55 protein-coding genes and 1 tRNA gene (2 of these 56 cut by a window edge) are annotated in these 55061 nt (G+C 59.5%); 26 read left to right on the forward strand and 30 right to left on the reverse strand.

Annotated features, from left to right (window positions below; genetic code table 11):
• Together Q1K31_RS06485 and purE are read right to left on the reverse strand one after the other, a co-directional pair.
• A protein-coding gene (locus Q1K31_RS06485) for a 5-(carboxyamino)imidazole ribonucleotide synthase (protein ID WP_300377963.1) crosses the window boundary here: on the reverse strand, nt 1-894 show its 5' portion. The gene continues 180 nt to the left of window position 1, outside the view; the window shows 894 of its 1074 coding nt (coding positions 1-894); it begins with the start codon at nt 892-894; its stop codon lies off the left edge, out of view.
• The gene (gene purE, locus Q1K31_RS06490) at nt 891-1382 is read right to left on the reverse strand and encodes a 5-(carboxyamino)imidazole ribonucleotide mutase (RefSeq protein WP_300377965.1); all 492 of its coding nucleotides are present in this window, start codon (nt 1380-1382) and stop codon (nt 891-893) included. The genes Q1K31_RS06485 and purE overlap by 4 nt, the downstream gene beginning before the upstream one ends.
• A 69-nt stretch (nt 1383-1451) precedes the next feature.
• Between purE and Q1K31_RS06495 the strand changes: the two genes are divergently transcribed.
• The 3 genes from Q1K31_RS06495 to Q1K31_RS06505 all read left to right on the forward strand — a co-directional run bounded on the left by Q1K31_RS06495 (nt 1452) and on the right by Q1K31_RS06505 (nt 3298).
• Nucleotides 1452-2222: a GGDEF domain-containing protein gene (locus Q1K31_RS06495; protein ID WP_300377967.1), complete on the forward strand. Its 771-nt coding sequence runs from the start codon at nt 1452-1454 to the stop codon at nt 2220-2222.
• A 77-nt stretch (nt 2223-2299) separates the two neighbouring features.
• Nucleotides 2300-2467 (forward strand): YdcH family protein, encoded by a 168-nt coding sequence (locus Q1K31_RS06500; RefSeq protein WP_300377970.1) that lies wholly within the window; start codon nt 2300-2302, stop codon nt 2465-2467.
• Nucleotides 2468-2527: 60 nt separating this feature from the next.
• Complete coding sequence (locus Q1K31_RS06505; RefSeq protein WP_300377973.1) at nt 2528-3298, forward strand: SDR family oxidoreductase; 771 nt, start codon at nt 2528-2530, stop codon at nt 3296-3298.
• Between the two features lie 111 nt (nt 3299-3409).
• On the opposite strand, the gene Q1K31_RS06510 is transcribed toward Q1K31_RS06505, so the two are convergent.
• Together Q1K31_RS06510 and Q1K31_RS06515 are read right to left on the reverse strand one after the other, a co-directional pair.
• Nucleotides 3410-4741 carry a cytochrome P450 gene (locus tag Q1K31_RS06510; protein ID WP_300377975.1) on the reverse strand — a complete coding sequence of 444 codons (1332 nt, stop codon included), beginning with the start codon at nt 4739-4741 and terminating at the stop codon, nt 3410-3412.
• 102 nt (nt 4742-4843) lie between these two features.
• Entirely contained in the window at nt 4844-5335 is a 492-nt protein-coding gene (locus Q1K31_RS06515; protein ID WP_300377976.1) for a DUF2244 domain-containing protein, read from the reverse strand.
• Between the two features lie 73 nt (nt 5336-5408).
• On the opposite strand from Q1K31_RS06515, the gene nth reads away from it, so the two are divergent.
• Nucleotides 5409-6158 (forward strand): endonuclease III, encoded by a 750-nt coding sequence (nth, locus tag Q1K31_RS06520; protein WP_300377979.1) that lies wholly within the window; start codon nt 5409-5411, stop codon nt 6156-6158.
• A gap of 79 nt (nt 6159-6237) precedes the next feature.
• On the forward strand, nt 6238-7272 hold the full coding sequence (locus Q1K31_RS06525) for a tetratricopeptide repeat protein (RefSeq protein WP_300377982.1): 1035 nt from the start codon (nt 6238-6240) through the stop codon (nt 7270-7272).
• On the opposite strand, the gene Q1K31_RS06530 is transcribed toward Q1K31_RS06525, so the two are convergent.
• Both Q1K31_RS06530 and Q1K31_RS06535 read right to left on the reverse strand, forming a co-directional pair.
• Nucleotides 7269-7841, reverse strand: coding sequence for an ActR/PrrA/RegA family redox response regulator transcription factor (locus tag Q1K31_RS06530; protein WP_300377985.1), 573 nt, complete (start codon nt 7839-7841; stop codon nt 7269-7271). The genes Q1K31_RS06525 and Q1K31_RS06530 overlap by 4 nt on opposite strands.
• 3 nt (nt 7842-7844) lie before the next feature.
• Nucleotides 7845-9242, reverse strand: a complete 1398-nt coding sequence (locus tag Q1K31_RS06535) for an ActS/PrrB/RegB family redox-sensitive histidine kinase (RefSeq protein WP_300377987.1) — start codon at nt 9240-9242, stop codon at nt 7845-7847.
• A 102-nt stretch (nt 9243-9344) separates the two neighbouring features.
• On the opposite strand from Q1K31_RS06535, the gene Q1K31_RS06540 reads away from it, so the two are divergent.
• Nucleotides 9345-9932 (forward strand): SCO family protein, encoded by a 588-nt coding sequence (locus Q1K31_RS06540; protein WP_300377989.1) that lies wholly within the window; start codon nt 9345-9347, stop codon nt 9930-9932.
• Between the two features lie 63 nt (nt 9933-9995).
• Nucleotides 9996-11228 carry a polyhydroxyalkanoate depolymerase gene (locus tag Q1K31_RS06545; RefSeq protein WP_300377992.1) on the forward strand — a complete coding sequence of 411 codons (1233 nt, stop codon included), beginning with the start codon at nt 9996-9998 and terminating at the stop codon, nt 11226-11228.
• 10 nt (nt 11229-11238) lie between these two features.
• Here Q1K31_RS06545 and Q1K31_RS06550 read toward each other — a convergent pair whose 3' ends face one another.
• The 7 genes from Q1K31_RS06550 to Q1K31_RS06580 form a co-directional block, all read right to left on the reverse strand.
• Nucleotides 11239-11700: a copper chaperone PCu(A)C gene (locus Q1K31_RS06550; protein ID WP_300377995.1), complete on the reverse strand. Its 462-nt coding sequence runs from the start codon at nt 11698-11700 to the stop codon at nt 11239-11241.
• A 39-nt stretch (nt 11701-11739) separates the two neighbouring features.
• Nucleotides 11740-12780, reverse strand: a complete 1041-nt coding sequence (trpS, locus tag Q1K31_RS06555) for a tryptophan--tRNA ligase (RefSeq protein WP_300377998.1) — start codon at nt 12778-12780, stop codon at nt 11740-11742.
• Between the two features lie 63 nt (nt 12781-12843).
• Nucleotides 12844-14397: a murein biosynthesis integral membrane protein MurJ gene (gene murJ, locus Q1K31_RS06560; RefSeq protein WP_300378001.1), complete on the reverse strand. Its 1554-nt coding sequence runs from the start codon at nt 14395-14397 to the stop codon at nt 12844-12846.
• Between the two features lie 29 nt (nt 14398-14426).
• Nucleotides 14427-17252, reverse strand: coding sequence for a [protein-PII] uridylyltransferase (locus Q1K31_RS06565; RefSeq protein ID WP_300378004.1), 2826 nt, complete (start codon nt 17250-17252; stop codon nt 14427-14429).
• A 55-nt stretch (nt 17253-17307) separates the two neighbouring features.
• A complete protein-coding gene (locus Q1K31_RS06570; RefSeq protein WP_300378007.1) occupies nt 17308-18117 on the reverse strand; it encodes an inositol monophosphatase family protein in 810 nt (269 codons plus the stop codon).
• Nucleotides 18118-18150: 33 nt separating this feature from the next.
• Nucleotides 18151-18543, reverse strand: coding sequence for a helix-turn-helix domain-containing protein (locus Q1K31_RS06575; RefSeq protein WP_300378010.1), 393 nt, complete (start codon nt 18541-18543; stop codon nt 18151-18153).
• A gap of 246 nt (nt 18544-18789) precedes the next feature.
• A complete protein-coding gene (locus tag Q1K31_RS06580; protein ID WP_300378013.1) occupies nt 18790-19677 on the reverse strand; it encodes an N-formylglutamate amidohydrolase in 888 nt (295 codons plus the stop codon).
• Between the two features lie 117 nt (nt 19678-19794).
• Here Q1K31_RS06580 and cpdR point away from each other — a divergent pair, with 117 nt between their 5' ends.
• The 5 genes from cpdR to Q1K31_RS06605 all read left to right on the forward strand — a co-directional run bounded on the left by cpdR (nt 19795) and on the right by Q1K31_RS06605 (nt 23529).
• Nucleotides 19795-20154, forward strand: a complete 360-nt coding sequence (gene cpdR, locus Q1K31_RS06585; protein WP_300378016.1) for a cell cycle two-component system response regulator CpdR — start codon at nt 19795-19797, stop codon at nt 20152-20154.
• Nucleotides 20155-20221: 67 nt separating this feature from the next.
• Nucleotides 20222-20296, forward strand: a tRNA-Val gene (locus tag Q1K31_RS06590).
• A 315-nt stretch (nt 20297-20611) separates the two neighbouring features.
• Nucleotides 20612-21067 carry a TadE family protein gene (locus tag Q1K31_RS06595; protein ID WP_300378019.1) on the forward strand — a complete coding sequence of 152 codons (456 nt, stop codon included), beginning with the start codon at nt 20612-20614 and terminating at the stop codon, nt 21065-21067.
• 1 nt (nt 21068) lies between these two features.
• Nucleotides 21069-22799 (forward strand): TadG family pilus assembly protein, encoded by a 1731-nt coding sequence (locus Q1K31_RS06600; protein WP_300378022.1) that lies wholly within the window; start codon nt 21069-21071, stop codon nt 22797-22799.
• A 91-nt stretch (nt 22800-22890) separates the two neighbouring features.
• On the forward strand, nt 22891-23529 hold the full coding sequence (locus Q1K31_RS06605) for a hypothetical protein (RefSeq protein ID WP_300378025.1): 639 nt from the start codon (nt 22891-22893) through the stop codon (nt 23527-23529).
• Here the strand turns inward: Q1K31_RS06605 and Q1K31_RS06610 are convergent.
• Genes Q1K31_RS06610 through Q1K31_RS06620 form a run of 3 tightly spaced genes read right to left on the reverse strand, consistent with a single transcriptional unit; the run spans nt 23518 to nt 26286 of the window.
• Nucleotides 23518-24540 (reverse strand): low specificity L-threonine aldolase, encoded by a 1023-nt coding sequence (locus Q1K31_RS06610; RefSeq protein ID WP_300378028.1) that lies wholly within the window; start codon nt 24538-24540, stop codon nt 23518-23520. The genes Q1K31_RS06605 and Q1K31_RS06610 overlap by 12 nt on opposite strands.
• Nucleotides 24540-25304 (reverse strand): SDR family oxidoreductase, encoded by a 765-nt coding sequence (locus Q1K31_RS06615; protein WP_300378031.1) that lies wholly within the window; start codon nt 25302-25304, stop codon nt 24540-24542. The genes Q1K31_RS06610 and Q1K31_RS06615 overlap by 1 nt, the downstream gene beginning before the upstream one ends.
• Nucleotides 25297-26286, reverse strand: coding sequence for a calcium/sodium antiporter (locus Q1K31_RS06620; RefSeq protein WP_300378034.1), 990 nt, complete (start codon nt 26284-26286; stop codon nt 25297-25299). Before Q1K31_RS06620 ends, Q1K31_RS06615 begins: the two co-directional genes overlap by 8 nt.
• Nucleotides 26287-26474: 188 nt before the next feature.
• On the opposite strand from Q1K31_RS06620, the gene Q1K31_RS06625 reads away from it, so the two are divergent.
• On the forward strand, nt 26475-26933 hold the full coding sequence (locus Q1K31_RS06625) for an NUDIX domain-containing protein (protein WP_300378037.1): 459 nt from the start codon (nt 26475-26477) through the stop codon (nt 26931-26933).
• A gap of 9 nt (nt 26934-26942) precedes the next feature.
• On the opposite strand, the gene Q1K31_RS06630 is transcribed toward Q1K31_RS06625, so the two are convergent.
• Genes Q1K31_RS06630 through Q1K31_RS06640 form a run of 3 tightly spaced genes read right to left on the reverse strand, consistent with a single transcriptional unit; the run spans nt 26943 to nt 29819 of the window.
• Nucleotides 26943-27557: a CDP-alcohol phosphatidyltransferase family protein gene (locus Q1K31_RS06630; protein WP_300378040.1), complete on the reverse strand. Its 615-nt coding sequence runs from the start codon at nt 27555-27557 to the stop codon at nt 26943-26945.
• 5 nt (nt 27558-27562) lie between these two features.
• Nucleotides 27563-29452, reverse strand: coding sequence for an excinuclease ABC subunit UvrC (uvrC, locus tag Q1K31_RS06635; protein WP_300378042.1), 1890 nt, complete (start codon nt 29450-29452; stop codon nt 27563-27565).
• Between the two features lie 52 nt (nt 29453-29504).
• Nucleotides 29505-29819, reverse strand: a complete 315-nt coding sequence (locus tag Q1K31_RS06640) for a hypothetical protein (RefSeq protein WP_300378044.1) — start codon at nt 29817-29819, stop codon at nt 29505-29507.
• Between the two features lie 176 nt (nt 29820-29995).
• Between Q1K31_RS06640 and Q1K31_RS06645 the strand changes: the two genes are divergently transcribed.
• Together Q1K31_RS06645 and Q1K31_RS06650 are read left to right on the forward strand one after the other, a co-directional pair.
• The gene (locus tag Q1K31_RS06645) at nt 29996-31207 is read left to right on the forward strand and encodes a pyridoxal phosphate-dependent aminotransferase (protein WP_300378046.1); all 1212 of its coding nucleotides are present in this window, start codon (nt 29996-29998) and stop codon (nt 31205-31207) included.
• Nucleotides 31208-31337: 130 nt separating this feature from the next.
• Nucleotides 31338-31802 carry a Dps family protein gene (locus Q1K31_RS06650; protein ID WP_300378048.1) on the forward strand — a complete coding sequence of 155 codons (465 nt, stop codon included), beginning with the start codon at nt 31338-31340 and terminating at the stop codon, nt 31800-31802.
• Nucleotides 31803-32014: 212 nt separating this feature from the next.
• Here Q1K31_RS06650 and Q1K31_RS06655 read toward each other — a convergent pair whose 3' ends face one another.
• Both Q1K31_RS06655 and Q1K31_RS06660 read right to left on the reverse strand, forming a co-directional pair.
• Complete coding sequence (locus Q1K31_RS06655) at nt 32015-32929, reverse strand: LysR family transcriptional regulator (protein WP_367187538.1); 915 nt, start codon at nt 32927-32929, stop codon at nt 32015-32017.
• 74 nt (nt 32930-33003) lie between these two features.
• Nucleotides 33004-33621: a helix-turn-helix transcriptional regulator gene (locus tag Q1K31_RS06660; protein WP_300378052.1), complete on the reverse strand. Its 618-nt coding sequence runs from the start codon at nt 33619-33621 to the stop codon at nt 33004-33006.
• Nucleotides 33622-33721: 100 nt separating this feature from the next.
• Between Q1K31_RS06660 and Q1K31_RS06665 the strand changes: the two genes are divergently transcribed.
• Together Q1K31_RS06665 and Q1K31_RS06670 are read left to right on the forward strand one after the other, a co-directional pair.
• Nucleotides 33722-34072, forward strand: a complete 351-nt coding sequence (locus tag Q1K31_RS06665; RefSeq protein ID WP_300378054.1) for a DUF952 domain-containing protein — start codon at nt 33722-33724, stop codon at nt 34070-34072.
• Nucleotides 34072-35196: a quinone-dependent dihydroorotate dehydrogenase gene (locus Q1K31_RS06670; protein ID WP_300378056.1), complete on the forward strand. Its 1125-nt coding sequence runs from the start codon at nt 34072-34074 to the stop codon at nt 35194-35196. The genes Q1K31_RS06665 and Q1K31_RS06670 overlap by 1 nt, the downstream gene beginning before the upstream one ends.
• Here the strand turns inward: Q1K31_RS06670 and Q1K31_RS06675 are convergent.
• Nucleotides 35147-36475 (reverse strand): MATE family efflux transporter, encoded by a 1329-nt coding sequence (locus Q1K31_RS06675; RefSeq protein WP_300378058.1) that lies wholly within the window; start codon nt 36473-36475, stop codon nt 35147-35149. The genes Q1K31_RS06670 and Q1K31_RS06675 overlap by 50 nt on opposite strands.
• 29 nt (nt 36476-36504) lie before the next feature.
• On the opposite strand from Q1K31_RS06675, the gene Q1K31_RS06680 reads away from it, so the two are divergent.
• The 4 genes from Q1K31_RS06680 (at nt 36505) to Q1K31_RS06695 (ending at nt 42538) form a co-directional block, all read left to right on the forward strand.
• Nucleotides 36505-37446: a histone deacetylase gene (locus Q1K31_RS06680; protein WP_300378060.1), complete on the forward strand. Its 942-nt coding sequence runs from the start codon at nt 36505-36507 to the stop codon at nt 37444-37446.
• A gap of 42 nt (nt 37447-37488) precedes the next feature.
• Nucleotides 37489-39330, forward strand: a complete 1842-nt coding sequence (gene recQ / locus Q1K31_RS06685) for a DNA helicase RecQ (RefSeq protein WP_300378062.1) — start codon at nt 37489-37491, stop codon at nt 39328-39330.
• A gap of 73 nt (nt 39331-39403) precedes the next feature.
• Entirely contained in the window at nt 39404-40957 is a 1554-nt protein-coding gene (locus tag Q1K31_RS06690; protein ID WP_300378064.1) for a carbon-nitrogen hydrolase family protein, read from the forward strand.
• Between the two features lie 327 nt (nt 40958-41284).
• The gene (locus tag Q1K31_RS06695; protein WP_300378066.1) at nt 41285-42538 is read left to right on the forward strand and encodes an MFS transporter; all 1254 of its coding nucleotides are present in this window, start codon (nt 41285-41287) and stop codon (nt 42536-42538) included.
• Here the strand turns inward: Q1K31_RS06695 and Q1K31_RS06700 are convergent.
• Both Q1K31_RS06700 and Q1K31_RS06705 read right to left on the reverse strand, forming a co-directional pair.
• On the reverse strand, nt 42503-42916 hold the full coding sequence (locus tag Q1K31_RS06700; protein ID WP_300378068.1) for a PaaI family thioesterase: 414 nt from the start codon (nt 42914-42916) through the stop codon (nt 42503-42505). The two genes, Q1K31_RS06695 and Q1K31_RS06700, sit on opposite strands and share 36 nt — an antisense overlap.
• Nucleotides 42913-43431 (reverse strand): PaaI family thioesterase, encoded by a 519-nt coding sequence (locus tag Q1K31_RS06705; RefSeq protein ID WP_300378070.1) that lies wholly within the window; start codon nt 43429-43431, stop codon nt 42913-42915. The genes Q1K31_RS06700 and Q1K31_RS06705 overlap by 4 nt, the downstream gene beginning before the upstream one ends.
• 99 nt (nt 43432-43530) lie before the next feature.
• Here Q1K31_RS06705 and Q1K31_RS06710 point away from each other — a divergent pair, with 99 nt between their 5' ends.
• The 5 genes from Q1K31_RS06710 to Q1K31_RS06730 all read left to right on the forward strand — a co-directional run bounded on the left by Q1K31_RS06710 (nt 43531) and on the right by Q1K31_RS06730 (nt 48492).
• Complete coding sequence (locus Q1K31_RS06710; RefSeq protein WP_300378072.1) at nt 43531-44862, forward strand: NAD(P)-binding domain-containing protein; 1332 nt, start codon at nt 43531-43533, stop codon at nt 44860-44862.
• Nucleotides 44863-44888: 26 nt separating this feature from the next.
• Nucleotides 44889-45566, forward strand: coding sequence for a M23 family metallopeptidase (locus tag Q1K31_RS06715; protein WP_300378075.1), 678 nt, complete (start codon nt 44889-44891; stop codon nt 45564-45566).
• Nucleotides 45567-45694: 128 nt separating this feature from the next.
• A complete protein-coding gene (locus tag Q1K31_RS06720; protein WP_300378078.1) occupies nt 45695-46348 on the forward strand; it encodes a TetR/AcrR family transcriptional regulator in 654 nt (217 codons plus the stop codon).
• A 15-nt stretch (nt 46349-46363) separates the two neighbouring features.
• On the forward strand, nt 46364-47413 hold the full coding sequence (locus Q1K31_RS06725) for an alpha/beta hydrolase (RefSeq protein WP_300378081.1): 1050 nt from the start codon (nt 46364-46366) through the stop codon (nt 47411-47413).
• Nucleotides 47414-47853: 440 nt separating this feature from the next.
• Entirely contained in the window at nt 47854-48492 is a 639-nt protein-coding gene (locus tag Q1K31_RS06730; RefSeq protein WP_300378084.1) for an OmpA family protein, read from the forward strand.
• 60 nt (nt 48493-48552) lie between these two features.
• On the opposite strand, the gene Q1K31_RS06735 is transcribed toward Q1K31_RS06730, so the two are convergent.
• The 6 genes from Q1K31_RS06735 to Q1K31_RS06760 form a co-directional block, all read right to left on the reverse strand.
• Entirely contained in the window at nt 48553-49200 is a 648-nt protein-coding gene (locus tag Q1K31_RS06735) for a hypothetical protein (protein ID WP_300378086.1), read from the reverse strand.
• A 179-nt stretch (nt 49201-49379) separates the two neighbouring features.
• The gene (locus Q1K31_RS06740) at nt 49380-51608 is read right to left on the reverse strand and encodes a 3-hydroxyacyl-CoA dehydrogenase NAD-binding domain-containing protein (protein ID WP_300378088.1); all 2229 of its coding nucleotides are present in this window, start codon (nt 51606-51608) and stop codon (nt 49380-49382) included.
• 22 nt (nt 51609-51630) lie between these two features.
• Nucleotides 51631-51843: a hypothetical protein gene (locus Q1K31_RS06745; protein ID WP_300378090.1), complete on the reverse strand. Its 213-nt coding sequence runs from the start codon at nt 51841-51843 to the stop codon at nt 51631-51633.
• Nucleotides 51844-53049 (reverse strand): acetyl-CoA C-acetyltransferase, encoded by a 1206-nt coding sequence (locus tag Q1K31_RS06750; RefSeq protein WP_300378092.1) that lies wholly within the window; start codon nt 53047-53049, stop codon nt 51844-51846.
• A gap of 46 nt (nt 53050-53095) precedes the next feature.
• Entirely contained in the window at nt 53096-54259 is a 1164-nt protein-coding gene (locus Q1K31_RS06755) for an acyl-CoA dehydrogenase family protein (protein WP_300378094.1), read from the reverse strand.
• A 161-nt stretch (nt 54260-54420) separates the two neighbouring features.
• Nucleotides 54421-55061, reverse strand: partial view of an acyl-CoA dehydrogenase C-terminal domain-containing protein gene (locus tag Q1K31_RS06760; RefSeq protein WP_300378096.1) — the 3' portion only. It continues 1141 nt past the right edge of the window; the window shows 641 of its 1782 coding nt (coding positions 1142-1782); its start codon lies off the right edge, out of view; the stop codon is at nt 54421-54423.

Below are 55061 nucleotides of genomic sequence, written 5' to 3' on the forward strand. Positions count from 1 at the left end.
GCCGGCCACGGCGCGGATGTGCTGTTCGAACTGGCCTGTGAGACAGGCTTCCGGGGTCCAGTGGCCGGAATTATGGACGCGCGGGGCCATCTCGTTGGCAAGCAGTGTCCCGTCTGCAAGAACAAAGAGTTCAAGGGCAAGCACACCGACATGGCCGGTCTCGCTGGCCAGGGTTTCGGCAAGACGGGTGGCGTTCGTGATGACATCTGCACTGAGGCCGCAGGGCGCAATGGAAGTGCGTAGAATGCCGCCGGAATGATCGTTCATGCTGGGCTCGAAGGCCGTTGTGTCACCGTCCGGGCCACGTGCGATAACGACGGAAATTTCCCGCTCGAACGGAACGAAGGCTTCGAGGATGGCGGGCACTTCACCGATACGGGCATGGGCCGCCTTGAGGTCATCACCAGCGCCAATACGGGCCTGACCCTTGCCGTCATAGCCTTCGCGGCGGGTTTTGAGCAAACCTTCGCCGCCAAGCTGATCAAGGGCAGCAGCAAGATCTTCGACCGTGTCGACAGCTTCATAACGGCCGGTTTGGATGCCGATCTCGTTGAGGAATCGCTTCTCCGCCAGCCGATCCTGCGAGACCTGGAGTGATTTTGCACCCGGTCGGACGATGGCGCCTTTTGAAACGAGATACTCGACCGAAGCGACGGGAATATTCTCGAACTCGTAGGTGATGACATCACAGGCCGTGGCGAAGGCGTCGAGCGCGCTCTGGTCATCATAGGCGGCTTGCCAGTGCCTGGCAGCGACGCGCGCAGCCGGGGGATCCTCGTCTGGCGCGAGAATGTGGACATCAAAGCCCAGGCGCGCAGCCGCGCTGGCAAGCATGCGGCCAAGCTGGCCGCCACCGAGAATCCCGATCACGGAGCCGGTCGGCAGTGAGGTCATTCTTCCGGCACCTCGCCGACAGCGTCTGTCTGGGACTGGCGGAACTCGTCGAGCTTGCGGGCGACGTCTTCATCCTGCAATGCGATCACGGACGCGGCGAGAATACCGGCATTCGCTGCGCCTGCTTCACCGATGGCCAGTGTGCCGACCGGCACGCCCTTCGGCATCTGTACGATGGAGAGAAGGCTATCCTGACCGTTCAGAGCGCGCGACTGGACCGGAACGCCAAACACCGGAAGCGGCGTCATCGCAGCGGTCATGCCAGGCAGATGAGCGGCACCGCCGGCGCCAGCGATGATGACTTTGAGGCCGCGTTCTTTCGCAGAGCGGGCATAGTCTTTCATCCGGTCGGGTGTGCGGTGCGCCGACACGATACGGGCCTCATGCGCCACGCCGAGTTTGTCGAGCATTTCGCAGGCAAGCTTCATGACCGGCCAGTCAGACTGGCTGCCCATGATGACACCGACAACAGGTTCGCGTTCGCTCATTTCGCCCCCTTTCAGGAAGCGGCCAAAATAGGCAGAGACCCCTGTGCGTCAAGCGTCGCAGACTGCTGGATGCGCTTCAGCGACTCACCTATGCTCGAGCGTATGGAAAAGCTCTCTGAAAATGGCTGGCCAGATGTGCCGGGCCGGAGTGACAAATCACCGGAAGATGCGCTTCTGGAAGCCCTCAATGTAAACCCGGAATCACATGACCGTGCCTCGGCAGCCGCTTTCCGTGCGCTGGCAGAAGAAGTTATCTGGCTTCGCCAGGAAGAAGCCCGGCTGCGCCGGGAGCTGACAGCTTCACAGGAGATGGCCGACCGGGATGCGTTGTGCCCGGTCTTCAATCGCCGGGCGTTCGAGCGCGAGCTGAACCGGGAAATGGCCCGCGCAGCCCGTCATGGCGTATCCTTGTGCCTGGTCTATCTGGATCTTGACCGGTTCAAGGCCGTGAATGACGGGTTTGGACATGCTGCTGGCGATGCGGCGCTCAAGCGGGTTTGCGACATGGTCCTCTCGCATGTGCGCCAGACAGATATTGTCGGCAGGCTCGGCGGGGATGAATTCGCCATACTTCTTGTACATGCCAACCTGGACGATGCGCGCCGAAAGGCCCGTGACCTGGCTGAACGGGTTGGCCGGCTGCGTATCAGTGGCATCGGCCCAGGAGGGCAGTCTGTTCAGCTTGGCGCGTCCTGCGGTGTAATCGCCTGGGCGGGCCAGGGATCTGCGGAACAGTTCATAGCCGAGGCTGACGAAGCCATGTTCAGGGTCAAGGCGTCCCACAGGCCCAGCGATAACGGGCGCACACAAAACCTGACTCGATTTTCACCCGATTCTTAGTGACCAGCTCGCACCGTTATGATTTAATGTTGCCTCAAAAGCACAGTTTCTCAGCAGCAAAGAAGGAGGTTGATCCTATGTCAATCCAAGGTCGTATCGAGGAACTCTCCAATCGCCATCGCAAGCTCGATGAGCAGATTTCGGATGAGCAGAAGCGTCCTACTGCCGATGAGGTCAGATTGCATGATCTCAAGAGAAAGAAACTGAAGATTAAAGAGGAACTGGTCACCTTACGGCCGAATTAGGCAGACCAGTCCGGCGCTCATTGATCCGGCGGGCATGTTTCTGCCGGATCAGGAGCCAACATGGATAAACCCGTTACCCTCATTCTCGGCATGGGCCAGCTTACTGGCGAAGCCGTGGCCCGTCGTTTCAGCGATGCCGGGCATTCTGTCATTGCACATGATGCGCAGATGAAGCGTGTCGAGCGTGTTGCCGACACGCTGCGTGACCGTGCCATTGTCCAGCATGAAGAGCTGCATACCCGCATTGGCATAAAGAACTGTCTTGCCGCGGCCATCGAAGCCTATGGACAGGTCGATCACATCGTCTGCATCCCGCCGGTCGCACCGGAAATGCCGCTTGGCGATCTCAAGATGGACGAGTTCGAGAAGCTGCAGATGCGCGCCGTACGTGGCGCCGTGCTGACCCTGCAACTCTTCGCGAAACACATTGATAGGCGTGTGGAAGAGGCAGGCGACACAATGAACCGGCGTGCGCAGATGGGCACGGTCACTTTTATACTCTCGCTCTCGGCAAGCCAGATGAATGAAGGCGATTTTGGTGACGCCGTTGTCCAGCATGCCATTCTCGGTGTCATGCGGGCAGGGGCTGTGGAACTGGCGCCGAAAAATATCCGCGCCAATGCCATCTGCGCCTTGCGGCCGCGCGCAGAAACGGCTGATGCCAACTGGCTGAAGAAGCGTACGCCGCTGGGGCGGGCGGCCCGCGCCGATGAAATCGCGGAAGCGGCCTTGTTCCTGTCCAAACCATCCAGCGCGATCATTACCGGGGAAACCCTTGTCATGGATGGCGGCCGCAACAGGCTGAGCGGTATCCTGGACGTGGATGACTGACGGGCCCGGCGTCAGCATGGACGCTTTTAATGTTGCAGGGCGTGACACGTCATAAAAAAAGCCCCGCAAGCATGGCTTGCGGGGACTGACAGTCTCGGGAATTTGGTCAGTTTATTTCTTCGGGTGGCAGATCACCGGCATCCAGGTGTAGCCCTTCACGAATGAGTGCGGCGTACGGCTCGGCTCGTCGAGCACTTCGATGTGTTCGAAGCGCTCCATCAGCTCTTCCCAGAGAATGCGAAGCTGCTGTTCGGCCAGACGGTTCCCGACGCAGCGGTGAATGCCGAAACCAAAGGAGAGGTGATTGCGGGCCTGCTCGCGGTCGATGATGAGCTTGTAGGGGTCTTCCTTCCAGAAGCGCTCATCCCGGTTACCGGAGACATACCACATGGCGACCTGGTCACCCTTCTTGATGACCTTGTCGCGCAGCTCGACATCCTCAAGCGCGGTGCGGCGCATATAGGCGAGCGGCGTCTGCCAGCGGATCACTTCCGAAACCATGTTCGGAATGAGGGACGGATCAGCCTTGAGCTTGTCGTACTGTTCCGGGAACTTGTTGAGGCCAAAGACGGACGCGGACATGGAATTGCGTGTCGTGTCATTGCCGCCGACGATGAGCAGGATGACGTTGCCGAGCAGTTCCATCGGCGTCATGTTCTTCGTCTTTTCGCCATGCGCGAGAAGGCTCATCAGGTCATTCTTGAGTGGTTTGGCCTGACGGTCCTGGAAAATGCCCTGGAAGGTCATCAGGCATTCCATGAGTTCCTGCTTCCACTGGTCGATACCACCAGGGCAGATGTCGGGATTGTGCGGATTGGTTGCGACATCCGACCAGCGCGTCAGCTTGCGGCGATCCTCGAACGGGAAGTCGAACAGGGTGGCGAGCATCATGGTGGTGAGCTCGATGGAGACGGTGTCGACCCAGTCGAACGGTTCGCCGACCGGGATGGAGTCGAGCAGGCCCTGTGTCCGTGAACGGATCAGCGGCTCGAATTCCTTGAGCATGTTCGGGGCGACAGCCGGCTGGACTGTCTTGCGCTGTTCAGAGTGGCGCGGCTCGTCCATGGCGATGAACATGGGCAGCTCGAAATCCTCGATCGGGGCGCCCAGCGTGATGCCGCCATGCTCCCAGGATGAGGAAAAGCGCTTATGGTCGATATCGACCTTCTGGATGTCTTCATAGCGCGTGATGGACCAGTATGGGCCGGAAAAGCTGTCCGGGGTGTAGTGCACCGGATCATTGTCACGCAGCCAGGCAAAGAAGTCCCAGTGGGCATCCTGACGCCAGAGCTCCGGATCAAGGATGTCGAAAGTCGACATGTCCACATCGCCGACAGACGGGATTTTAGCGCCGTGGTCGAGGTGGAAATCCATCAGTTTCTCGCGCGTCGCAGGCTGCGGGCGCTCGAGATTATGGGGAATCTTCTGTGCGGTGTCTGCCATGGTCATGCCTCCTATTTGCCCCGGGTCGCTCGACGGGGTTTTTCTTCTATGAGGCGACTTTAACACAGAGTTTTTCGAAAAACCATGACGCGAGCGTCATTTTTATGAAAACCTTTCGGCGCGGGCTCTGCGGATCGCGTTTTCCATCGCGTCATAAAGGGATTTCCGCTCGCGAGGGCTGAGAAAGCGGCCGATGACATAGGCCGTCTGGCCATGCGCGAGGCGTAGCTCGCTCGGCCGGCGCTCGGGGTGGGCCATGGACAGGCGGGTAAAGGTGGTCGGCAGTTCCACCTCACTTGCCTCGTGGCCGGGACGTGAATGCCGGAGCCGTATTGAATCAGCGGTAATGCGTACGGTCGTCTCTTCCCTGAGATCTTTGAAATTCTTTCGGAACGCATACCAGATCGCCAGCGCGTCCAGGCCGAACCAGCCGATCACCGGGAAGGCCCCCATGGACAGGAACATGATTCCGCCGAGAAAACTCATTGCGCCAACAAGCCCCATGATGATGAGAAAGGCCCGGGGGCTGAGCGCCGTGTTGGGCGTCAGGGTCGCATCGAAATAGACGATGGCGGGCTGCTCTGCCATGCCCATGAAAATGAGGTCTGGGCACGTTTGCGGCAAGTGACGACTTGATAAGGCGGCTGCGGCATTTACACCGCTTGTGATGAGCAATGCCCCCGCGAAAAAGCCTGCTGGCCGCAAGACAAAACGTAATCCACGCACGCTTGGGTCGGAGAAGACGGCGCGCCTCTATGCTGCGCTGGCAGAGGACCGGCCCGCGCCCGCCACGGAACTCGACTACCATAATCCCTACACACTGGTGGTGGCTGTCGCGCTTTCAGCGCAGGCGACGGATGTCGGCGTGAACAAGGCGACAAAGAAACTCTTCGCGGTGGCTGATAACCCGGAAAAAATGCTGGCGCTGGGCGAAGAGGGCGTAGCCGAACATATCCGGACGATTGGCCTGTGGCGTAACAAGGCTAAGAATGTGATCGCGCTGTCGCAGATGCTGGTCGACGCCTTCGATGGCGAGGTGCCGCAGACGCGGGATGAACTGACCCAGCTGCCCGGCGTGGGCCGCAAGACCGCGAATGTGGTGATGAACGAGGCGTTCGGCCATCCGACGATTGCGGTCGATACGCATATTTTCCGGGTTTCCAACCGCACCGGGCTCGCGCCCGGCAAGACGCCGGACGATGTCGAAGCCCAGCTGGAACGGGTCACACCGGACGAATTCAAGAAGGGCGCCCATCACTGGCTGATCCTGCACGGGCGCTACACCTGCACCGCGCGCAAGCCGAAATGCTGGGACTGCGTGATCGCCGATATCTGCAAGTTCAGGGACAAGACGCCGGACCCCGCGAAGAAGACGTCATCGCTCGACCCGAAAGGGCCTCAGCTGGCAGAGAAGTGACTAAATGAAATTTCGCGCTTTGGTTTAGTCCGATCTTGTCCTTTGAGCCTCAAGAGAGATTTGTTTGGAGGCGATACCGATGTTTACGATACGTCATACGATCGTGTTGCTGCTAGGTGTGGCCATGTTCGTTTTTTCAGCCTGTAAGGAGATTAAGCCACAAGCTAGCGACGCCTTACTTACAAGCGAAGCCGCCTGTGCCGCGGAGGATTTGCAGGCGTGTGACCGACTTGAAGAGGCGTATTGGGCGAAGGTCAGGCACCTCAATCTTGTTGCCTTCAAGGAGGATTGTGCGGAGGAAGCAAAGCTGAATACGGATGTAAAATCTGTTTGCCGCTTGGCTGACATGTATAACTTCTTGAAAGAAGACTGGTTTCCTTCTGATGGTCACTTGCGCCTGCGGCGTGCAATGGAAGCTGCTTGCAAAGCCTCCTATGCTGAAGCTTGTAGGAAGCTGGCTGACATATACTCTCATGAGAGAGGCTCAATAGACATCAACCATATCGAGATATTCCGAGACGATGAAGCCGCACTTGAGCTACGCATGAAGGCTTGTGACCTTGGTGACTACTGGTCATGCAAAAGTGTTGGCTACCAGTATTTTGATGGTCGGGGACTAAACGAAAGCAGGCTAACCCCTGAAGTGGTTGAGCTTTATGCCGAGCGCCGCCGAAAGATAAGGGGTTTTTTCGAAACCAAGTGTGACGAAAGCGACGGACTTTCATGCTACAATCTGGCCATAGCCTATGGGCATTTTGGCCATGCTCACCTCAAACCTTTCGGTGTAGAGGCAGACATTCCTCGGGCACTAGATCTCCTCGAGCAAGGCTGTTCCCTGAATGACTGGGATTCCTGTCTGCGTGCCGGTCAGCTCTATCTGGAAGGTGAGGACGTGTCTGAAGACCGGGCGCTTGCAGACGATTATCTCAGGCGGGGATGCAATCTGGGTGACCCGAGCGCCTGCTCACGTCGCTACCAGCTACTATATAAGAATGGCGACGAGGAAGCCGCGCGCAAAAGCCTGAAACGCGCGTGTCAGATGAAAAGATCGGATGACGTATTTGTGCGAGTCCGTGCCAGGAATGTGCAATGTCAGTTTCTGGACAGGAACTAGCGCGGGGCGCGCTTGGCGAGAATCCGCTGCAATGTCCGCCGGTGCATGTTGAGGCGCCGGGCGGTTTCCGAGACATTGTGATTGCACAGCTCGTAGACCCGCTGGATATGTTCCCAGCGCACGCGGTCGGCCGACATCGGGTTTTCCGGTGGGGCTGGCATCCCGTCGCCCTTGTTGACGAGCGAGCGGATGATGTCCTCGACCTCTGCAGGCTTGGAGAGATAGTCGGCAGCACCGGCTTTCACCGCGGCCACCGCCGTCGCGATTGCGCCATACCCCGTCAGGATGACGGCGCGTGCCTCCGGGCGGTACTGGTGAAGGACTTCAACGACATCGAGGCCGGAACCGTCTTCAAGGCGCAAGTCGAGCACGGCGAAAGCTGGAGGGTTCATCCGGCAGATATCCTTCGCCTCGTCAGCCGAGGAAACGGCAGAGACGAGAAAGCCCCTCTGCGTCAGGGCGCGCCCGAGGCGCTGGAGGAACGGGGCGTCATCATCAAGGACAAGACAGGTTCTGTCTTCGATGTCCTTCAAGGCCTCGTGAAGTTTTACGGTGACGTTGTAGTCCATTTTTCAGCTCTCCACTTGAGGACTATTTATCTGCATCCGCTCCGATTCCAAGGATTCGAGTGCTGTTCTTGGCCAGACGGCCTGCACGATGGCCCCATGTCTTGGCGACGTGCGGTTACGTGTCGCAATGCGTCCGCCTGTCCGCTCAATGAGGGTTTTGGCGATGAAGAAGCCAAGTCCCATGTCTCCACCGCCAAGGTGGGCCTCGCTGCGCTGGGAGACATAAGGCTCGCCCAGCTTGGGCATGACTTCGGCGGCAAAGCCCGGCCCGTCGTCGGAAACAGTGACGAGAAACTGCTTGTCAGTCCAGCTGGCGACGGCGCGGACCTGGCTGTCGGCAAAGCTCACGGCGTTTTCGATGAAGGCCCCGAGCGCGTGGAGGACTTCCGGGCTGCGCCGGATGGAGGGCACGCGGGATTCCCCGTTTTCGCCGGGCGCATAGGTGACACGCAATTCAACGCCGAGGCCCTTGAAGGGCGCAGCAGCTTCTTCGACCAATGCACTTAGCGGCATGTTGGCATGGACGATGTCTTCAGCTTCACGCGCGCGGCTGAGCTTGCCGAGAATGTCGCGGCAACGGTCAGCCTGTTCCGCGATCAGGCGGACATCCTCATAGCGGGGGTCATTTTCATCGATGTCTCCGGCCAGCTCCTTGGCAACCAGGTGGATCGTCGCGAGGGGGGTGCCGAGTTCATGTGCAGTCATCGCTGACATCGCGCCGAGCGCGGAGAGGCGCTGTTCGCGCGCCATGACGATTGAGGCGGCATCGAGCGCGCGGACCAGCCGGGCTTCATCCTCACTGAGACGGGCCGAGGAGACGACAAAGAACAGGATTCCAATGCCCAGAGCGGCAAAGTGGCCCCACTCAAAGAGAGGCGGCAGGATGAAGGCTTCGCCTGGCCGCCAGGGCAGGCCATAGGCGAACACAGGCATGACGGCAGCCGCTGCGATGGCGAGGCCTGCAATGATGACGGAAAACCGCGGGCGCAGGCTTGTCGCAGCCACTGTGACCGGCGCGAGCAGGAAGAGCAGGAACGGATTGGTCAGCCCGCCTGTAAGGGCAATAAGGAGGGCAAGTTGAAGCGTATCGAAAGCCAGTTGCAGCGTGGCTTCCCAGCCCTTGAGCAGCACCTGCTCTCGCATCGCAAATGACAGGAAGACGTTAAGCCAGGCCGAGGCGGCTATGGCTGTCAGGCAGAGGCCGAGCGGCAGGTCGAAGCCGAGCCCGAACTGTACGAAGACGACGGCGAGCGTCTGCCCTGCTACGGCGAGCCAGCGCAGCGTGACGAGCGTGCGCAGACGGGCATGGCCGCGCGCGGAGTCGACGCCGGCGATCCCTGTGGGCAGGAGGCTGTAGAGGGCCTGTTCAAACCCTTCCCGGCTGGCGGTGATGTCTTCCATGTCCCTCCTGCGACACTGTTTCGCCGCACATCTCCCTTGCAGAGCGGCGTGCCTGCGCACATACCTTCGGTCATGCGAGCGTATCAGACAATCCTAATCGGAATGACAGCCCTTGTCGCTGCCTGTAGCGGTGAACAGCGCGTGGAGACAAGTGCAGGAGGCGCGACGGCGACATGTACAACCCGCGCCTATGAGGAAATCGGCGGGCCCTTCACCCTCACCAATCAGGATGGCGAGCGCGTCACCGAGGAGGAGTTCAAGGGCGAGCCGACACTGATCTATTTCGGCTTCACCTATTGTCCCGATATCTGTCCAGGGACGTTGGTGGGCATCAGGAACGCCTATGAAGCGCTGCCAGACGATGTCGAGCCGCCGCAGACATTGCTGATTTCGGTGGATCCCGAACGCGACACACCAGAAGCGCTTGCGAAATATGTCTCCAGCAATGCTTTTCCGGATAATCTGGTCGGCCTGACAGGCAGCGCGGAGGAAATCGCCTCTGTCGCAGACGAATTCTTCGTCGGCTATGACCGGATCGAGACACCTGAAAGCGCAGCGGAATACACGATGGACCACACGTCGCTGCTCTATCTGATGGACGAAGACTGGAAGCTGAAAACCTTTTTCGCAGAAGGTGACAGCAATCCGGATGACATGGCGACCTGCCTCGGCCAGCTGCTGAAATCCTGAGCCAGATTGCATTTGTGCCAGAATGCCTTCATATGTTGCGGCGCAACATGAAGGTTTGACCGGGTGCTTTATTCCCTCGTTGAAATGAACCGGGCCGCGATGGCCCCCCTGCGTCTGCAGGCCAAGGCTGCGAAATCGGTCTGGTCATCTGAGGCCAATCCGCTGCGGGAGACCCAGTTCGCCCGCTCCGTTTCTGCCGCATCGACGGTGTTTGAGCGTGCGACACGCTATTATGGCAAACCGGAGTGGCAGATCTCCGGGACCGAGATTGATGGCCGCACGCATGCTGTAAAGCCTGAAGCCGCCTGGTCCTCGCCCTGGTGCCAGATGGTGCATTTCCGCACAGAAGGTGTTCCGGAAGGCCGTCCGCAGCTGCTTATCGTCGCCCCGCTATCGGGCCATTACGCGACACTGCTGCGGGGCACGGTGGAAGCCTTCCTGCCAACACATGAGGTCTATATCACCGACTGGACAGATGCACGCATGGCGCCGATCTGGTTCGGGCGCTTCGACCTTGACGACTATATCGATCATGTCCGCGACATGCTGGAACACCTGGGCGCCGGTACGCATGTGGCTGCTGTCTGCCAGCCCGGCCCGCCGGTTCTCGCCGCAATCTCGATGATGGCTGAGGATGGCTCGCAGAACCTGCCGGCGACGATGACGTTCATGGGATCGCCCATCGATGTGCGCCGCTCGCCGACGGTGCCGAACAAGCTGTCGGAGGAACGCAGTCTCGACTGGTTCCGCTCCAAGATGATCCACACGGTGCCGCCGCCCTGGCCGGGGGCATTCCGCCGGGTCTATCCGGGCTTCATTCAGCTGACCTCCTTCATGCACATGAACTGGGACCGGCATGTTGATGCCCAGCACCGCTTCTTCGAGCACCTGGTCGAAGGCGACGAGGACAGTACCGAGCGTCACGAGGCGTTCTATGACGAGTATCTCTCGGTCCTCGACCTGACCGAGGAATTCTACATCCAGACCATCGAGCGCGTATTCCAGAAGGCTTTGCTGGCGAAGGGCCAGTACCGCTACCGCGATGAACGGCTGGTGAAGCCCGAAGCAATTGAGACAGTCGGCCTGATGACCGTCGAGGGAGAGCTCGACGATATTTCAGGCATTGGCCAGACGCAGGCCGCGCATGATCTCTGTACGCGCATTCCCGACCGGATGAAGGAAGACTATGTCCAGCCGGGTGTGGGCCATTATGGCGTCTTCAATGGTTCGAAATTCTGTAAGCAGATCGTGCCGCGCGTGACAGCCTTCCAGCAGCGGATTGCAAGGAAGGCGTAGGCGGCGGAGCCTATTCGCCCATCGCCCGGATATCGGCTTCGGCCTCAAGAGTCAGGACTTCACCCTCGGCGGTCTCGAAATCGAACGTGATATTGGCGGTGTCGCCTGATGCGATGTCCGGATCGACACCGAACAGCATCAGGTGATCGCTTCCACGTTCGAAGACGAGCGTATCTCCGGCCTTCAGTTCATAGCTTTCCACCGGCCGCATCTTCATGGTGCCGTCATCCATGGCCATAGTGTGCGTCTCGACCGTTTCAGCAACGTCGCTGGATGCGCCCGTGAGCGTAAGATCGCCACCTTCGACGCTGATGGATATTCCGCCGACGCTGACATCGCGCCCACCGACCGGGGCCATGATGTAGGCGTTCTCGTAAGAGAGCACGGGCGTGCCATTTTCGGCGCCGGTCGAGGCAGGCTGGCAGGCGGCGAGCATTGCCGGGGCAAGGAGCAGGGCGGTTGAGCGTCTCATGAGCAGATCCTTTGTATGAGACGCTGGTGTCCCACGTGCTTACGGTTTCCAGAAGCCGACAATGTGGCGCACTTCATCCATGATCGGTTCGGCAATCGCATTGGCCTTGTCTGCACCTTTGCGCAATGCGGCGTCGATGTCGCCCGGATTATCCATCAGTTCGCGCATGTGGCGCGTAATCGGGGCCAGGTTTTCTACAGCAAGCTCGGCCAGGGCGGGCTTGAAGGTGCCGAAACCCTTTCCGCCGTATTCGGCAAGCACCTGTTCGTCTGTGAGCCCGGCGAGCGCGCCATAGATACCGACGAGGTTGGCGACTTCCGGACGGCCTTCGAGCCCGTCCACATCAACCGGCATGTCGCCGAGTGTGTCTGTCTTCGATTTCTTGATCTTGCGGGAAATCGTGTCGGCATCATCGATCAGGTTGATGCGTGAGTTCTCGGCCGGATCGGACTTGGACATCTTTTTCGTGCCGTCCTTGAGGCTCATCACGCGCGCGCCCGGCCCCTCGATCAGGGCTTCAGGCAGCGGGAAGAAGTCCGGCGACCTGAAATCCCGGTTGAAGCGGTCGGCGATGTTGCGTGACAGTTCAAGATGCTGCTTCTGGTCTTCGCCGACAGGCACATGGGTCGCCTTGTAGACGAGGATGTCAGCGGCTTGCAGGACCGGATAGTTGAACAGGCCGACGGAGGCGCGCTCGGAGTCGCGGCCGGACTTCTCCTTGAACTGGATCATCTTCTCCAGCCAGCCCATGCGCGCGACGCTGTCGAAAATCCAGGTGAGCTCCGTGTGGGCGCGCACAGACGACTGGGCGAACAGGACGGATTTGTCCGGATCGACCCCACTGGCCATCATGGCCGCGGCAATCTGGCGGGTCTGGTTGGCCAGTGCCTGCGCATCATAGGGCATGGTAATGGCGTGCAGGTCGACGACGGAATAGACACAGTCCCAGCCGGCATCCTGAAGGTCTGCAAATTTCTTCAGGGCACCGAGATAATTCCCCAGATGGAGATTGCCGGTGGGCTGGATGCCGGAGAATACCCGTTTCGGGCCAGCATAGGTCGGGGTCTGTTCGTCAGTCATGCGCGGGCCAATAGCGCAAGCGTCAGGGCGCGCCTAGCCCCTGATTGCGCTGGATGGCCCGTTTCACTCCTTACGCGCGGGTTTGAGCTCACTTGGACGGATGGCGCCGAAGAGGAAAGCGAAACCGCCATAGGCTATGGCGCCAGCAAGTGCGATGACGAGGGCGGCAATGAATTTCGAGTCGAATGTGTAGCGGGCAATCGTGCCGCTGACGCCGGCGAGATACCAGAGCAGGGCCGCAAGTGCGGTTGAGGCAATGAGGACCGAGACAAGCCGCTTCAGGAGCGGTGTGCCGGGTTTGTACCAGCCGCGGGTGAGCAGGCCGATGAAGAGAAGCCCGGCATTCACCCAGGCTGCCGTACTGGTGGCGATGGCAAGGCCGGGAAAACCAAAGAGCCCCTGTGATTTCAGGAAGAAGAAGAGCCCCGCGCCCAGCACGGTGTTCACACCGACAGAGATGAGCGAATAGGTCATCGGCGTTCGCGTGTCCTCACGCGCAAAAAAGCCCGGCGCCAGTACCTTGATCAGGACGAAGGCCGGGACACCCCAACCGAAATGGAAAAGGGCAAGGGCTGTCCGGCGGGCGTCATCGGAGGTGAAATCCCCACGTGTGAAGAAGCTGTCGATGAAAAGGAAAGGCGCGGCCATCAGGGCGGCAGCCGCTGGAACCGTCAGCGCCATGGCAAGGCCGACGCCATTGTCCATGACCGACTGGCTTTCGGCTTGGCTGTCAGACCGTGCAGCCCGTGACAGGCGCGGCAGGATGGCAAGGCCGACAGCGACCCCGACAAGCCCCAGCGGCAGCTGGTAGAGCCGGTCAGCCGAATAGAGCCACGATTTCGCGCCTTCCTCGAAACTGGCGAGTGCCTGGCTGACGAGAATATTGATCTGCATCCCCGAGGCGGCGATCGTGCCGGGGATCGCAAGGGCAGCGACGCGTTTGACGCGGGGTGTGAGTTTCGGCCAGCCAAGGCGCAGGCGTATCTTCTGCCGCGAAGTGCCATACCAGAGCAAGATAACCTGAAGCAGCCCGGCAACCGAGACGGCCACGGCGAGCGATTTTGCGACCTCGTAATTATCGTTGCCAATGAATGCGGCGACCAGCAGCGAAAGATTGAGGAGTGTCGGCGCCCCGGCCGACATGGCAAACCGCCCGCCGGAATTCAGCACACCAGAGAACAGGGCCGCCAGCGCCATGAAGGAGAGATACGGCATGGTGATCTGGGTGAGTAGGATCGCCAGAGGGAAGTGGACCGGGTCATTCCTGTAACCGCCATGCAGGAGGATCATGATCCACGGCATTGCGACTTGCGCGACGATGACCAGAAGGGCGGTTACGGCGAACAGGCCCCGAAAGGTTTCCTCAGCGACTTGGCGCGCTGCCTCGGGACCTTCGGCTTCAAGTGTGCGGGAATAAGCCGGAACGAAGGCCTGCGCGAAAGCACCTTCCGCGAAGACGCGCCGGAAGAGGTTCGGGAACATCAGCGCCGTGAAAAAGGCGTCGGCGACCGGCCCCGCGCCGAGTTTGGCCAGGATGATGATATCACGCAGGAAGCCCAGTGCCCGGCTGCCGAATGTCCATGAGGACTGGGTGAGCGTGTTGCGCAGGACACTCATGGGCAGGTCTTCCCCTCAGAAGCTCTGGATCAGAAGCTGTCGGCGGCGTTGGCCTGTTTCAGGCTGCGTGCGGGTGTACGCGGTGCCTCTGGTTCTTCGCGGCGCAGTACGTCGAGAAGTTGTTCCTTGAGTGACGCTTTGCGGGCTTCGTCATAGTCATCGGGCAGCTGGACATAGAAAGCATCAAAGACGCGTTCGCCATAGCTGCCGACATGGGCAGAGTGGATGGAGATGTTCTCCTCGGCCAGCATGTTGGCGACATCATGCAGGAGGCCCGGCCGGTCGCGGCCAGCCACGTCGATGACGGTATAGTCCGAGGACAGGGTGTCATCGATCTTGACCTGTGGAATGACCAGGAAGGCTGCCTCACGCCTTGAGGTGGGAGACGGGATTTCCCGGATGGGAGCATCGCTGGCGAAAACGCGGCGGACTTCCTCTTCAAGCCGTTTCAGGCGGCCGGGATCCCCGGCAGCGAAGACACCGCCTTTCCCGTCCTGAAGGATGAAGACGTCCACGATAAAGCCGGACGGGCCAGTATAGACCTGGGCGGAGACGACATTGGCTCCTTGTGAGGCGATCGTTCCGGCCAGGCGGGCAAACAGGCCGAGCCGGTCATGTCCTGCAACCAGAAGCGAGACCCCGCCTCCATCTTCGCGCACATGCGCGGAGACCACCGGGGCTTCGTCCGAAGCGAGTTCGCGGGCATGTTCCTCGAGGACATCAACATCGAACCCCGTCCAGTATGCCGGGTCCATTTCCTGCATGACCTTGGGAACGGTGCCGATGCGTTCCTGCAAAGCTTCGCGATTGATTGCCGCGCGCCCGGCCAGTTCATGAGCCACGCTTTTCTCATCGGTGCGCCCACCACGAAGGGCGGCTTCGGTATTGTGGTAAAGGTCTTCCAGAAGCTGGCCTTTCCACGCGTTCCAGATACCGGGGCCAACGGCGCGAATATCAGCAATGGTCAGGATGTAGAGCAGGCGCAGCCGCTCGATTGAGCCGACTAGCGAGGCGAAGCGCACGATCGTGCTGGGATCGGCAATGTCGCGTTTCTGGGCCGTCTCACTCATCTCCAGATGATTGCCGACAAGCCAGGCGATGAGGTCGACTTCGGCCTCCGGCAGCCCGAGACGCCTGCCGGCCTGCGTCGCGGTCTTCATGCCTTCGATCTGCTGGTCGCCATGGCCCTTGCCCGTGTCGTGCAGCAGCATGGCGAGATACAGGACCTGCTTGTTGTCGATCTTCTGGAAGAGACGGTGAGCCAGCTCGACTCCATCCTCTTCCTTGCGGTCCATGTCTGCCATGTATTCGACCGCGCGGATCGTGTGCTCATCCACGGTGAAGTGGTGATACATGTTGAACTGCGTCTGCGCGACGATACCGCCAAATTCCGGCAGGAAACGGCCCAGCACATCGGAATCGTTCATCCGGCGCAGGGCAAGGCCGGGATCGTTGCCTTCGACCAACAGCTTCAGGAAAGCTTCCCGCATTTCCGGATTGAGGCGTGTCTCCGGATTGATGAGCTTGGACTTGCGGGCGGCCATCGTCATGGCGTCGGGATGGATGTCGTGCTCGTTCTCGTCGGCGATGGCGAAGAGGCGGATCAGGTTTTCGGGATGCTCATCGAAGACATCCTCGCCGGTAACATTGACGCGCCCGCCGTCCAGCACAAACCCCTCCTGTGGCAGGGGCTTCGGGCCCCCTGTCGGGATAAAGCGGCGCCAGCCTTCGGGCTTCTTGATCTGGTCGGCCTCGAGTTTCGCAGCGAGAATACGTGTCAGGTTGCCGACATCCTTCGCGACGAGGAAATAGTGCTTCATGAAGCGCTCGACACCGAGCTGTTCTGAGCGGTCGCGGTAGCCCATCCGGGAGGCGATTTCCGGTTGCAGGTCGAAGCTCAGGCGTTCTTCGCCGCGCCCGGTCAGGTAATGGAGATGGCAGCGCACCGTCCAGAGGAAGCGCGCAGCGCGGTTAAAGACAGTATATTCATGCGGGGTGAACGGGCCGGCCTGCATAACCTCTTCCAGCGTGTCACCGTCATGCAGGTGCTTGGTAATCCAGAACAGGGTCTGAAGGTCGCGCAAGCCGCCCTTGCCTTCCTTCACGTTCGGCTCGACGACATAGCGTGTATTGCCCTGCTTGGCGTGGCGGGCATCGCGCTCGGCCAGCTTGTCGGCGATGAACTGGGCATCATGGCCTTCAATGGCTTCTGTCCGGAATTTCTCTTCGGTCTCGCGGGCAAGCGCCTCGTCCCCGAACAGGAATCGCGAGTCGAGCAGGGAGGTCTTGATCGTCACATCCTGTTTGGACAGGCGAATACATTCTTCCGGGGTACGGAAAGCATGGCCGACCTTCAGCCCCATGTCCCAGATGGCGTAGAGCATGTATTCAATGACGCTCTCGGCATGGGCCGATGCCTTGTACGGGCGGATGAAAAGCAGGTCGATATCGCTGGAGGGCGCGAGCACCTGGCGGCCATAGCCACCCGTGGCGAAGACGGCGAGACGTTCACCTTCGGTGGGGTTGCGCGCCCGGTGGACGTGGACTGTCACGTAATCGAACAGGGCATGGAGCACTTCGTCCTGCACGGCGGCAAGGATCCGTGCTGTGTCGAGCCCATCTGCGCCCTGTTGCAGGCGTTCCTGGGCAATCATCCGGCCACGGAACAGGGCGCCGTGAAGGTGGTTGAGCACTTCCTTGCGGGCTTCAGCCTCATCACCGAGATTGTCCATGAAGGCCGTGGTCAGCTTCACCCTCAGCGCCCGGCCATCAATAATGTTGGAGATCTTCCATTTGCTCGGCCAGGCCTTGCTCGGCAGCTTGCGGTGGACGAGGGATTCGCTGGTATCGGTCATGCCGTCTTTTCTAGCGCGACTCCGGGGGATGTGGCCAGCCGGATTGCGCGCTGTTTCAAAGAGCCGAGCGGCGCAGGGATATCAGGGCCTGCTCGAACACCTCTTCGCTGGCTGCGCAGACAATCTGCGAACCGAGCTTTGCCTCGTTGCCACGCCAGTCCCGTGCAATGCCACCTGCGCCGCGCACGACCGGAATGAGAGCGGCGACATCATGGGCCTGAAGGCCCGTTTCACAGACAAGGTCGATCGTGCCCCCGGCAAGACGAGCATAGCCATACGCATCCAGGCCGTAGCGGCTGATCCGCGCAGTGTGGCGCAGATGGGTCCAAGCTCCCTGTTCTGGCGGGGTCATGATGAAGGGGTCGGTGGTCGCGATGACAGCATCGCGCAGGTCATTGCAGGCAGAAACATGCAGCTGCGTACGCGTGCCGTCCTTTTCCAGGAATGTACCGGATGGCCCGCCGATATAGCGTTCACCGAGAACCGGCTGGTCGATCATGCCCAGGACGGGGTGGCCGTCCGGATCGACAAGCGCGATCAGTGTGGTCCAGACGGGCAGACCGGCGAGGAAAGCGCGCGTGCCGTCAATTGGGTCGATCAGCCATGTCCAGCCGGAGGTGCCTTCCTGGCGACCGAATTCCTCGCCATCAATACCGTCATCCGGCCTTTCTGCGGCGAGTATCTCGCGTATGGCTTCTTCTGCGGCCTTGTCGGCGACGGTTACCGGATCATAGCGCACCCCTGTGCCGCCCTTGTTCTCGGCAGCGACACCACTGCGGAAATGCGGGCGGATTGCTGTCCAGGCGACATCGGCGAGCCGGCGGGCCAGCTTCAGGGTGCTGTCTTCATTGAATGGCGCAGTCATCACGGCCCGCTTTGAGCCAGCCGGGAGCAGGCGTCAAGCCGCGCCGCTATCGCTCTGATCGCCTTCAAGCGCTTTTGCGAGGTCAAGCAGGCGCCGCCGGGGGCGTTCATCAAGCCGGTAATAGGCGCGGACAAGCTCAAGTGTCTCTTTCTGGCTCAGTATGTCGCCATCGAGACGTTCGGCGTCATTGGCGGCCAGGAGGTCATCACTGTCCATGCCGTCAAAAAAGTACTGAACCGATACATTCAGGGCCTTCGACAGGTCGAACAGTCTCGACGATGTCATACGGTTTGCGCCACACTCGTATTTCTGGATCTGCTGGAAGCGTACTCCGACCTCACCGGCAAGTTCTTGCTGTGTCAGTCCCAGCAGCCTCCGGCGGCGGCGCAGTCTCTTGCCAACGTGCAGGTCGGTCGTATCGGTCATATGTGGTTCTCCAGTCGAGAAATTCCGGTATGGGCGTCCCGGATTGAATGTCTGGAGATCTCCCGAGCAAACTTCGTGCCGGGCATGTGTGCCAGCTTGCCGCATGCAGAAATGCAAGGATCATGGATTTTGCCCTTGCAATTTGTGCGCCGCACAATAATATGAGTTTCAGCACTGCGGTGCTAACGCCTTCTGGCGTTTCCTCCCTTTACCTTTTTGGCCGTGCCTTTTGGCACGGCCTTTTTTTTACGGGCAGATGCGCAGGGAAAGCTGGACGACTTCGGCCATCATGTCCTGTAGCACGTCTCTCAGGGCGTCGGCCTGGGGCAGCAGTTCGACATTCATCTCATCCAGATAGAGGGCGCGGTTTATCTCGATCTGCAATGCGTGCGCGCCCCGCTGTGGCCGGCCATACATGCGCGTCGTGTAACCGCCGGCATAGGGTGCATTCCGTGTTACGCTGAGGCCATGCTTGCGGAATGTGCGTTCAGCGAGGCCCGTCAGCTTGCTTGTGCAGCTCGAGCCGAACCTGTCGCCGAGGACAATGTCAGGCAGGTTCGGGCGGCCGGGCTGTCGCGACGGCATGGAGTGCATGTCGAGCAGGATCATGCTGCCAAAATCCTGACGCAGTGCAGCAATTTCGTCGCCGAGCGCCTGATGATAGGGCGCGTGAGTCCCGAGAAGCCGGGCTTCGCCATCCGCCGTGCTCAGCTTTTTCGCATAAATCGTTTCCCCGCCCGCACCAATGCGGGGCAGGCAGCCCAGACCTGCCTGGACTCGCGGTGTCGGCGTGGCGACAGGGCCGGGCGGGCGTCCCTCGAACATGCCGGCATCGAGTTCTCGCGGATCGCGGTTGAGGTCGACATAGGAACGCGCATGTGTTGCTGCGATCAGGGTCGCTCCGAGGTCCGGTGCCTTGTCTATGAGCCTGTCGACATAGGCATCTTCGGTCCGCCGCAAGTCCATGAGCGGAACGCACAGGTTTGATACCAGGGCCTCGGGATAGTGTGTGCCGCTATGCGGGGACGCGATAAGCACGGGGGCGCGCTCATCCTGGGGGCGCGCGAGCGTGTAGGCTCTTTCAGGTCTTGCGGGGCCTTCAAGCGGGCCTTGTTCTTTTTCCACAACGCTCATTATCAGGATGGTTTACCAATTCAGGGTGAGGTCAAGTGCATATCACGTTCACGCGGAATTTACCCGCAGTGTGCTCTGTGGGATTATAGAATTCAATTCATACCGGGGCATGGGCCGATGAGCAAAATCCTTCTGGCTGAAGATGACGAGATGATGCGGACGTTTCTCGCCGCATCGCTCAAGCGTGCAGGCCATGAAGTGCAGCACTATGAGGATGGCGAGACCGCGCTCTCGGCGCTCGAACGCGAAGTCTTCGACCTGCTGCTTACCGATATCGTGATGCCGGGGATTGACGGCATCGAACTTGCCCGGCGCGGTGCGGAGCTCGATCCGGCGATGAAGATTGTTTTCATTACGGGATTTGCGGCTGTAGCCCTTGCTTCTGGTGCGCCAACGCCTGCTGGCGCGAAAATCCTGTCGAAGCCTTTCCACCTTCGTGAGCTTGTTGAAGAAGTCGACCGGGTGATCGCGGCCTGACATTCACAGTCATTACGGGCTTGACTTCGGCGCCTCCAGGTCCGATTAGGGCCGCTTCCAGACGGATGGGCGGTTAGCTCAGCGGTAGAGCACTACGTTGACATCGTAGGGGTCACTGGTTCGATCCCAGTACCGCCCACCATCTTTTCCAGAAAATTCGGCTTCTGCCTTTTAACCAGTATTCATGGGCCTGAGCGGCCTGTGAGGCGGCTGATTTGAATTTTTATTATATCATATAGAATACTCTATAAGTATTAATTTCTGGCGCATTGCGACTCAATTGCGGCTTGTGTTTTATTCTATAAATATCAGTGACTTGCGAAGGTGCTCTTTGTTGCGGGCCGTATGGCCGGTAAAAGTCGAAAGTCTATAGCAGCACTCTGGTAACTTTTGCGCCCGGATAATCCACCTGAAAGCTAGGAAATCAACCTCAAACGCGTCCTGCGTTAAGGTTTATATGCCGAAAGCTGGAAGGGGGAGTTTTGTGGGTAGAATAAATTATAAATATAAAAAATGCATTCATGGTGTTGCGGCTGTAGAGTTTGCAATAATTACTCCAGTATTCATGCTTATGCTTCTGGGTATTATTGCGTATGGCGTGTTTTTCGGTGCCGCCAATTCGGTCCAGCAGCTAGCAGCGAATAGTGCGCGCGCGGCTATGGGCGGTCTGGACATCGAGGAAAGACAGGCGCTCGTCGACAGCTATGTCGAAACTTATCTTTCCAAGGACGGTCTTTTGGTCGACGACCACCTGACAGTCGTTGTCGAGCCACATGACGATGATGGCACTCTGCTATCGGTTCGAGTCGCATACGATGCCCGCGAATTACCGGTCTGGAATCTGTATGCCGGGCTGCCGCTTCCACAAAAAATCATAGAGCGCAATGCGCTGATCAGAACAGGGGGGTCCTGAGATGGGGGGATTTGGAAAAGCCTGGGCGGTGGTTTCCGGCTGGCCAGCTAATGCGCGTGGGAATGTCGCAGTCATTGCGGCCATTTGTGCGCCAATGATCGCAGTCATGGCGGCTCTCGCGGTAGATACAGGCGTCATTGCTTCAGAAGAGCGGCGCATGCAGGGGCTGGTCGATATTGCTGCGATAAGTGCGGCTGGCGATATCGAGAATGCAAAACAGGCAGCTTACTCGGCCCTCGCCGTGAACGGCTTCGGCGGCAAGTACACGGTCAACGCGGAAACGGGCGCGCTGTCTGACAAGCTCAAGGCGCGGCTGGACGAAAGTGTGAATGTCGCAACCGGGCGCTACAAGCCTGATCCGGAGATGCGCTTCGCCAGCCGGTTCGTTGAGGGCGGTTACCCCGTAAATGCGGTTCGGGTGCGGATCGAGAGAGAACAGCCCCGCTATTTTGGAGCTTTTGCCAACGGGCGTCAGGATATCGTTGTAACCGGTACTGCCGCTGTAACCTCGGAAGCGGCAATTTCGGTCGGCTCCAGGCTGCTTGGCCTGAACGACGGCATCCTGAATTCCCTGCTGAGTAAACTCACAGGCTCGGAGGTCGAACTTTCAGTCATGGACTATCGCGCGCTGGCGAAGGCTGATGTCGATTTGCTCAAGATGTTCGATGCGCTTGCGACAGACCTGGAGCTTGATGCTGCCACGTATGACGATGTTCTGGATTTCAATGTCGCGCTCGCTGATCTCGCGGATGCCATGGCCGAAGTGGCAGGGGATGACTCACGCGCCATTGCGGCGCTTGGATCCCTGGCGGGGATACCGGGCTTCGCTGAGGTCACAGTGCCGTTGGCGACGCTGTTTGACCTTGGGTCGGCGGGCAGCGCGTCGCTGGGAACCCCGGCCAAGGGGCTCGATCTGAATGTTGATGCCCTCCAGATGCTTTCGGCTGGTGCAATCGTGTCGAATGGGGAGAACCAGATTGATCTCGATCTCGATGCGGATGTACCGGGGCTGGTCGCGGTCAAGGCGTCTCTCCTGGTCGGAGAGCGGCCACGGGGCACAACCTGGTTTTCCCTTTCTGATCATTCTGGCGGTGTCGCATCGACCGCACAGGCTCGTCTCTTCCTTGAAACCAAGTTGGCCGGCCTCGACCTGCTTGGAGGGGACCTCGTCCGCCTGCCGCTATATCTGGAACTGGCCCCGGCTGAGGCCACTGTGTCCAGCGTGGTGTGCAAGTCCGGCCGGCAGGCTGCAGACCGGGTGGATATCGATGTGACGCCCGGCATCCTGACGCTGCGAATCGCGGACCTGAAAAGCGGGATTGAATCTGTGACCCGGACGCAGAGGTTCCGGCCCGCAGAAATCCTGGATGCGCGTCTGGTCAGGATAAAGGCATCTGCCCATTCCAGCATGGTTTCCAGCGAGCCGACGCGTCTTCGTTACTATTCCCGCGAGATCGGAAGTGGTGAGCCGAAAACAGCGAGAACGCAGGATGTGCTGGGTGAAGCGCTGGAATCGGCTGTGCGCGATCTTGAGCTGGATGTGGATGTGGCGGGCTTGAGCCTGGTGTCGCCAAAAGTCGTGCAGAAGCTTGTCGGCGGTGTGCTCGGGGAAGCTGTCGAACCGGTCGATGAGCTGGTGTTCAACCTGACCACGGCGCTCGGCCTGGGGCTCGGTGAAGCTGATGTCTGGGTCCACGATGCGCGGTGCAATCGTTCGGTTCTCGTTCAGTAAGGCAAATATGGGGGGCGACATTCACACCGAAAATGTCTATCAATAAAAGCTATAAATGTAGATTGATGTATAGGATTTTCACGGGGGCGAGATGGCGAGACCCGCAGGCGTTCGCAATCAGGATTTTGAGGTCAAACGTCGAGTGCTGCTGCAAAAACTAACGGATTATGCGTTGCAAGATGGCGTCGAGCTGCCGTCCTTTCGCCAGCTGGCGATTGCAGCGGAGACATCTGAACCGACGCTTAGACATTATTTTAGCAATCGCAGCGGTGTTGTGGTCGCTATAATGGAGTACCTGCACGATATATCCGGCTACATGCGAGACGGCCTCAGTAAGCCGGATAACAGTATCAGGGAAGGGCTTGAGAGTTACCATGAGAAGCTCATGGACTTCATGCGCAACAGTCGACTGATCGTAGCGCACGCGTTTGGCATCCGGGAAAGCATGTCAGATGCCGCTGCTCGAGAGGCGTATCTGAAGTATCTTCTCATGCCGAGTGCGGATGCCCTGACAGAAAAGCTGGCACATACTGAGGGTGGCCCTGAAAATCATGATACAGCGCATGCGGCCGCCATGATGTTGATGTCTTCCTCCCTGATGATGATTCTTCACCAGGAGCTGCTTGATGGTAAGAAGCACATGCCCATAGATGTCGATTGGTATCTGAGCCTTGTGAGGAACTGGCTGCGGGATGGTCTGGAAGCCAATCCGGAGGGATTAGACAACTAGTTTGGAGAGGCGTTCCACTGTGTCTTCACCGGTCTTCCAGTTGGTTACCAGCCTGTAGCTGCCCTCAAGCCAGGGATAGAAGCTGGCACCGGCCTGGCGCAGCGCATCAGCAACCTTGTTATCAAGGCGCACGAATATCTCATTGCCCTGTACCGCGTGAAGCAACTCCGTTCCTGGATGCTTGCAAAGCATGTCTGCCACCTGTTTCGCGCGCTGGTTGGCCGTTGCGGCAAGATCGAGCCACAATCCGCCGTCCAGCATGGCAAGCGCCTGTGCCGACAGATAACGCATCTTGGGCGGCATATGCCCGGCGCGCTTGGCGCGGGCGCGAAGCTCTGGAGCCTTTTTCCGGGCCTCGCCAAAAAGAATGATGATCTCACAGCCAACAGCGCCGGTCTTCGTCAGGCCAAGGCAGAGCACGTCGATACCAGCCTGCCAGCTCATCTCTGCGAGGGAAGCGCCTGTATTCACAAGCGCATTCGCGATCCGCGCGCCGTCTAGATGAACGGTGAGCCCGGCTTCCCTTGCCAGCGCGGCATAATGGGCAAGGGTTTCGCGGGAATAGGCTGTTCCGCTCTCTGTCAGGTTCGTGAGTGACAGGACGTGAGCAGGGGTTTCGTGAACAAACCCGTGATCAATGGCGGCCAGGGCCTGACGCAGGGCGGTCTCGTCAATCTGTGCGCCCTTCCCGCCGAGGAGCTGCAGCTTGCCGCCGCCGGAAAAGAACTCAGGCGCACCGCGTTCATCGCGGGCGATATGGGATTCTTCGTGACACAGGACTGCACCGGTTGGCGGGCAGAAGCAGGAGAGTGCCAAAGCGTTCGAGGCGGTGCCGGAGGCGCAAAGCCAGAACTCAAAGTCTTCGGTTTCAAGTGTGCGCGCCAACACCTCGCGCAGGTGCTTACTGACAGAATCATTGCCATAGCTGGGCTCTGTGCCGGAATTCACACGCGCCATTGCTTCAAGGACGGCGGGGTGGGCTGGCGCGGAGGTGTCAGACGAAAAATCCATCAGTCAGGCGTATCCGGCGTTTGCCACATGAGGTGCTGGCCGCCATCTGTGGCAATCATCTGCCCCGTGACGCTGCTGGCGGCGATCAGGTAACGCAGGGCGCGTACGATCTCGTCGGGGCTTGAGCCTTCCTGCGTCAGCGTCGCGCGGCGTTCGGCGTCAAATTCGTCTTCGCTCTGGTGAACACTTTGCAGGGTGGGACCGGGCCCGATTCCATTCACGCGTATGTTCGGTGCCAGCGCCTGGGCGAGGGTTTGGGTTGCGGTCAGGAGGCTCGCCTTGGAAAGCGTGTAGGAGAAGAATTGCGGATTGAGCTTCCAGACCCGCTGGTCGATCAGGTTCACAATCAGGCCCTTCATACGTTCGGGCAGTGCGTTGGCGAAGGCCTGCGAAAGCGCGACGGGCGCACGCAGATTGGCCTCGAAGTGGAGGTCCCACGTCTGGCGGTCATGATTGCGGGCAGTATCGTCCTCGAAGATCGAGGCTGAGTTGACGAGTAGCGTCAGTGGTCCGCCAAGTTGCTCGGATGCGGCGGGGATCAGTGCGGCGAGGTCTTTCTCTTCGGTGAGGTCGCCCTGAACGGTTACGGCCCTGCCGCCATGTGCTTCGATAGCCTGGGCTGCCTCCCGGGCGCCTTCTGCGGAAGACCTGTAATGCACGGCAACGGCCCAGCCGTCTTCGCCAAGCGCTTCTGCCATTGCGCGGCCAATGCGTTTGCCCGCTCCGGTAATGAGGGCCCTTTTTTCCTGCACCGTCCTAGCCACCAATCAGTTGTCCTGCCTCGGCGGATATATTCCAGCCATTCACGAGGCCATAGATGTAGATGCAATAGACCAGCAGCATGGCAAGGCCTGCAAGGCGTGTGATCCGGCTTTTCGGAATGACGAAGAGGCCGAGCGTTATGGCAGCTGCGCCCATGGCCCAGTGATCGAACTGGGCGAAAGTCGGGGCCGGGCTTATCGGGCCGAACAGGGAGACAATGGCCCCGGCGCCCAGCAGGTTGAAGATGTTGGAGCCGATGACATTGCCGATCACCACGTCGCCACGCCGGCGCAGGGCGGCCGCAAGCCCGGCTCCCAGCTCTGGAAGCGAGGTGCCGATGGCAAGCAGGGTCAGCCCGATGATCTCTTCCGGAATCTGGTATTGCCGGGCAAGCCCGACACCACCTTCGACAATCAGGTGCGCGCCTAGCGGAAGGCCGACAATCCCGATAAGGAGGCCGACTATCATACCCAGCGTGCCCTGCGCGCCCTCTTCGGTGTCGAGACCGACATCCATGCCCTTGCGCAGGGCATCAGACGTCCACCAGAGCATCAGGAGCGAATAGATGACCAGACCGGCCAGAAGCGCGATGCCAAAAAGCGGCGTCAGCGGATAGAAAGCGGTCCATGTGATCCAGCCGACTGTGACGAGCAGCATGATCCAGTAGGAGCGCCTTAGCCCGAACTGGTTGACGGCCAGCGGGATGAGGAAGGCCGGCGCGGCCAGCACAAGCCAGATATTGGCAATGTTCGAGCCGACGATATTGCCGAGCGCCAGACCCGGGTCGCCCTGGAGAGCGGCATCCAGCGACACGACCATTTCAGGCGCGGAAGTGCCGAAGCCGACAATCAGGATGCCGGCCACGAGCGGTGATACCCCAATCCTTCGCGCAAGCGTAACGGCGCCATTGACGAGGTAGTCACCGGCCAGAGCGAGAATGACAAGGCCGCCGATGAGGGCTGCTAGGAGTCCTGGATCAGGCAAATGTCACCCGGTCTGACCTAGTCCAGACGGCGATAGTCGATGAAGTTCAACAGCCCGAATATGAGGACAGTCACGCCAATCGCGATGAGTGCAAACATGTCTAGCTCCCCTGAAGTCCTTGCGTTGCGGCGCTTGATAGACTGTGTTTTCTGCTTTGGCGAGCCCTCATTTCACAGGAGTGACATAACGTGGCGTCTGTACGCACCCGCCTCTTCCAGTCCTGGTTCCGCCTGACCCGGTCGATGACACTGGGTGTCCGCGGCATCGTGGAGAATGAGGAGGGAGAGGTTCTTCTAGTCAGGCACACCTATACGCGCGGGCTCTATTTCCCGGGAGGTGGCGTCGAGAAGGGCGAAACCTCGATGCAGGCCCTCATACGCGAACTGGCCGAAGAGGCCGGTGTGCAGCCTGTTCCAGTGCCTCGACTGCTAGGCATTTATTCCAACCATCGCGTGTTCGCGAACGATCATGTGGTCCTCTATCACATACCGGCCGGTCGCTGGCAGGCGTGCAGGAGCGATAGCGAAGGTGAAATTTCGGAAGTTATCTGGGCAGATCCGGTCAATCCGCCTGAAGATATTACGCCGGGCACGGCCAGACGGTTGCGTGAGGTTTATGCGCAGGGGCCAAACGACGGCCACTGGTAGTCCTGCATATCACCCCCTGGCGAGCGCGGAGACATAGTTTGTCGCCGTCATCACGGACATGACTGCGGCGATCCACAGGCCCAGCATTCCCACGATCCAGGGTGTTCGGGCGATGACCCACAGGACTGAATACGGGTCACTCCCTGCGGCCAGATAGCTGAATGCGATTCCCAATAGCACGCTGGCAAGCGAGGTCAGAACGACGGCAGTCTTCCATTTCGCGGCCGGGCTGACTTTCAGTGTTGAAGGATTTCCCATCGCTTCGCGAACAGCCGTCATCAGGAAGTCGCGTCCGATAATGACAAGGGCAGGCAGCAGGATGAACCAGGCCCAGCGTTCCATGTAAGCCAGCGCAACGAGCGTGGAGGCGGCCAATAGCTTGTCGGCAATCGGGTCGAGCCGTGCCCCGAAACGCGATTCAGCATTCAGCGCTCTGGCAAGTGCGCCGTCGAGCCAGTCGGTAGCGGCGGTGAAAACGAAGACCGCAAAAGGCAGGAAGAGCCACCCCCCGGCTGTCTGGCCGCTGCGGATATCGCCATCCATCTCGAGCAGCATGTAGCCGACCACGAGCGCCAGTGCGCAACGCAGGATTGTTACGGTATTCGGCAGCCATTTAAGCGACATGCACCTCAGCCCTGATTGAAGTGGCCATAAATTCTCTCTGCGAGGCCACGATTGATACCCTCGACGTCTTCAAGATCAGCCAGTTTCGCACGCGAAACACCTTTGGCAGAGCCGAAACGATGTAACAATGCTTTCTTGCGCGCCGGGCCGATGCCGTCAATCTCATCCAGTGGCGAACTCTTGATGTCGGATGACCGCTTTGACCTGTGCGCCCCGATGGCCCAGCGATGAGCCTCGTCACGCAGGCGCTGGAGATAATACAGGACGGGAGTGTCTGGCGGGAGCGTGAAGGGAGCTCCGCGCGGGCGGAAGAATTTTTCCCGTCCAGCATTACGGTCAGGGCCCTTGGCGATGGAGACAAGTGTCAGGTCGTCCGGGCCAAGGCCGAGCTCTTCCAGCGTTTCCAGAACCGCGCTGAGCTGGCCGAGCCCGCCATCAATGAGGACAAGGTCGGGATAGGTTTCGAGGCTGTCGATGGATGTGCCTGCTTCGTCGGCCTCCTTGAGCAGGCGTTTGAAACGCCGCCGCATGACCTCGCGCATCATGCCGTAGTCGTCGCCAGGCTCGATTGCCGTGTCCTTGATGTTGAACTTGCGATACTGGCCCTTGATGAAGCCTTCCGGCCCGGCGACCACCATGCCGCCGACCGCGTTCGAGCCCTGTATGTGGCTGTTGTCGTAGATCTCGATACGCTTTGGCATGGTCTTGAGATCAAATGCCTTGGCGAGATCCCTGAGCAGGCGTTCCTGGCTGGCCGTCTCTGAGAGCTTGCGTGAGAGGGCCTCGGCGGCATTTCGGCTCGCCTGGGCGACGAGTTCACGCTTGTCGCCTCTCTGAGGGGTGCGAATTTCTACTGCCCGGCTGGCTTTCAGTTCCAGGGCGTCAGCGATCAGGTCTTTCTGGTCCGGGGCCTCATTCGTGAGGATGAGTTTGGGCGGCGGGCGCTTGTTGTAGAACTGGACAAGAAAGGCTGACAGGATTTCAGCGGCGTCCTGTTCCTTCTCGTGGCGCGGGAAGTGGATGGTTGCCCCCCAGTTCTGCCCGGCGCGGATGAAGAAGACCTGTACGGCTGACTGGCCGCCTTCCATGGCGATGGCGAAAATGTCGGCTTCCTCGATGCCATCTGGATTGACATCCTGCTGGGCCCGGACATGGGCAAGCGCACGGATGCGGTCGCGCAGGCTGGCGGCGCGCTCGAAGTCCATTTCTTCGGCAGCCGTTTCCATCTCGCGGGCGAGCTCATCCTGCAGGGCGCCGCTCTTGCCTTTCAGAAAATCAGCGGCCTGTCCGGCGAGATGGTCGTATTCCTTCTGTGAAACGAGCCCCACGCAAGGTGCAGAGCAGCGCTTGATCTGATGCAGCATGCAGGGGCGTGTGCGGCCGGTGAAAACGCTGTCCTCGCACGTACGCAGCAGGAAGGCCTTCTGAAGCGTGTCCAGGGTGCGCGTCACAGCATTCGCGCTGGCAAACGGGCCGAAATAGTCCCCCTTGTCCTGTTTGGAGCCCCTGTATTTCAGGATCTGCGGATAGTCATGATCACGACGGATCAGGATGTAAGGGAAGGATTTATCGTCACGCAGGAGGATGTTGAAACGCGGGCGCAGCGACTTGATCAGGCTGGCCTCGAGCAGCAGCGCTTCTGTCTCTGTTTCTGTGACAACGAATTCCATGCGCGCAGTAAGCGCGATCATGGCTGCAATGCGCTGGGTATGTCCGCCGAGCCGGGCATAGTTCGACACACGGGCCTTCAGGTTGCGGGCCTTGCCGACATACAGGACTTCATCTTTCGTGCCGAACATGCGGTAAACGCCCGGCTTGGCGGGCAGGCGTTTCAGATTGTCCTTGATCACATCGACGCCGCGACGGGCAGGCTGTGAGGAAGCGGTATCCGGCATGGTCCAAGTCTAGGCGCTGTTGGCCCCGCCGCCTAGATTATTGCTGAACTTGTCACTGGAAAAGGAAGGACAGGCTCCCCGCGCCGGTGTCAATCATCAGGCCGAGGGCGAAGGCAAAGACCATGACGAGCACCACCGAGCCGCCAAACTGGCGTCCCGTGCTGCCGGGATCCTTGCCCCGGCGGGACATATTCACGATGAGGAAGAGAAGCAGCAGTATGAAGAGGCAGACGAGTATGATCTGCTCGCCATCGCTGCGGCGCTGAAACCACAACGCTGTCTGGTCAGCATAATAGTGTGCTTCTTGTTTCAGGCGTTTGAAAAACGTCTCGAACGTGCCTGTGGTTACATCTCTCAGCATAATCATTACCGTTTCAACGGGTCCAGATCGATCCACGTACGGTAATGTAACAAGACGAAAGAGCGGTAAAAATCTTGTGGCAAATTACCGCTCGCCGAAACATGTTCCGGCAAGGCGCGGAGCGCTTGCGCTGCGCCGCAGCGGGACCTATGCATGCGGCAATAAGAAAAGGAGTTCCTTCCATGGCATCCGATATCGAACTGAGCCGCGCAGTCGAACGCGTTCAGCCATCAGCCACTCTGGCCGTTACGGCCAAGGCAGGCGAAATGAAAAGAGCCGGCATCGACGTCATTGGGCTCGGCGCAGGCGAGCCGGATTTCGACACGCCGGATCATGTGAAGGAGGCGGCAATCCAGGCCATCCATGATGGCAAGACAAAGTATACCCCGGCAGACGGCATTCCAGAATTGAAGGAAGCGATCTGCGCCAAGTTCAAGCGCGATAACGATCTCGATTACACGCCTGCGCAGATCAATGTGTCGCCCGGCGGCAAGGCGGTGATCTTCAATGCTTTCACGGCAACGCTGAATCCCGGCGATGAGGTGATCGTGCCGGCACCTTACTGGGTCAGCTATCCGGACATGGCGCGTCTTGCAGGCGGCGATCCGGTTTTCATTCCCTGCGGGCCGGATTCCAAATACAAGCTTTCTCCCGAGGCGCTGGAAAAAGCGATCACGAAGAAAACCAAGTGGCTGGTTCTGAACTCCCCATCGAACCCGACTGGGGCAGCTTATACCAAGGACGAACTGCGTGCGCTTGCTGACGTTCTGCTCAAGCATCCGCAGGTATGGATCCTCACCGACGACATGTATGAGCATCTGGTATATGACGGGTTCGACTACTGGACGATCGCACAGGTGGAGCCGGGTCTCTATGATCGCACCCTCACTATGAACGGTGTTTCGAAAGCCTATGCGATGACAGGCTGGCGGATCGGGTTCTGCGGTGGCCCCGAGAAGCTCATCAATACGATGCGCAAGATCATGTCCCAGTCGACATCCAACCCCTGTTCGATCAGCCAGTGGGCAAGTGTTGCGGCCCTGAATGGAGACCATGCCTTCCTCAAGGAACGTAATGATGTCTTCAAGTCGCGCCGTGATCTCGTCGTGAAGGCACTGAATGACTGCGAGGGCCTGAGCTGCATGACACCGGAAGGGGCTTTCTACGTCTATCCGAGCTGTGCAGGCGTGATCGGCAAGACATCGCCTGGTGGCGCGAAGATCGGTTCCGACAAGGATTTCGCCTCGGCCCTTCTGGAAGAGGAAAAGGTTGCCGTGGTGTTCGGTGAGGCTTTCGGGCTGTCACCGGCTTTCCGTATTTCCTATGCGACCTCGACTGAGGCGCTCGAAGAAGCCATGACACGGATCAAGCGTTTCTGCGCAGGTCTGAAATAGATCCCGTAAATGAAAATCAATTTCAATATAAAATAGATTTATGCGCAGGCATCTCAATATCAATTGGGATGCCTGTTCCAGCTTGCCCATATTCAGCTCATAAGAATGCTAATCTTAAAGGAGCTGATCCATGTCTGTAGATATTGGACTTGATAAACAGGACCGGGCCGGATCGATCGAAGCCCTTCGCAAGGTTCTTGGTGATACATATGCGCTTTACTTCAAGACGCACGGTTATCACTGGAATGTCACTGGCCCGCGTTTCAAGGCGCTGCATGAGCTTTTCATGGAGCAGTATACCGAACTCTGGCAGGCGCTGGACGATCTGGCTGAGCGGATCCGTACGCTTGGTGAGTTTGCGCCTGCTTCAAGCGAAGAGATTGTTGCTCACGCGACAATCAAGCCGGACAATGGTGTGCCGGATGCCGAGGACATGATTTCCAACCTTGTTCGCGGTCACGAAATGCTTGCGCAGGTTGCGAAAGAAGGGGTGAAGATTGCCGAAGCTGGCGATGATGCGGCGACTGCTGATCTGCTGACCCAGCGCGCTGCGGCCGCTGAGAAAACAGCCTGGATGCTGCGGTCCAGCCTCTAGGCTTCTGTAAAATATAAAAAATAGGCCCGGCAGCGAATAATCGCGCCGGGCCTTTTAAGTTCGGTTCCTATTTGGAGGGAGGAAACGCACAATCGGAGGATGATGTGCTTATCGCCGGAACCTAGGCTTACGGCGGCATCTAGGGGTTCAGCCGCTGAAAGCCAAGTTGCGATTCAGTAAGAAAGGCATGCGTTTGTGCATGCCTTCGTGGGTTAGCCGGCGCGAAGTTGCAGATTCTCCCGCCGTATGGCGTCGACCTCTGCTGTCAGGAAGTCCCGGAAGGCGGCGATGCGCTTGGAGCGCTTCAAATCACTGGGATAAACAAAGAATAGATCGAAAGCCGGGCCTGTGTGCTCGGGCAGGATCTTGACCAGCCGTGGCACGGCGCTCGCCATGTAATCGGGCAGGTCTGCGATACCGACACCGGCTTCGACGGCACGTAGCATGGCTGGAACGTTGCGGACCATAAGCGTGGCCTTGCGCGGCAGGGTGTCATCCCGTCCCACACGCTGGGCCCAGCTCATTGCGTCAAGAGGTTTGTTTTCCGTGCCATAGCCAATGATGCGGTGATTATCGAGGTCCTGCGGCGTGCGTGGTGTGCCGTGCTGTTTCAGGTATTCCGGTGAGGCGTAGAGGTTGGTCGCTACAGTGCCAAGCTTGCGCTGGATCAGGTCTGACTTGTCAGCCGCCCATAGCCGGATGGCGCACTCGGCTTCCAGCTTCAGCAGGTCATAGGTCTCCCCGTCATCTAGACGCAGGTCGATCCGCATGTCGGGATGGGAATTGATGAAATTGCCGAGGCGCGGCACCAGCCACGTCGATCCGAAAGCAACGGGGGCTGTAACCACGAGGTCGCCCTGGGCGACGTCCTGCTGGTCGCGCAGGGCTGCATGGGCCGATTGTGCGGCGGAGGCCATGTCCATGGTCGAGTGATGCAGTGTATGCCCGGCATCAGTAAGAACCAGCCCACGGGCGTGACGCTGGAAAAGCGATACACCAAGCTGTTCTTCAAGAGCCGATATCTGACGCGAGACGGCTGACTGGGAAATGCCCAGACGTTCTCCCGCGGCCGTCAGGCTGCCGGCTTCTGCCGCAGCGTGAAAAGATTTCAGTTTATCCCAGTCCATAAGGGTCATGGGTTTGCACACGGATTGTCCCTAGGGCAAGCGTATAATGTGCTGCGGTTGCGAAGGCGAAGGGGCTACTGGCTGACCCAGAGAATGCGTGCAAGCCACAGGATGTCAGAAGGTTTGAATGTCCTGTCGGGGTGATCGGGGTTCAGGGAAACAAGTTCCACATGACGCTCGGTCTGGCGGCCGAGCACCTTGGCCATGACTTCACCATCCGTGGTCTTCGCTACGACACGGTCGCCGCGGCGCAGCTGGGCGCCTGGCGCAACAATGATCCGGTCCCCGGCCCGGTAGGCGGGCTCCATGCTGTCGCCTGAAATTTCCAGTGCATAGACCGGCTCGTCGCCCAGGCCTGGAAAACGTACCTCGTCCCAGCTGCCGCCGACGGGAAAACCGGCATCGTCGAAAAAGCCGTCAGCCCCGGCCTGGGCAAGCCCGATCAGCGGTGCAGTTGCGCCTCGCCGGCCTTCGATCAGGGCGGCGAAATCATCCATGCCGGCACCGACAGCCTGAAGCGCGCGTGCAATGCTTTCAGATGAAGGCCAGCGCGGGCGCCCGTCCTTGCTCTGGCGCTTGGACGGGTTGAAGCTCGTCGGATCGAGCCCGGCCAGCTTGGCAAGCCCGGAAGGGCTGAGGCCGTTGCGCTCTGCCAGCCGGTCAATTCCGGCCCAGACTTCTGTATGACGCATGGTTGCCTGCTCCAAAGTCTATGCCATTCCTATCATGGGAATAAATACCTAGCAAGTCAGTATCTTGTCGGAATGTCAAAAGCCTGTTTCAAGCCTTTCCATGATCATTGAGACACATGTCTATAAAATCCTTGGCGCAGACGACCATGCGCGTGCCGTCGAACTGGGCCATACCGATACCGACCTGGATGCGGTGGATGGCTATGTGCATCTTTCAGCGAAAGACCAGGTGCGCGAGACGTTGGCGCTACACTATGCCGGCCACGATGGGGTGCATCTTTACGAGTTTATTGCAGAACGTCTCGGCGGTCATGTGAAGTGGGAAGAATCGCGCGGCGGCCAGCTCTTCCCGCATCTTTACGATACGCTGCGCCTGTCGGAGGCAACCCGCCACTGGGTGCTCGCGCAGGATTCGGATGGTCTTCCTGAACTTCCAGAGGCGCTGCGCTGATGGCTGCGACAGACCTTGCGACACGGCTTGTGCGTCTGCTGCCGCCGGAAGCAGCGCACAAGGCCACGATAAAAGGCCTGAAAGCGGGAATCGGCCTGCCAAGAGTCAGCCCGCTTCAGTGGAATATCCCAGTCAGGCTGCCCAATGCGGGGCTGCACCTGTTCAACCCTGTCGGGCTCGCAGCCGGGTTCGACAAGAATGCTGAAGTGTTCGAGCAGATGCTGCGCTTCGGCTTCGGCTTTGTCGAATGCGGGACTGTTACGCCACAGCCCCAGCCGGGCAATCCCAAGCCGCGCCTTTTCCGGCTCGGCAAGGATGATGCTGTCATCAACCGGATGGGCTTTAACAATGAGGGGCTGCGGGCCTTCACGGCACGCCTGCGCAAGGCGGAAAACCGTTTGTCGCCGATCGGCGCCAATGTCGGGGCCAACAAGGATAGCAAGGACCGGATCGCTGATTACCAGGCTGGTATAAAAGCGGTGTACCCCTATGCCCGCTACATGACGATCAACATATCGTCTCCGAACACACCGGGCCTGCGAGGCTTGCAGGACAAGCGGGCCTTGCAGGAGCTGCTGGAGCGGTGTGGCGGTGCTGTCAGCAAAGCGCAGATGGAATTCAATGTGGAGCTGGCGTCCGAAGGGCGGCTTGAGGAGGAAGATGACTGGAAACCGGTCTTCCTGAAGGTTGCGCCGGATCTCGATGAAGCGGCCATTGGCGATATTATCGAGGCCGTTCGCGGGCCGGGGCACTGGCTTTCCGGGCTGATCATCTCGAACACGACGGTTGAGCGGCCGGACACGCTAATGAGTGCGCATAGATCGGAAACAGGCGGGCTTTCAGGCGCGCCGCTGTTCGAGCGCTCGACGCGGGTCCTGCGGGAGTTTGCATCTGAGCTGATGGGCGAGTTCGACCTTATCGGGGCGGGCGGCATATCCAGCGGCGCAGAGGCGTATGCGAAGATCCGGGCCGGGGCGCACGCCGTGCAGCTCTATTCCGCGCTCGTTTATCATGGGCCGAAACTGGTCGCCGAGATCAACCGTGAGCTGGCCGCGCGGCTTCATGCCGATGGCTTCACGTCTGTCGAGCAGGCTGTCGGGGCTGACTTTCGCGCGTCTGCCTGAGAAGCGCAGGCATGTAAGCGCCGAGTGCCAGAGCCCGCCAGATATACATTGTCATGAAGGCCGACCAGACGCCTGCATTCCCGAAAGCGGGCCTGAGCAGCAGGTCTGTCCCGACATAGAGAAGGCAAGAGATCACACCGGCATTCCGCAGGGCCTTGCCCTGTGTTGCGCCGAGGAAGAAGCCGTCGAGTTGCCAGCAGGGCAGGCCGACTATGGGGACGGCGGCGCAGAAAGGCAGAAAGGCGAGCGCGACCGCGCGGGCTTCAGGGTCGGCGACGAAATTGCTGATGAGCCAGCCCCCGCCGACGAAGTAGGCAAGCGAGATCAGTACGCCGAAGGCAAAGGCGAGTTCTGTCGTCAGCCGCATGGCCCGCATCAGCCGCGCCCGGTTTCGTGCACCATAGGCTTCACCGATTTCCTTTTCCGCCACGAAGGCAAAGCCATCGAGAACGAAGGCGGAAACGCTGACGAATTGCAGGAGGACTTCATTGCCCGCGAGTGTGGCTGTGCCAAGGCTCGCGCCAGAATTTACGAACCAGGCAAAACAGAAGAGCAGCGCCAGGGTCCGGATCAGGATATCGCGATTGGCGTTGATGAGCGCGGCGAGGCGGGTGCGGTCAAACAGGTGCTGTGAGCGCACAAGCCTGCCACGCACAATGACCAGTCCGAAGGCAAGCGCGACCCATTCGGCAATCGCCGTACCTGCGCCGATGCCGGCCGGCCCCCAGCCAAGCCCGGCGACAAACCAGATATCCAGCGCGGCATTCGTGCCGTTCATCACGATCTGGAACGCCAGAAGCTGCCCGGTGCGGCCCGTGCCGAGCAGCCAGCCGGTTATACCGTATCCCATGAGCACGGCAGGTGCGCCCCAGACACGCGCGTCGAAATACTCCCTCGCGAGTGACTTCACTTCTTCGCCGGCAGAGAACGGCTCGAAGACAAGAAGGCGTAGAAGCGGCGACAGGAGAAGGATCGCAAGACCGAGTGCAGCGCCGAGCAGCAGGGCGCGTTGCAGGACTGAGTCAACCTCGATCCGGTCTTCCGCGCCTGAGGCCTGTGCAGTGAGGCCGGTTGTCGACATGCGCAGGAAGCCGAACGCCCAATAGAGGAAGTTCATGACCACGGCGGCGACGCCTACGGCACCTAGATCGAACTTCGTGCCATAGAGCCCCATGACGGCCGTATCGACGACACCGGTCGAGGCGGTTGCCGCCTGGGCCAGCATGACTGGCACGGCAAGGCCCATGACCTTGTTGCGTGAGAGAGGCTGAGCAGTCATCGCCCGTGGCATATTGGGCGCTGACACGCTTGACAATCTCCAGTGTGGCGACACCTCCTGAAGTCATGTCCCTGCCGATTGTGCACCATGCCGATTATGACGCCATCAGCGTGCCGGATGCTCACCGCTTCCCGATGCGGAAGTATACTCTGGTCGCCGACCTGCTGCGCCAGCGCGGCGCGAGTTTCACTGTGCCTGCCCACGCTCCGGAGAGCTGGCTGCATCTTGCGCATGACCCGGCCTATGTCACAGCCGTCCTGACCTCCTCGGTAGAAGAAAAGACAGCGCGCCGGATCGGATTCGAGATGACACCTGCCATCGCTGCGCGGACCCGGGCCTCGGTCGGTGGCACCTGTCTGGCGATGCGCCTCGCGCTAGAGCATGGCGCTGCTGTCAGTCTGGCCGGAGGTAGCCATCATGCTCATTACGAAGGCGGGGCGGGTTTCTGCGTCTTCAATGATGTTGCCGTGGCAGCCCGCCTTGCGATTGAAGAGGGGCTTGCCTCCCGGGTCGCGGTCATCGATTGCGATGTCCATCACGGGGATGGCACGGCTGCGATCTTTGCCGGAGAGCCGCGTGTCTTCACAAGCTCCCTGCATTGCGAAGACAACTGGCCGCGCGAGAAACCACCCTCAGACCTTGATGTTGGTCTGCCAAAAGGTGCAGGTGACGGCCCCTATATCGAAGCGCTGGACAATCTGATCGGGCAGGTGTTTGCGCAGGCCAGGCCGGACCTCGTTTTCTATAATGCGGGTGTCGACCCGCACGCCGATGACCGCCTCGGCCACCTTCAACTCAGTGATGACGGGCTGAGGAGCCGCGACCTGCGTGTGGCCGAGGCTTGCGCACGTCACGGTGTCCCGGTCGTCGGCGTGTTGGGCGGAGGCTATTCAAGGGATGCGGAAGCCGTGGCGCGCCGTCATACCTTCATGGTCGATGCGCTTGCGGCGATAACAGCGGTTTCCGCCTGAGCGTGCTTGCGCGCGGCGCGCGACTCCCGGCACAGATCGCTCATGAGTGATGCTGCATTATCTGACACCGGAGAAACGCCACTCGACATGCTTCGGCGTGTCTATGGGTATGAGGCTTTCCGCGGTCTTCAGGCCAGCGTCATAGATGATGTCATGGCGGGTCGGGATGTGCTGGCCGTCCTGCCAACAGGCGGCGGCAAGTCGCTTTGCTACCAGATCCCGGCCATGCTGCGCGAGGGCGTCGGCATTGTTGTCTCCCCCCTGATTGCGCTGATGGCAGACCAGGTAGATGCACTGAAAGTGCTTGGTGTGCGCGCTGAGCGTCTGGACTCCTCCATGTCTTTCGAGGCCAAGACAGCCGCGCTGGAAGCTGCCGCACGGGGTGAGATGGACCTGCTCTACCTGTCCCCGGAAGCCCTTTCGACTGGGCTCGCCGGACGACTGACCCGGCTGCCTGTGTCCATGCTGGCGATCGACGAGGCCCACTGCGTCAGTCAGTGGGGCCATGACTTCCGCCCGGATTATCGCGCCCTCGGGCGGCTGAAGCAGATGTTTCCCGGCGTTCCCCGCATTGCGGTCACGGCGACAGCTGATGAGCGCACGCGTGAGGATATCCTCGCCCAGCTGGCTCTGACAGATCCCGCAACGCATGTCGCCAGTTTTGACCGGCCGAATCTGACGCTTGGTGCCGAGCCGAAAGCGGGCGGACGTTCAGACCGTGTGATTGCGCTGGTCCGTGCCCACAAGGGCGAAAGCGGTATCGTCTATGCCGCCACGCGCGATGGCACCGAGACGCTGGCCGCTGCGTTGGAGCGGACCGGGATACCCGCGCTTGCCTATCATGCCGGACTTGATGCAGAGGTGCGGGCCGAACGCCAGCAGCGCTTCCTGCTGGAGGACGGCTTGACCATGTGTGCGACGGTGGCGTTCGGCATGGGGGTCGACAAGCCGGATGTGCGCTTCGTCATCCACGCTGACCCGCCAAAGACGCTGGAAGCCTACTGGCAGGAGGTTGGACGGGCTGGTCGTGACGGCAAACCTGCGGAGGGGTTTGCCCTGTTCGGGCCGGCCGACATGCGCCGCTCGATCAGCTGGACTGTGGACAGCGACGCGGCCGAAGAGGTCAAGCGTGTTCAACTGACGAAGACCCGGCAACTCTTTGCGTTCTTTAATGGAACTGAGTGTCGGCGCGCGGCGGTGCGGCGCTATTTCGGTGAGGCGGATGTCACTCCCTGCGGAGACTGCGACAACTGCCAGCGTGATCCCGCGGACGGCTTTGACGCGAGCCGGTTTGCGCAGATGGCCGTTTCGGCGGTTATCCGGTGCGGACAGCGCATCGGGCGGGGGCGGCTCATTATTCACCTGCTGGGGCAGGCGAAAGATGGTTTTGATGAGGACCTGCAGACGCTCTCGACCTATGGCATTGGTACGGATCTTTCCAAGCAGGGCTGGAATGCGGTGTTCGATGAGCTGCTTTTCTCCGGCCTGCTGGCTGAGGGCGGCGATGTCATGCGTCCGGTTATCATCGTGCCGGATGCAGATGCTGCGAAGGCCCTCTTCAGGGGTGATGCGCAAGTCTGGCTGCGCAGTGACCCGAATGTACGCAAGCGGCGCAGGCGTGAACGGGCGGCAAGCGCTGATATGTCACTCGAACTTTCTGCGCGTGACCGGGAGTTGTTCGATGCCTTGCGCACCTGGCGTCTCGACACAGCCAAGACCAAGGGTGTGCCGCCTTATGTCATCTTCCATGACCGCACACTTGCCGCCATCGCGCAGGAGCGCCCGGCCTGCCAGGATAGCCTGCGGGCGATTTCCGGCGTCGGGGAAAAGAAAGCCGGCCGCTATGCCGACGAGATTGCCCGGCTTGTCGGCGAGGCGGCCTGAGACCGGAACCCTTGCCAAAACGCTTCGTTGGTCCTTCTTAGGTGAGAGGCTTGCAATTCAATAAGGAGGCTTGATGCCCAGCCAGACAACGAAGGCATCTGTCGTCGTACGCAATGCGACACTTGATGACGTGCCGAAAATCGCAGCGCTGGTGCTCAAGACCTATGGCCGGCCGGCTGACGGCTACACGCCGGGCATGCTGCGCGGGCAGATATCGGCCTTTCCCGAAGGCCAGTTCCTTGTCGAATATGACGGCGAGGTTGTCGGTTATGCCGCAAGCTTCCTGGTGAGCGAAGACCTCGCCATGACGCCGCATAACTGGATCGAGATCACCGGTAATGGCTACGCCGCCCGCCATGATCCTGAAGGCGAGTGGCTTTATGGAATGGAAGTCTGCGTTGACCCGGATATCCGGCGTACACGTATCGGCCAGCGGCTTTACAATGCGCGCCAGCAACTATGTGAATCATGGGAGCTGAAAGGCATTGTCTTTGGCGGACGTATGCCTGGATGGCGGCGCCGGAAAAAGACCTATCCCCAGCCAGAGGATTATGTCGAAGCCGTCCGCGCCCAGAAAATCACAGACCCCGTCATCCGCTTTCACATGCGCAATGGATTCGAGCCGATCGGGGTGATGCGCAACTACCTGCTTGAAGACAAGGATTCAGGCGGCCACGCCACGCATATGGTCTGGCACAATCCGTATGCGGAGGAAATCAAGCAGTCACAGAAGATCACATACTCGATAAAGGAATCCGTGCGTGTGGCCACTGTACAGGTTCAGATGCGCGCAGTGAGCAGTTTTGAAGAGTTCATGAACAATGTGGAGTACTTCGTCGATGTCTGTTCAGACAGGCGGGCCGATTTCGTAGTTTTTCCGGAAATGTTCACACTGCAGCTGCTGGCTTTCGAGAAACGCAAGCTCTCTCCTGCCGAAGCCATCGAGGCGCTGACGCGGTATACACAGCGCTTCATCGACGAAATGCGCGAACTCGCGATTTCCTATAACATCAATATTATCGGTGGCTCGCACCCGACGCGGACCGATGACGGCGATATCCAGAATGTCGCCTATGTTTTCCTGCGTGACGGGTCAGTCCATGCGCAGGAAAAAATTCATCCGACTCCGGACGAACGTCACTGGTGGAACATCAAGGGCGGCGACTCCGTCGATGTTATCCCGACAGACTGCGGCCCGATCGGCGTATTGATCTGCTATGATTCGGAATTTCCTGAACTGGCCCGCCGCCTCACCGACGAGGGCGCGCGTATCCTGTTCACGCCGTTCTGTACGGACTCCCGGCAGGGGCACCTGCGTGTGCGTTATTGCTGTCAGGCGCGCGCCATCGAGAACCAGCTCTATGTGGTGACTTCAGGCTGTACGGGGAATCTGCCGAATGTTGCCAACATGGACGTCAATTACGCCCAGTCGGCTATCATGACACCTTGCGACTACTCATTCGCGCGTGAAGGCATTGCTGCAGAGATTTCCGAAAATGTCGAAGCGGTTGTCATGGCCGATCTTGATCTGACGGATCTTTCCTGGGCCCGTTCACAGGGGACCGTGCGCAATCTCCGTGACCGGCGGTTCGATCTCTATCGTATCGCCTGGAACGACGGCGGGTAGGGTTTAGTCCTCATAAATTTTGTTGCGGAGGCAATCGGATGAGCAAGGGATGCAATGAAAGACGCGCCGGGCGGGCACATGCCCGTCCAGGCGGCTTGATGCAGCAGACCGCCGCTCAGACTGTCGAGGCGTCCGGAGCGGGCCGCGGCGGACAGCGATCTTTTGCCCTCTGGCTGCGTTGCCGCCGCTTGAAAGGTCTCGGCCTTCCTGCGCGCCCGCGCCTCGCCAGCGGCCAAAACTCCGCCGCCCGCCGCGGCAAAATTTGTGAGGACTAAACCCGGCCTCCCGGCGCTCAGCGATAATCGCCCGCTGAGGCTGGGCAGTCTGATGCTGCTCTATGCCGCGCAGGGGGCGCCGGAGGGCCTTCTCTACATAGCGATTCCGGCCTGGTTTGCCGCGCAGGGCGTAAGCGCGGAAGCGATTGGTGGGTATGTCGCCATCATCCTGCTGCCGTGGAGCTTCAAGCTTTTCAACGGCGTGCTGATGGACCGGTTCACCTGGTTGCCCATGGGACGCAAACGGCCATGGCTGATCATTGCCCAGCTCCTGCTGGTCTCGAGCCTGATCTGGTTTTCTGTCCTGACATCGCCAACCGAGAGCCTCTACTGGTTTGCCGCTGCCGGATTCGCGGTGAATTTTGCAGGCGCGTTCCAGGATGTCGCCATTGACGGGATGGCCATCGACATTCTCGATGAGGAGGAACGTGCCAGTGCCAATGGCCTGATGTGGGGCGGCAAGACGCTAGGCACGGCAGGTTTTGCCTTTGTCGGCGGTAGGCTCATCGGGGAGGAGGGCCATGTAATGGCAGCGCTCGTGACCGCATTTTTCGTGGCCGTTGTCATGCTCTTGCCCATCCTGCTACGCGAACGTGCCGGGGAGAAATTGCTGCCCTGGACCAGGGGTGAGGCGGCCCCTGCCGCGCGGGAGCGTCAATTGCGCCAGTGGTGGCCGCTCGTGCGCAACGTCATTGGAGCGATGCGCAAACCGGCCAGTCTCACGCTCGCCGCAGGTATCCTGCTTGCGTTTACGGCTTACGGCCTGAAGACGGCTTTCTCACCGGCGCTTGCTGTGCAGCAATTGGGCTGGGAGCGCGAGCTTTTTACAAACCGTGATGCGCTGGCCGACATGACGGGGGGGCTTTTCGGAATCTTCGTGTCCGGCTGGCTGGCCGACAAGGTCGGTCCGATGAAGGCGCTGGGGGGTGCACTCGCCGGGATGGCGCTCATCAATGGACTGGCCGTTTGGCAATGGAGCTCACCGGATTTCTATTTCGCGTACCTGCTTGTCTATAGCGTGCTCTTCGTCCTGATGTCGGTATGCACCTATGCAATTGCCATGGGGCAATCGCGGGGGAGTGTGGCGGCAACACAGTTCTCCATATTCATGGCGCTCCTGAACCTTGGCACGAGTTTTGGCGCGAGCCGGCTGGAACTTGTGCGGGGGCTTGGCGGATATGAGGCCGCCTTTATGGCGTGCGCCTGTCTCAGCCTTGCCGCCACCGGGTTTTATGCCTTGTCGGTGAGCCTTGACCGTGCGTCTGGCAGCTCAGGTGCTCTCGGCGACGAGGAAATGCGCCTGTAGGCCTGCAACTGGCTTGTCCCGCTCGGCCTGCCAGGCTTCAGCCCGTACGCTGGCCATGCGACGGCCGAGTTTGTGCACGATAGCGCGGGCATAAAGGTCCTCGCCCTTGGCCGAGCGCAGATAGTCGATCGTGATGTTGACCGGTTTGGGCGGGCGCTGAAGGTCTGTCAGCAGGAAAACCTGCGCCATGGCAGTCAGTTCCAGAAAGGCACCCGTGCAGCCGCCGTGCAGGGCATTAATCGCTGCATTCCCTATGAATTTCTCCTGGAAGGGCAGGACTGTGGTCATTTCGTCGCCCATGATTTCGCAGCGCATACCGAGAAAACGTGCGAAGGGTGTTCGCTCCAGAAAGCCTTGCAGTTCGCCAGCGCGGCTCATGACGATTTCTCCGAAAGCATCGCCTGAGCCATCTCGACGGCCTGGTTTCCGCTTGCCCACCGGGTGATGTCATTCAGGGCGAAGGCGCCTGCTGCGGTCGCAATGACTTTTTCCCGGTTGTCGTGAAAGGCCCAGGCATGCGTGAAAGCAACATTACGGGTGACGTGGTAACATTCGGCTTCGGCGAGTATGTCCCGGCCCTTTTCTGCCGGGCGCATGTAATCGATGCGCAGGTCCAGCGTGGCCATAGACTTGGGTTCACTAAGCGCGGTATTAGCCGCGACGCCGCACAGATTGTCGAGCAGGGCCGTGAGCACACCGCCATGAATCACGCCTGAATCGGGATCGCCGACCAGTTCTTCCCGCCAGGCAACTTTTGCAAAGGCGCGCCCCTGTTCGATGCTGGTCAGCTCAAACCCCAACGCTTTCGCCCAGGGGACGCTGGTCATGATTCTCGACGCATTCTGCTGCATCGCCCTGAAAAGAAGGTCCTTGCCCTCTTCTGCATCTGACATCTGGCTGGCCTGCTTCCGTTGCGTGAAATTGACGATCTCGAAAGCGTCGATACCATCCCTTCAAAAGAGCGCAATACATCGCGCCACGGGAGGTATGAATTGGCATTCGACGGACAGTCCAAAGGCAAGGCCTGCATTATTGGCGCAGGCTGTTCCGGTTTCACCATGGCCAAGCGGCTCAAGGATTACGGCATTCCGTATGATTGTTTCGAGATGTCGGACGGCATTGGTGGCAACTGGTATTATGGCAACCCCAACGGGCTTTCTTCCTGCTATCAGAGCCTGCACATCGACACGTCTAAATGGCGGCTCGCCTTCGAGGATTTCCCGGTCCCGGACGACTGGCCGGATTTTCCCCATCACGGACAGCTGCTGCAGTATTTCAACGACTATGTCGATCATTTCGGCCTGCGTGAGACGATCACTTTCAACACCAAGGTCGAGAAGGCCACACGCAAGGAGGATGGCTGCTGGGCGGTGACGCTGTCTACAGGCGAGACCCGTGAGTATGAGTGGCTGTTCGTGGCCAATGGCCATCACTGGGACGCGCGTACGCCGGATTATCCCGGCGAGTTCGACGGCCATCAGGTCCATTCCCATCATTATCGCGATCCGTTCGAACCCTATGATTTTCGCGGCAAACGCGTTCTTGTCGTTGGTGCGGGTAATTCCGCGATGGATATTTCCTCAGAGCTGTCCCAGCGCCCGATTGCCGAAAGGCTGTTTATTTCCATGCGGCGTGGCGTCTGGGTCCTGCCGAAATACATGAATGGGGAGCCGGCCGATAAATCCGTCCTGCCGGGCTGGATGCCAGCAAAGATCGGACGCAAGCTCGCACGTGCCGCCATCAAGAAACGGGTCGGGCGTATGGAAGATTATGGCCTTCCAAAGCCTGACCATGAGCCGCTTGATGCTCACCCGTCGGTCTCCGGCGAGTTCCTGACCCGTGTCGGTTGTGGCGATATCCACCCCAAGGGCGCGATGGAGCGTCTCGACGGCGATGGCGTCGTTTTCAAGGATGGAACGCGCGAACAGATAGATGCGATCGTCTGGGCGACGGGTTACAATGTCAGCTTCCCGTTCCTTGAAGATCCGGAAATCCTGCCCAAGGACAACAAGATCAAGCTGTTCAAGCGCATGGTCCGGCCGGGTTATGAAAACCTGTTCTTCCTGGGGCTCGCCCAGCCCCTGCCGACCCTGGTGAACTTCGCTGAGCAGCAGTCAAAACTCTGCGCGGCGAAGATCAATGGCGACTATGAGCTGCCCACGCGCGATGAGATGTGGCAGATCATCGAGGAAGACGAGGAATTCCACCTTGGCCACTTCTACGATGCACCGCGTCATACAATGCAGGTGGATTTTAACGCCTACGTAAAGGATCTCATGAAAGAAATAGAGCGGGGGCGGAAACGGGCGAAGGCACCTGCCTGAACCCGTCAAAGCCATGGAACGCTGCTATGAGATATCTTGCGCCAGTCTGTTTGCTGCTTGCGCTTTTGAGTGCGGGGTGTGCTTCCTCGCCGGATAGGGTCAGACCGCCGACGGCCATTTCAACGACGGCGTCGGTCAAGGCCGAGCAGGGGCCATTCCAGCCGGATGCCAATCTCTATCTCTGTCCGAACGCGACCATAACCAATGCCTTTGAGGCCGACAGCGGCAACCGGGTGATGAATTTCAATCCGGTTGTGCTGGTCGATGGGAAGGTCGTGATGACGCCCGTGCCGGTCAATAATGCCTGCATGACATCCGGCTTTGGCAGGCGGTTCGGACGCACCCACAAGGGACTTGATCTGAAAGCCCCGCTCCCGGCAACCATATATTCAGCTGCGCCGGGCATAATCCGTGAAGCCGAGTATGGCAGTGGTTTTGGCAATAATGTCGTGATTGATCACGGGCAGGGCATTTTCACCCGCTATGCACACTTGGAGCGTTTCGCGCCGGGGATTCGTCCGGGGGTCGAAATCGGTTTCGGACAACCGCTCGGCACGATGGGACAGTCCGGCAATGCAACAGGCATTCACCTCCATTTCGAGGTGTTGAACGGCAATTACGATAATGCCCGGCGTTCCTTCGGGCTGAATGCGCGTAACCCGCTTTCCTTTCCGGCATATGGAATGCAGACGGCGAAAAGATAGCCACTTGTATTGGCAGCCTGTGAGCGCAATCAGGCAGGGTGCCGCTGGTAGCTGCAGTATGCACTCATACAAAGTTGACGAAGCGTCATGAATTTGTTTGCTACGTTTTCAGGCAAGGCGGACAGTTCATGGCAATAGCAACAAAGACAGGCGTAACCAGCGGCAAGCGTGCGCGGACAAAAGCGGCCAACAGGCAAGCGATACTTGCCGCGGCCCGCCAGGTATTTGCGCGCATAGGTTTCGATGCCACGACGATTCGCGACATCATCCGGGAGACAGATCTCGCTGCGGGAACTTTCTACAATTACTTCCGGTCAAAAGAGGAAGTTTTCGAGGCGATTGCCGATCAAAGCACCCGGCGGTTCCGTCCTCTCCTGCAAACTGTCCGGGAGCAGGCAACCAGTTTCGAGGAATATATAAGCGCCGCCTACAGGGCGTATTTCAGTTTCCTGAAAGCGCAGAATGAAGAGGCTGTGCGCGATGGGGCGCCGCATATGGCGCTGATCGGCGTACGCGTCGATACGCCGGAAATGCATGCCATCTTCGATGAGATCCGGATTGACCTCGAAGAGGTCGCGCGGACAACCAACATATCGCTCGAGGATTCGGAATTTCTCACTGCCGCCGCGATAGGGATTGCACGCGAAATCGGTGATCATATGCTGAAGCGGCGTCCGGCCGATGTGGAAGGCGCAACCCGTTTTGCCACGACGCTGTTGCTGGATGGCGGCAAGGCCCTTGCGACTTACGGCGAGAAGGACCCAGCCCCCTCCGCGCACTGAACAGGAGAATCGCGAATGAGCCTTCAGGCCACGATAGCCAAGCTGCTGCTGAAGCTGCCTGACAGTATGCTGGTGAAGATGAGCGGCGGTAAGCCCGTCGAAATCAATGGCCGGGTGCTTGATCCACAGTTCCAGTTCATCGCACACGGCGCGCAAAAACAGCCCGCGATGTCTTCCCTGACCGCTCAGGAAGCGCGAGCTGCTTCTGCCATGGGGCTGGCGATGTTCGCCGACAAGCCGGAAAGTGGGGTCGACTGGACGGATGAAGAAATACCTTCCAGTGCGCGCCACAAGATCCCGGTGCGGCTCTATCGCCCGGAAAACCAGGACCCAAAGGCGCCGGTCATGGTCTATCTCCATTTTGGCGGCGGCGTGATTGGCGATCTTGAGACCAGCCACGTCTTCTGCACGATGCTGGCCAAGCGGGTGCGCTGCCCCATCGTTTCTGTCGATTACAGGCTTGCGCCAGAGCACAAGTTTCCGGCGGGTCTCCAGGACTGTATCGATGCCTATGAATGGGCGTTGCGCAATGGCCCCAGGCTGGGGGCTCCCTCAGGAGCCGCCACGATTGGCGGTGACAGTATGGGAGGGAATTTCTCCGCAATTGTCACACAGGAGATGATGCGCGAGCGCAAACCGGTGCCGCTTCTGCAATTGCTTGTTTATCCCGCGACAGAGCTTGAGACAGAGTTCCCGTCCTATACCGCATATGGTGAGACCTATCCCCTGTCTGCCGATACGATGCGGTGGTTCATGGAGCAGTATCTGCCCGACGGTCAGGACAAGTCGGACGTGCGCCTGTCACCGGCACAGGAAACGCGGCTGGATGATCTGCCGCCAGCCATTATCGCCACGGCTGGATTCGATCCGCTTGTTGATGACGGAGCGGCCTATGCCGAACTGCTTCGCCGCTCGGGCGTGGACGTGACCTATAAATGTTATGATGGCCTGGCGCACGGCTTCACAGCCTTTACAGGCGTGGTCAAGAAAGCCCGTGAGGCCTGCGAAGAGATCGCCGGGCTTGTTGCCGAAGCTTATGCCGGACTGGATGTCCGGGAGGACTAGTCGGGGCAAGAGATTGTCGGGATTTGTGTAGCGCACAGTGAAGACCCGTCAGGCGGTGTCCTTCACGTCGTAATGGCCCTGTGCCGACCGTTAAACGGACAGCAGTGCCAACAGAAATTCTTTTTGTGTCGAGTAAAGCTAGAGAAAAGATGCAGCGTAAGCGGCAACTGAAAGCAGGACGACGAAACAGATGAATATGATGCGCATGACACAAAACCGTAACATGATCTGTCAGTAAGCGCACGGACTGTTTTCAGCTCGTTATCCTGTTCAAACGTCCCATCAATTCTCCTGGCCGCGGTTGTGCGTAGTTCATCCGGCAGGTGTTACCCGTCCGAATATTTACATCACGAAAGATGAAGGAACGTTAGGAATACATGCGCGTTCACAAGAACAAGTTCCTGAACGGAGCCTTTGAGACCAAGAGGAGAGAACCACAAATGAAAACCTTTATGATCGGCATTGCTGCTGCTGGCATGACACTGACAGCCTGCCAGAGCGGCGGCCTCTCACAGAATCAGGCTTATGGCGCAGGTGGTGGTGCTCTTGCGGGCGCAGCACTGGGCACGCTTGCTGGTGGTGATGATGGACGTAATGCCGCCATTGGCGCTGCTCTTGGCGCGCTCGCCGGTGGTGCAGCAGGCACCTACATGGACCGTCAGGAGCGTGAGCTTCGCCAGCGGACTGCCGGTACAAATATTCAGGTGGAGCGTCAGGGCGACCAGATCGCCATGACCATGCCGTCCAGCGTAACATTCGCAGTCGATAGTGCTGACCTGAAGCCGGAATTTTACGGCCCGCTGAATGAAGTGGCGGCAACCCTGGTCAACTATCCAAGAACTGCTGTAGATGTTGTTGGCCACGCATCGGCCGATGGCCCGGATGACTATAACCAGCGCCTGTCAGAGCGCCGCGCGAATTCTGTGGCAAACTATCTGACCAGCCAGGGCGTTCAGCCGGTCCGTATCCAGGCACGCGGTATGGGCGAGTCCCAGCCGATTGCAAGTAACGATACCCAAGCTGGCCGCGCTGCAAACCGGCGCGTGGAAGTGCTGCTAACGCCAGTCACACAAAGCTAGGCATATTGCACAATTCGTTCGAATAAGGCCGCAGGTTTTATGATCTGCGGCCTTTCTGATTCAGGCGTCTCCCGACCCTGTTCCTTCAGGGTCGTTGGCCAGTCCATTCAGCATCCAGTTGGCCATGAGGCTGAACTGGCGATCATAATCTATGGGGACGGGATCTTTGTCGCCAAGAATGACTTTCCTGAATGCCATGGTGGAGGCATTCGTGATGATCATGTTGGCAGCCACACGCGCGGTCGAGTAATTGACCGGGCCGCCTTTCGACTTGACGAGGCGTTCCGCAACGGCAGCCGTACCCGGTTCGACGAGGTACCGGACATAGGCGGCGAAAATGTCCACATCGATCAGGCTTTCACGAATGCCGAAGACGTGCGCGTTGATGTAGCGGCTGTCCTTGCTCATCTGCTTGGCAATTTCCGTGTAATCCTCAATAGCTTCGTGGATCGTTGGAAATGCCTGACCGAGCGCTGCACGCAGCGGTGCAACACTGTCGTGAAAATGTTTGAGAAGAGCCAGTACCAGACCGGTCCTGTTCTCGAAGTAGTGTTTCAAGGTTGGTTCGGAGGTCTCAGCGGCGATCGCCATTTGCCGGAGCGAAGGAACGAAGACGTTCTCCGTGAGGACGTAATCGGTCAGCTTTTCAAGCAGGGCGACGCGTTTTTCTTGATGATCCTGATTTTTGACACCAACGGGCCTGGCCATGCGTATTTTTCTCCTGATGGGCGAGTATCGCTGAGCCAGTCACGCCTCACAATAGAATTATTACATAACCTTAATTAAGAGTGCTGAATTTTGATGAGCGACGAAGTTGTCCCTGTTGTCCACAAAAAAGCCGGAGCGTGCGCCCCGGCTTTCGATTATCAGTCTGAGTTGCCTGCTTTTTAGGCGGCTGCTTTCTGTTTTGCATCGGCCGGCGGAAAGCGGTCATAGAACCCTTCGCCCTTGGCGGCCATGTCTTTGAGAAGCTGTGGCGGTTCGAAACGTTCACCATACTTCGCAGCCAGCTTCTCGGCTTCTTCGACGAACGGTTTGATGCCCCAGATCAGGTCGACATAAGAGCAGCAGCCGCCGGTATAGGGCGCGAAGCCCCAGGCCAGGATGGAGCCGATGTCGCCATCGCGCGCATCCGTGATGACGCCTTCCTCGAAGCAGCGGGCCACCTCGATCGCCTGACGGATCAGGAACCGGTTGGTCAGCTCTTTCTTGAGGTCTGGCGGACACTCATCGACCTTGATATCCATACGGGTGTTGAGGTCGGGCCAGAGCTTCTCCGGCTTGCCCTTTTCATTATAGTCGTAAAAGCCCTTACCAGCCTTGCGGCCGACCCGGCCACTATCCTCGACCAGCCAGGCCAGGAACTGCGTGCGGTCATCCTTCTGGATGTCCTGGCCCATAGCTTCAGCGGTGGCGCGGGTCACCTTAAGCGCGGTATCGAGCCCCACGGAGTCGGAGACTTCCAGTGGCCCCATCGGCATACCGGACTGGCGTCCGACATTCTCGATGATGGCAGGCTTGATCCCCTCGGCCAGCATTTCCATGCCTTCGCGTGTATAGGTGCCGAAGCAGCGCGAGGTATAGAAGCCGCGGCTGTCATTGACCGAGATCGGCGTCTTGCGGATGGCGAGGACATAGTCGATCGCCTTGGCCAACGTTGCCTCGCTTGTCTCCTTGCCGGAAATAATCTCGACCAGACCCATTCGCTCGACCGGCGAGAAGAAGTGGATGCCGATGAAGTTCGTAGGGCGCTTGGACGCCTTGGCGAGACCGGTGATCGGTAGAGTGGAGGTATTCGACCCGAAGACGGCGTCTTCGCCGAGGACGGCTTCCGCTTGTTGGGTGATCTTGGCTTTCAGCTCCTCGTTTTCGAACACGGCCTCGACGACGAGGTCGGCACCCTTGACGTCGTTATAGTCGTCAGTCGTGGTGATTAGGTCGAGCAGCTTGTCGCCTTTCTCCTGGGTGGACTTGCCACGCGAAACATCCTTCTCGACAAGACGGCGTGAATAGTCCTTGCCCTTCTCGGCATTCTCCTTGGAGACATCGACAAGAACGGTCGGGATGCCGGCCTTGGCCTGGACATAGGCAATGCCTGCGCCCATTAGGCCGGCGCCGATGACGGCGATCTTCTTGAACTCGGTCTTGGGGTGGCCTTCCGGACGGTTGCCGCCCTTCGACAGGGCCTGCGTCGACAGGAAGAGCGAGCGTATCATCGCCTTCGACTCTGGCCGCTGTTGGGTGTTGATGAAGTAGCGTGTCTCAATGCGCAGGCCAGCGTCGATCGGCACCTGGATGCCTTCATAGACGCAGGAGAGGATGTTCTTCTGGGCAGGGTAATTGCCATAGGTATTGGCCGCCAGCATCATGTTGGACATGGTCGCGACCTGTCCGGCGCCCGGGTGCTTGTGCACCACGCCACCCGGCACCTTGAAGCTTTTTTCGTCCCACGGAGCTTTTGCTTCCGGGTTCGCCTTCACCCAGGCTTTCGCCTTTTCGACGACCTGGTCGCCGGACGCCAGTTCGTTGATAACGCCCATCTTGTGGCCTTTTTCGGCGTCGAAGCTTTTGCCCTGAAGGATCAGGGGAAGCGCTTCCTGGACGCCGACTAGGCGCGGCAGACGCTGTGTGCCGCCGGCCCCCGGCAGGAGACCGATCTTGGCTTCCGGCAGGCCGAATTGCTGTTTGGGATTGTCGTTCGCCGCGACGCGGTAGTGACAGGCGAGCGCAACCTCAAGGCCGCCGCCAAGGGCAAGCCCGTTCAGCGCGCAGGCAACCGGCTTGCCGCAGGTTTCCAGCTCGCGCAGCGTCTTGTTGAGCGCGAACCCCTGATCGAAGCGGGCTTTGAGTTTTTCATCCTCGCTCTGGCTGGCGCTCGCGCTTTCCGAGCGGTTACCCATCTCGCCGAGGTCTGCGCCGGCACAGAAGCCGCTGGGCTTGCCTGACGACACGACCAGGCCCTTGATCTTGTCGTTCTCGGCAACCTCTTTGGAGATTGCAATAATGTCGGCAACAGCCTGACCGGTCAGCGTGTTCATGCTGCGGCCCGGCACGTCGAATACGGCGTGTGCGATACCATCGCCGTCAATGTCGAATTTGAAGGTTTCGAGTTCCATCTCTTGTCGTTCCTCTTGAAGACTAGTCCCGGGTGGGATCGTCATCTTCTGTGCTGTCCTGTTTGTTTTCTTCCCTGAGCTGGGCCTTGCCGAAGGCCGGGGCGAGCCCGATCCCGATGGCGAGCCCGGCGCCGATAAAGGCCATGTTGCCAAGTGCGACGCCAAGCCCCGCCCCAATGGCAATGCCGATTGCTATTCCGACCGGCAGGCCTTTCTCGAACGCCTCATTGCCCATCTAGACACGCTCAATGATCGTGGCTGTGCCCATGCCCGCGCCAACGCACAGTGTGACGAGGGCGGTTTCCTTGTCGGAACGCTCCAGCTCGTCGACCATGGTGCCGAGCAGCATGCCGCCGGTCGCGCCCAGCGGGTGACCGAAGGCAATCGCGCCGCCGTTTACGTTCATCTTCTCGTGTGGAATGTCGAGCAGGTGCATCATCAGCATCGGGACGGAGGCGAACGCTTCGTTCAGCTCGTAGATGTCAATGTCGCCGACATCCATACCAGCCTTCATCAGGGCCTTGCGCGTCACAGCCGTCGGGCCTGTCAGCATGATGCCCGGCTCGGACCCGATGGACGCCATGGCGCGGATGCGGGCACGTGGCTTCATGCCCGTGCGCTCGCCCATTTCCTTCGAGCCGAAGAGAACGGCAGACGCGCCGTCCACGATACCTGAGGAGTTCCCGGCATGGTGAACGTGGTCGATGGCTTCAAGCTCGGGATAGCGCTGCTTGATAACCTCGTCGAAGCCCATGCCGCCCATGCCTGCGAAGGAGGGCTGAAGCCCGGCCAGCGACTGCATGTCGGCTTCCGGGCGCATGTGTTCGTCATGGTCGAGAATGGTTGCGCCCATCTGGTCCTTCACCGGGACGATGGATTTCGCAAAGCGGTTTTCCTTCCAGGCGGTCGCGGCGCGCTTCTGGGACTCGACGGCATAGGCATCGACATCATCGCGGGAGAAGCCCCACTTGGTGGCGATCGTGTCAGCGCCAATGCCCTGCGGGGCGAAATACGTTTTCAGCGCGACCTGCGGGTCGGTGGACCACGCGCCGCCAGCTGCGCCCATCGGCACGCGCGACATGCTTTCCACGCCGCCACCGATGGCCATGTCGGCCTCGCCGGACATCACCTTGGCGGCCGCCATGTTGCAGGCTTCCAGACCCGAGGCACAAAAGCGGTCGATCTGAACGCCAGCGGTCGTCTCGGCATACTCTGCGTTCAGCACTGCGATACGGGCAATGTCGCCGCCCTGTTCGCCAACCGGCGAGACGCAGCCAAGAACGACATCGTCGACATATTTGGTGTCTAGCTCATTGCGCTCACGCACTGCCGAAAGCGCCTGCGAGGCGAGCGACAGGGACGTGATTTCATGCAGCGAACCGGTTTTCTTGCCTTTGCCGCGCGGGGTACGCACGGCGTCGTAAACATAGGCTTCGGTCATTTCGGGAGCTCCTTTCAGGATAACTTCAAGTCTTGGGATTCTGGGATTACATCGTCCGTGCGATCAGCATCTTCATCACCTCGTTGGCGCCGCCATAGATGCGCTGGACGCGGGCGTCGGCATACATCTGGCCGATCGGGTACTCGTCCATGTATCCGTAGCCGCCATGCAGCTGCAGGCACTCGTCGATGATCTTGCACTGAAGGTCGGAGATCCAGTATTTCGACATCGACGCGGTGGCCGCATCGAGCTTGCCCTGGATCAGCAGTTCCGTGCAGTGATCCGCGAAGACCTTGGCGACGGTCGCTTCTGTCTTGCATTCGGCGAGCTTGAACTGCGTGTTCTGGAAATCCCAGATCGTGCCGCCAAACGCCTTGCGCTGCTTGACGTACTCGACTGTCTCATTGATGGCGCGCTCGATCATCGCCACGCCTTGTAGCCCGATGATGTGACGCTCCTGCGGCAGCTTCTGCATCAGCTGCACGAAGCCCTGGCCTTCTTCCGCGCCGAGGAGGTTCGAGGTTGGCACGCGCACATCATTGAAGAACAGCTCGGATGTGTCGGCGGCTTTCTGGCCGATCTTCTCAAGGTTGCGGCCACGCTCGAAGCCCTCGACCTCGTCGGTTTCGACGCAGACGAGCGAAATGCCTTTCGCGCCCTGGCTCGGGTCGGTCTTGGTGACGACAACGATGAAGTTCGCGGTCTGGCCATTGGAGATGAAGGTTTTCTGGCCGTTGATGACGTAGTGATTGCCATCCTTCTTGGCGGAGGTCTTCACCGCCTGGAGGTCAGAGCCGGTGCCCGGCTCGGTCATCGCGATGGCAGCAATCAGCTCACCGGAGGCGAGCTTCGGCAGCCACTTCTTCTTCTGTTCCTCGGAGCCGAAAGCCTCGATATAGGGCGCGATGATGCCATTGTGCAGCGTGATGCCAAAGCCGTCGATGCCCTTCCACTGCTGCTGTTCGATGATGACGGCCTCGTGGCGGAAGTCACCGCCGGCCCCGCCATACTCTTCCGGCATGGAGGCGCAGAGGATGCCAGCCTCACCGGCCTTCTTCCACATCTCCTGCGGGACGTAGCCCTGCTTGCGCCATTCATCGACATGCGGGGCGCATTCGCGCTCAAAGAACTGTCCGACGGCGTCGGAAAAGATCGAGATTTCTTCATCCTGGCGCCATTTGGCTGGCGGTACATCAAGGACGTTTTGCATAGGGTCCATCTCCCTTGGCGTGGCTTGACGACAGGTTGTCGTTTACGTTCACGTCAACATATACGGCTCGGCGTCTTGTGGCGCGAGTCCTCACGCAACGTCATCTTGCAGCATTTAGCAGACCCCGCTTTCCGGAGCGGGGCTGGCTGGTATTTTGCCGCCTAGAAGCGTTCTGCATCCAGCGCCATCACCGGGTCTGCGCCCGTCTTGAGCTTGGCGAGATGTGCGCCGGTTTCCGGCAGGATGCGACTGATATAATAGCGTCCTGTGACGAGCTTGTCGTCATAATACGGGTCGCTCCCGCGTTTCTCGAGCGCGGTTTTCGCCATCTTCGCCCACATATAGGCGAGCGCGGTCAGGCCGAAAAGGTTGAGATAGTCGGTCGAAGCCGCCCCGGCATTGTTGAAGTCGCTCATGCCGTTCTGCATCAACCAGGTCGTGCCGTCCTGAAGCTGCGCCTTGGCGTCGGACAGGGCGGCAATAAAGGGTTCGAGGTCGGTATTGTCCTGGTTCTCACCGATGAAGTCATCAACTTCGGAGAAGAAGGTGAAGACTGCACGCCCGCCATTTGCGGCGAGTTTCCGGCCGACAAGGTCAAGCGCCTGGATGCCGTTCGTGCCTTCATAGATGAGCGTGATGCGCACATCGCGTACGAACTGTTCGACGCCCTGCTCAGTGGTGAAGCCGGTCCCGCCATGCAGCTGGAGAGCGTCGTTACACGCTTTCAGGCCACGATCTGTCAGGAAGGCTTTCACGACAGGCGTCAGCAGCGCCATGTAGTCGCCGGCCTTCTCGCGCACTT

The sequence above is a fragment of the Henriciella sp. genome (assembly GCF_029936995.1).
GTDB lineage: Bacteria > Pseudomonadota > Alphaproteobacteria > Caulobacterales > Hyphomonadaceae > Henriciella.

Excerpts from the sequence above, each read along its gene's own strand:
- purE (WP_300377965.1), bottom strand. The coding sequence starts at position 1,382 with ATGAGCGAACGCGAACCTGTTGTCGGTGTCATCATGGGCAGCCAGTCT.
- Q1K31_RS06495 (WP_300377967.1), top strand. The coding sequence starts at position 1,452 with ATGCGCTTCAGCGACTCACCTATGCTCGAGCGTATGGAAAAGCTCTCT.
- Q1K31_RS06500 (WP_300377970.1), top strand. The coding sequence starts at position 2,300 with ATGTCAATCCAAGGTCGTATCGAGGAACTCTCCAATCGCCATCGCAAG.
- Q1K31_RS06505 (WP_300377973.1), top strand. The coding sequence starts at position 2,528 with ATGGATAAACCCGTTACCCTCATTCTCGGCATGGGCCAGCTTACTGGC.
- Q1K31_RS06510 (WP_300377975.1), bottom strand. The coding sequence starts at position 4,741 with ATGGCAGACACCGCACAGAAGATTCCCCATAATCTCGAGCGCCCGCAG.
- Q1K31_RS06515 (WP_300377976.1), bottom strand. The coding sequence starts at position 5,335 with ATGGGCATGGCAGAGCAGCCCGCCATCGTCTATTTCGATGCGACCCTG.
- nth (WP_300377979.1), top strand. The coding sequence starts at position 5,409 with ATGAGCAATGCCCCCGCGAAAAAGCCTGCTGGCCGCAAGACAAAACGT.
- Q1K31_RS06525 (WP_300377982.1), top strand. The coding sequence starts at position 6,238 with ATGTTTACGATACGTCATACGATCGTGTTGCTGCTAGGTGTGGCCATG.
- Q1K31_RS06530 (WP_300377985.1), bottom strand. The coding sequence starts at position 7,841 with ATGGACTACAACGTCACCGTAAAACTTCACGAGGCCTTGAAGGACATC.
- Q1K31_RS06535 (WP_300377987.1), bottom strand. The coding sequence starts at position 9,242 with ATGGAAGACATCACCGCCAGCCGGGAAGGGTTTGAACAGGCCCTCTAC.
- Q1K31_RS06540 (WP_300377989.1), top strand. The coding sequence starts at position 9,345 with ATGACAGCCCTTGTCGCTGCCTGTAGCGGTGAACAGCGCGTGGAGACA.
- Q1K31_RS06550 (WP_300377995.1), bottom strand. The coding sequence starts at position 11,700 with ATGAGACGCTCAACCGCCCTGCTCCTTGCCCCGGCAATGCTCGCCGCC.
- trpS (WP_300377998.1), bottom strand. The coding sequence starts at position 12,780 with ATGACTGACGAACAGACCCCGACCTATGCTGGCCCGAAACGGGTATTC.
- murJ (WP_300378001.1), bottom strand. The coding sequence starts at position 14,397 with ATGAGTGTCCTGCGCAACACGCTCACCCAGTCCTCATGGACATTCGGC.
- Q1K31_RS06565 (WP_300378004.1), bottom strand. The coding sequence starts at position 17,252 with ATGACCGATACCAGCGAATCCCTCGTCCACCGCAAGCTGCCGAGCAAG.
- Q1K31_RS06570 (WP_300378007.1), bottom strand. The coding sequence starts at position 18,117 with ATGACTGCGCCATTCAATGAAGACAGCACCCTGAAGCTGGCCCGCCGG.
- Q1K31_RS06575 (WP_300378010.1), bottom strand. The coding sequence starts at position 18,543 with ATGACCGATACGACCGACCTGCACGTTGGCAAGAGACTGCGCCGCCGC.
- Q1K31_RS06580 (WP_300378013.1), bottom strand. The coding sequence starts at position 19,677 with ATGAGCGTTGTGGAAAAAGAACAAGGCCCGCTTGAAGGCCCCGCAAGA.
- cpdR (WP_300378016.1), top strand. The coding sequence starts at position 19,795 with ATGAGCAAAATCCTTCTGGCTGAAGATGACGAGATGATGCGGACGTTT.
- Q1K31_RS06595 (WP_300378019.1), top strand. The coding sequence starts at position 20,612 with ATGCCGAAAGCTGGAAGGGGGAGTTTTGTGGGTAGAATAAATTATAAA.
- Q1K31_RS06600 (WP_300378022.1), top strand. The coding sequence starts at position 21,069 with ATGGGGGGATTTGGAAAAGCCTGGGCGGTGGTTTCCGGCTGGCCAGCT.
- Q1K31_RS06605 (WP_300378025.1), top strand. The coding sequence starts at position 22,891 with ATGGCGAGACCCGCAGGCGTTCGCAATCAGGATTTTGAGGTCAAACGT.
- Q1K31_RS06610 (WP_300378028.1), bottom strand. The coding sequence starts at position 24,540 with ATGGATTTTTCGTCTGACACCTCCGCGCCAGCCCACCCCGCCGTCCTT.
- Q1K31_RS06630 (WP_300378040.1), bottom strand. The coding sequence starts at position 27,557 with ATGTCGCTTAAATGGCTGCCGAATACCGTAACAATCCTGCGTTGCGCA.
- uvrC (WP_300378042.1), bottom strand. The coding sequence starts at position 29,452 with ATGCCGGATACCGCTTCCTCACAGCCTGCCCGTCGCGGCGTCGATGTG.
- Q1K31_RS06640 (WP_300378044.1), bottom strand. The coding sequence starts at position 29,819 with ATGATTATGCTGAGAGATGTAACCACAGGCACGTTCGAGACGTTTTTC.
- Q1K31_RS06645 (WP_300378046.1), top strand. The coding sequence starts at position 29,996 with ATGGCATCCGATATCGAACTGAGCCGCGCAGTCGAACGCGTTCAGCCA.
- Q1K31_RS06650 (WP_300378048.1), top strand. The coding sequence starts at position 31,338 with ATGTCTGTAGATATTGGACTTGATAAACAGGACCGGGCCGGATCGATC.
- Q1K31_RS06655 (WP_367187538.1), bottom strand. The coding sequence starts at position 32,929 with ATGGACTGGGATAAACTGAAATCTTTTCACGCTGCGGCAGAAGCCGGC.
- Q1K31_RS06660 (WP_300378052.1), bottom strand. The coding sequence starts at position 33,621 with ATGCGTCATACAGAAGTCTGGGCCGGAATTGACCGGCTGGCAGAGCGC.
- Q1K31_RS06665 (WP_300378054.1), top strand. The coding sequence starts at position 33,722 with ATGATCATTGAGACACATGTCTATAAAATCCTTGGCGCAGACGACCAT.
- Q1K31_RS06670 (WP_300378056.1), top strand. The coding sequence starts at position 34,072 with ATGGCTGCGACAGACCTTGCGACACGGCTTGTGCGTCTGCTGCCGCCG.
- Q1K31_RS06675 (WP_300378058.1), bottom strand. The coding sequence starts at position 36,475 with ATGACTGCTCAGCCTCTCTCACGCAACAAGGTCATGGGCCTTGCCGTG.
- recQ (WP_300378062.1), top strand. The coding sequence starts at position 37,489 with ATGAGTGATGCTGCATTATCTGACACCGGAGAAACGCCACTCGACATG.
- Q1K31_RS06690 (WP_300378064.1), top strand. The coding sequence starts at position 39,404 with ATGCCCAGCCAGACAACGAAGGCATCTGTCGTCGTACGCAATGCGACA.
- Q1K31_RS06695 (WP_300378066.1), top strand. The coding sequence starts at position 41,285 with ATGCTGCTCTATGCCGCGCAGGGGGCGCCGGAGGGCCTTCTCTACATA.
- Q1K31_RS06700 (WP_300378068.1), bottom strand. The coding sequence starts at position 42,916 with ATGAGCCGCGCTGGCGAACTGCAAGGCTTTCTGGAGCGAACACCCTTC.
- Q1K31_RS06705 (WP_300378070.1), bottom strand. The coding sequence starts at position 43,431 with ATGTCAGATGCAGAAGAGGGCAAGGACCTTCTTTTCAGGGCGATGCAG.
- Q1K31_RS06715 (WP_300378075.1), top strand. The coding sequence starts at position 44,889 with ATGAGATATCTTGCGCCAGTCTGTTTGCTGCTTGCGCTTTTGAGTGCG.
- Q1K31_RS06720 (WP_300378078.1), top strand. The coding sequence starts at position 45,695 with ATGGCAATAGCAACAAAGACAGGCGTAACCAGCGGCAAGCGTGCGCGG.
- Q1K31_RS06725 (WP_300378081.1), top strand. The coding sequence starts at position 46,364 with ATGAGCCTTCAGGCCACGATAGCCAAGCTGCTGCTGAAGCTGCCTGAC.
- Q1K31_RS06730 (WP_300378084.1), top strand. The coding sequence starts at position 47,854 with ATGAAAACCTTTATGATCGGCATTGCTGCTGCTGGCATGACACTGACA.
- Q1K31_RS06735 (WP_300378086.1), bottom strand. The coding sequence starts at position 49,200 with ATGGCCAGGCCCGTTGGTGTCAAAAATCAGGATCATCAAGAAAAACGC.
- Q1K31_RS06740 (WP_300378088.1), bottom strand. The coding sequence starts at position 51,608 with ATGGAACTCGAAACCTTCAAATTCGACATTGACGGCGATGGTATCGCA.
- Q1K31_RS06745 (WP_300378090.1), bottom strand. The coding sequence starts at position 51,843 with ATGGGCAATGAGGCGTTCGAGAAAGGCCTGCCGGTCGGAATAGCAATC.
- Q1K31_RS06750 (WP_300378092.1), bottom strand. The coding sequence starts at position 53,049 with ATGACCGAAGCCTATGTTTACGACGCCGTGCGTACCCCGCGCGGCAAA.
- Q1K31_RS06755 (WP_300378094.1), bottom strand. The coding sequence starts at position 54,259 with ATGCAAAACGTCCTTGATGTACCGCCAGCCAAATGGCGCCAGGATGAA.